Raw genomic sequence first — 57,671 nt, 5'->3', positions numbered from 1 at the left:
CAGCACGGCACGCACCCGACGCGCCTCGTCGTCCACCGTCAGACCCGCGGCGTCCTCGATCGCGGTGAGCAGGGCCAGAGCATGCCCGACCGCGGTGTCACCGCTGATCCGCTCGGCCAGCGGGATCGCGGCCTCCACCGGCTCGCCCTCGAACAGCTTCTCGACGCCGCGGTGCACGAACCACAGCCGCGCCTTCATGCGCAGGATGGTCTCGCCGACGACCGAGAACCGGAAGTGCCCGGGTTCGATCAGGCCGGCGTGCACCGGACCGACCGGGATCTCGTAGACCCCGGTGCCCTCGACCTCGAGAAACGGGAACGACCCGACGTCCTCGGTGAAGTCGGGCGGCACCGGCTCGTCGTGCCGCATCGGGTGCCAGCCCTGCGGCCAGTGCCCGTGCAGGACCAGGCGCTGCGGCAGCGGATGCCCGACCGGCTCGATGCCGAACATGTCGTGCACCTCGCGCTCGAACCGGCCGGCCGGGTAGGACAGCGCGGCGATCGAGGGCACCCGGGCATCGTCCAGCGGCATCGAGACCACCAGCTCCTCGACGTGCCCCGCCCGGGTGAACGTGTACGCCACGCGGAGCCCGGTGTCATCGTGGTGACCGGTGATCGCCGCGAGCCGATGACCGGCCCGCAGCAGCGCGTCGGCCGCGGCCACCAGGTCCGAGCGCAGCACCGGACGGGTCACGGCGGCGCCCATCAGCCACCCACCAGGGCCGCCACGGCACGGGCGATGGCCCCATCGGTGGGGTCGAACGCGATCCCTGCCAGGACACACACCCCGAGCGCGATGGCGATCGGAGCACGAGGCCCCACGCCGCTGCCATGGCTCGAGACATCCTCTGCCGCGGCGGCTTCGGTCGCAGCGGTTTCGGTCGCATCAGGGGCCGGCCCCAGCGTCATCGCCACCACCGCCTGCACCAGCCCGACGAACACCACCAACAACAACACCAACACCGCCCCGGTCACCAGGGACATGCCCGCCCGCCACGCCGCCAGCAGGATGCCCACCTCGGAGAAGAACAGCGAGAACGGCGGGAAACCCAGCAGCGCAGCCATGCCGGCCAGGAAGGGGACGGCGATCCGGGGCCGGGTCTGCAGCAGGCCACGCACCGCGTCGATCCGGGTCGACCCCGTCACCGCCAGGATTCGGCCCGAGAGCACGAACACCACGGCCTTGGTGAGCCCGTGCCCCAGCACGTGCAACAGCACCGCCGCCGTGGCCAGCGGCCCGCCGACGGCAGCACCCAGGGCGAGCAGGCCCATGTGTTCGATGCTCGAGTAGGCCAGCATGCGCTTGTAGTCCCGCTGTCGCAGGATCAACAGGGCGGCGACGGCCAGCGAGGCCAGCGCCCCCACCGTGAGCAGGCCCCGCATGAACCCCGGACCGATCACGGCATCCGCGATGACCCGGATCCGCAGGATGGCGTAGAACGCCACGGCGAGCAGCACGCCCGACATCAGTCCCGACACCGGCGCCGGCGCCTGGCTGTGGGCGTCCGGCAGCCAGCTGTGCATCGGCGCGAGTCCGGCCTTGGTGGCGAATCCCAGGACGGCGAGGGCTGTCGCCGCACGCACCAGGTCGACGTCCAGCCCGGCCGGGCCGGCACTCAGCTCGAGCCAGGACAGCGTGGGGCTGCCGTTGGCCCGGGTGGCGGCATAGAGCAGCACGATGCCGAGAAAGGCGATGGCGATGCCGACCGAGCCGAGCATGACGTACTTCCAGGCGGCCTCGATCGAGCCGCGGGTGCGGTGATGACCCACCAGGAAGGCGGTGGCGATGGTGGTGAACTCGACCGCGACCCAGAGCACGCCGAGGTTGTCGGCCAACACGGCCAGCGACATCGCGCTCAGGAACAAGGCGATCAGCGTCGAGTACGACCGTTCCCGCGGGGCGTCGTCCGCGCTCAGCCCGGCCCAGGTGGCGGTGAGTCCGACCGCCCCGATCACCGTGAGCATGAACGCCGACAGGGCATCGGCCCGCAGCAGACCAGCCAGGGCCACGACGGCCACCGGCTGCACCGACCGTTGCCCACCCGTGGCGGCCCCGGCGGTCCAGGCGATCAACGCCAGGCCGCACCCGAGCGCGCCGGCGCTGGCGATCACGCCGGCGAACCGGGTCACCACCGGCCAGCGGCCGAGTGCTGCGGCGCCCGCCGTGGCGGCCGGCACCAGCAGGGCCAGGAGCAGCACGGCGGCCATCAGTCGTGCAACTCCTTCAGCTCGTCGAGATCGGTGCCGCCGAACGCCGCCTGCATCCGCGAGGTGAGCACCAGCAGGATCAGCACCACCAGCAGCACATCGAGCGAGACCCCCAGCTCGACCACGAGCGGCACACCCCCCGCGGTCAACAGGGCGACCGTGGCAATGCCGTTGTCCATCATCACGAAGCCGATCAGTTGCGACATCGCGCGGCGCCGGGTGGTCAACGTGAGCAATCCGATCAGCACCAACGTCACCCCGATGGGTACCGCCCGCAGTGCCGGGTCATCGCCCGAGCTGGCCAGGGGCGCGCTGACCACGTAGGCCAGTCCGGCCAGGCCGACACACGCCAACAACGACGCCGTGGGATTCAGCAACGGTGCCCGCTCATGGTCGGCCTGGGTGGCGGCCATGCCGCGAGCGAGGGCAACCGGCAGTACGACGGCCTTGAGCACCAGCACCATGAGGGCCACCAGCAGCAGCAACGGATCACCCTCGTGCAGCGCCATCACCGCCACCAACACCCCCAGCGCCACGCCCTGCACGGCCAACAGCCGCAGGTCGACACTCAGCGAGCGACGCCACACCACCATCACCGCCGACAGCAGCAGGGTGCCCGCGGCGGCACCGATCAACTGGGAGTACAGCTCGCCGCTCATGCGGCCACCAGATACGACGTGGTCACGGCCAGGAAGGCCAGGACGAAGGATCCGGCCAGCAGTTCGGGCACCCGGAAGAGCCGCACCTTGGCCACGAACACCTCGCCCGCGCCCAGGGCGGCAGCGGCCAGGCACAGCTTGACCACCAACGCGAGTGCACCGACCAGCAACGCCCCGACCGAGGCGGTGGTGGCCAACCCCCAGGGCACCAGCAGATTCGCCACCAGCCCGAGCAACGCGGACAAGCGCAGCCACGACCCGAGTTCGGCCCAGGCCAGGTCGCGGCCGGACGACTCGAGCAGCATGGCCTCGTGCACCATGGTCAGCTCCAAGTGGGTGGCCGGGTTGTCGATCGGCAACCGGCCGGTCTCGGCGAGCACCGCGATCGCCAACGCCACCACCGCCATCAGGCTCGCCGGCGAGACGATGGACGACGGCGCGGCGAGCCGGTGGTTCATGATCGACGACAGCGCCGAACTGCCGGCCGGGATCGACACGGCGAACACGGCCACCAGCACCGTCGGCTCGACCAGAGCCGCGATCATCATGTGCCGGCTGGACCCCATACCCCCGAAGGCGGTCCCGGAGTCGAGACCGAGCACCGCCAACGCGATGGTGCCCACCAGCAACACCGAGACCACCACGAACAGGTCGCCCGGCAGACCGGGCAGGGCGACCGAGCCGACCAGCGGGATCTGGGCGCACACCATGAGGCTGGTCGAGAGCAGCACCACCGGCGCCGCCACCTGCAGCAGGCTGGTTCCTTCGGCCTGAACCGGTTGTTTCAGAAGCCATTTGCGCAGATCCCGCCATGGCTGCAACAGGCCGCCACCGGCCCGCCCCTCGAGCCGGGCCCGCGCCTGGCGCGTGATGCCGACCACCACCGGCGCAATGGCGATCGTCACCACGAGCTGAAACAGCACCGAGGCCACCGAGCTCAGCCACGTGCTCATCGCGACACCGCCGCCAGCACCGCGACCAAGGCCACGAACGAGTACGTGAGATAGCGGTGGATGCTGCCGTTCTGAATCCCCCGGGCGCGCTCTGCCAGCCGGTTCATCCCACGCTGCACGGGCCGGTAGAGCAGGGGTTCGACAGGGTCGCCGAGCTGTTGGCGAAACTCCACCCGTGCCACGACGAACCGCGACTCATCGGTGTGGGTCACCGCGACATCGCGGCTGGGACGCAGCTCCTCGGCGAACACGCGGACCAACGGCTCGGCGTAGGAGGTCGCGGTGTACTGCATCCGCGGGCTGAGCCGCACCCCGCCACAGCCCCATGGCAGCGCCGTCCGGCGCCGGGCCTGACGCCGCTCGAGGACCCAGGCCAGCCCGGCCACCGCTGTGGTGATCACCACCACGGCCCCGGACAGCCGCACCGGTTCGATGCTGGCGCCGAACCCGGTGAGCAGGATGCCCGCCGTCGGGGTGGCCACGATGCCCTCGGCCCCGACGCTGGCCGCAACGGCCACCGCGAGCGGGCCGGCGAAGAACCCCAGCCCCACCAGCACCAGGGCGCCGGCCACCATGGCGGCGATCATGGACGGCGTTCCCTCCCGGGCATCACGCGCCGCCGCACTGCGGGGTCGAGCCAGGAAGGCCACCCCGACCGCCTTGACGAAGGTGAGCAGCGCCAGGCCGGCCGTGAGCGCCACGGCGGCCAACGCCAGCGGCAGCATCACCGCGACGACCCGGGACGGGTCCGCCCCCGGCTGCAGCCCCTGCTGGGGACCGCCGTGAATGATCGCCTGCAGAAGCACCCACTCGCTGACGAATCCCGCCGTGACCGGCAGCGCCGCCGCACCGAGGCCGGCCAGCGCCATGGCCGAACCGGTCCACGGCATCGACCGCCACAGGCCGCCGAGCCGGTCCAGATCGCGTTCTCCGGTGGCGTGCACCACTGATCCGGCGCCGAGGAACAGCGTGGTCTTGAAGGCTGCATGGCTGACCACGAGCAGCAGGCAGGCGACGAGGGCGACGTCCCCCGCGCCTGGCTCACCCTCGGCGTGCAGCAACACCGAGGCGCCGAGCGCGATGGTCATCAATCCGCTGTTCTCGGTGGTGGAGTAGCCGAGCAGCCGCTTCAGATCGGTGGCCACCGAGGCCTGCAGGATGCCGTGCACGGCCGAGGCGATGCCGAGGGCAACCAGCACGATCCCCCACCACTGCGGGGCGGCCGGCACCAGCCGGACGGCGATCAGCACCAGGCCGTAGATGCCGGTGGCGACCATGGCCGCGCTCATCACCGCGGAGACATGACTCGGCGCCTCGGGGTGCGCCCGGGGCAACCAGACGTGGACCGGCACCAGGCCGGCCTTGGCCGCGAAGCCGACGGTCAGCAGCACCAGGGCCACCCGACCCGCTGTCGATCCGGCATCGGCCCCGGCGATACTCGCCAGAGAGGTGCTCTCGCGGGCCGTGGCGAGGACGGCGAACCCACCCACCAGACAGAGGAAGCCGAGGTGGGTCATCACCGCATACCACCGGGTCGCGGACAGCACCTCGGGGCGGTGAGCGTGGTCGGCCAGCAGCAGCACCGTGGAGGCGATGGCCATCGCCTCCCAGACCAGCAGGAACGACATCACGTCGGCCGCCGCCGGGACCAACTGCACCGCGGGCAGGAAGGCGGCGAACGCCGTCCATGCCGTGGCCGAGGCGGCCGGGCCGTGGGCATACCCGATGCCGAAGACCGAGGCGAGCATCCCCACCCCGCCGGCGACGGCCATGAACAGGCCACCGAGTCGATCCGGGGCGAAGACCAGCTCACCCAGCGGTAGCGACGCCGGCAGGGTCAGTGCCCCGGTGGTGCCGGCCATCGCGGCGATGCCGGTGACCAGTCCGACGGTGGCCGTCACCGCGGTGACCGCCCCGGTCAGGCGCGAGCGGTGCGGTGCGGGAGCGAGCAGACCAGCCACCATCGCCACGAGGGCCAGGGCCACCTGCAGCCGCAGCCCGACATCGACGAGGTTCACGGTGCGCTCATCGCCCTGTCACCCGGCGCAACGCGGCCACGATCTCGCTCGGTTCGGGTGGGCAGCCGCGCACCGTCAGGTCGACATCGACCACGGCGTCGACCGCGCCGACCACGCCATGGGCCCGGGCGAACAGGCCACAGTCGACGGCGCAGTCACCGACCGCCAGCACCACCCGCGGGGTCGGCGTGGCCTCGACCGTGCGGGCCAACGGCTCGGCCATGTTGCGGGTCACCACGCCGGTCACCAGGACGGCGTCGGCGTGCCGAGGCGAGGCGACCAACCGCGCGCCGTAGCGCTCGGCGTCGTAGACCGGGCCGAAGGCCGCCCCGACCTCGATCTCGCAGCCGTTGCAGGAGCCGGCATCGACGTGCCGGATCTGCACACTGCCCCGCAGTTCCGCCGGTCCCACCGGTTCGGCCAGGGCGGCCGGCGTGGGCTCGGCGATCCGGCCGACGCGACGCATCAGGCGGGCGAGGTTGAGGGCGCTCATGCCGAGGTGGTGCCGAATCGCTGCTGCACGGCTCCTCCTCCCGGCGTGCGTCCGAGGGCCGAAAGTCCCATAGGTCGGCTCGCGGAACGTATCAGGTGAGACCTGCACCGCACGGTGAATCCCGCACCGGGTTCGTGGCAGCGCAGGAGGGTGCGAGAAGATGACCGCGTGACCACGACGAGCACCGACCCCACGACGATCACCATCCCCGCCGACCTGCTGCCCGCCGACGGACGCTTCGGGTCCGGCCCGAGCAAGGTGCGCCCCGAGCAGATCGAGAACCTCGCCGCGCTGGGACGCACGGTCATGGGTACCTCGCACCGCCAGGCACCGGTGAAGAACCTGGTGAGACGCACTCGCGAGGGGTTGGCCGATTTCTTCGGTCTGCCCGACGGCTACGAGGTCGTGTTGGGCAACGGTGGTGCCACCTGTTTCTGGGACATCGCGGCGTTCGGCCTGGTGCGCCGGCGCAGCCAGCACCTGGTGTTCGGTGAGTTCAGTGGCAAGTTCGCCAAGGTCACCGCCCGGGCGCCCTTCCTGGACGAGCCGAGCGTGATCTCGGCCACGCCGGGCTCCCTGCCCTCACCGGTCGCCGAGGCGGGCATCGACGTCTACGCCTGGGCACACAACGAGACCTCGACCGGCGTGATGGCCCCGGTGACCCGGGTCGCCGGCACCCGTCCGGACGGCGAGGACGGCGCCCTGGTGCTGATCGATGCCACCTCGGGCGCCGGGGGGCTGCCGGTGGATGTCGGCCAGAGCGACGTCTACTACTTCGCCCCGCAGAAGTCGTTCGCCGCCGACGGTGGGCTGTGGCTGGCGCTCTTCTCCCCCGCCGCGCTCGACCGGGTGGCGCAGATCGCGGCGTCGGGGCGGTGGATCCCGGACTTCTTCGACCTTCCCACCGCGATCGACAACTCGCGCAAGGACCAGACCTACAACACCCCTGCCGTGGCCACGCTGGCGCTGCTGGCCGACCAGGTGGAGTGGCTGAACGGCCACGGCGGCATGGCCTGGGCCACCGGCAGAACGGCTGATTCCTCGAGCCGGCTGTACGGCTGGGCGGAGCGTTCGCCCTACGCCACCCCGTTCGTGACCGAGCCGTCGGCACGCAGCCAGGTGGTCGGCACGATCAATCTGGACGCCGCCCAGGTCGACGCGGCCGCCGTGGCAAAGGTGTTGCGCGCCAACGGAATCGTCGACGTCGAGCCGTATCGCAAGCTGGGCCAGAACCAGCTGCGCGTGGCCATGTTCCCGGCGGTCGAGCCCGACGACGTCGAGGCCCTGACCCGGTGCATCGACCATGTGGTGGAGCGCATCGGCTGATCCACCCTCCCGGGATCGGGCCCGGATGTGGATCACGCGTTCAAGCTGCGCCGAGCGGGCGCCGATAGGGCAGCGTGCTCGAAGCCCACTCCCCCCGTCGCAGCCTCACCCGTCTCGTCGCCCTGTTCGGCGTGGCCCTGCCGCCGCTGCTGGTGGTCAGCGGAATCGCACTCGACCATGCGCGACGCGAAGCCCGTTCGCAGGATCTGGCCGACACCCGCGTCGTCGCGGAACGTCTTGCCGGCGAACTCAACCGGATCCTCGACGTCCCCGCGGCCCAGCTACGACTGGCCGCGGCGCAGGCCCCGGTACAGCAGCTGCTGGCGCAGCCCCTGGGCTCGGGGCCGATGGCCACGGCCACACGAGCCCTGGCACAGGCGCGAGCGCTCGACCCGGAGATGGCCGGCGAGATGTGCCTCCTCGACGTCAAGGGCATCGAGCGAGCCCGGCTGATCGGCCGTCGTGCCCTGAGCGCCAAGGCACTGGCGACGTCCCCGTCCCAGGCCGCCTGGTTCTCACCCAGCCTGGCCGTCCGCGTGGGAGGTATCCATCGGCACACGGCCTATGTCTCGCCCGACAGCCGCATCTGGGTCACCTCGACCTCGGCCCCGGTCGCCGCGGCCGGCGCGATCGTCGGGGTGATTCACGTCGAGACCCCGTTGGAGGCCGTGCGCACCCGGTGGGCCGCAGCCATCCCGGCGGGGATACGGGCCCGGGTGATCGACCCGGCGACCGGCACGGTGATGCTGGACGCCACCACGACGCCTGAACCCTCGTCGAACCTGGATCTGACCACCCAGTGGTTGCCGCGCGAACGGCCGATCACGGGCGACGCCGGCCGGGACGCCGATCGGGTGAAGTCGGCAGTGACCGTCAACGCCTGGCGCGTCGACGTCCTCTCGTCGAACGAGCCGGGCTTTCCTCTCGGCACTGCCCTGATGCTCGCCGGCATCGTCGTGGCCACGGGAGCCGGATTGCTCTGGCTCGGGCTGCGAACCTCGACCAGAACGTCGCCAGCGCCCGACCGGGCGATCGCCGCGACCGAGCCGCTCGGTACCGCACCGCTCGGTACCGAACCGATCGAGGCGGAATCGATCGAGGAGGAACCGATCGAGGCGTCCGGCAGACCTCCGATTCCGTCCACCGCCGCCGCACGGGTTCCCGCGCAGAGCGCCCCCGTCGAGCAGACAGTGATCGAGGACGACGAGGCGACGTCCGAACCGGCCCCGGCCTCAGTCGCCTCGGCTGCGCCCGAGTCGTCGGGCGAGGCCGCCGACGACGACCAGGACGACGAGCAGCACACCGAGCAGGCCGAGCTCGACACCGAGGCCGAGACCGCTGCCGGGGCCAGGGTCTGAATCGGGTGTCGCGGCGACCGATTCGGCCGGCGCACTCGGTGCGGCGGGCGCCGGTGTCGGCGCCGTGAGCTCGCGCCGAAAGGACTCCGGCACGGGCATCCGCACGATGTCGGTGCGCTCACCCTCGCTGCTCAGGTAGATCACCGTGCCCGAGGCGGCCAATCCCTCGCCCTGCGGCTGCATCGGCAGCGCCACGGTGGCGAGCGGGTTCACCCCGGTGTCCAGCGGGGCGAGCAGCATCAGACTGCCGTACGTCCGCAACAGGACGTGCCCCGAGGTGAGCGCGCTGCCGTCGGTCACCAACTGCAGGCCCACCGCCCCGAGCGGCTGAAGCTCGGCCGAGACCACGGGGTCTGGGGTGTCCGCGGGCCAGGCGGCCTCCGGCACGGCGAAGATCCGCGATCGCAGCAGACCCTTGGTGACGAGATACATCCGCGAGGAGCGCGGATCGACCAGTAGCGCTTCGGCGTCCGCGGCCAGCCCATCGGGGTAGCGCAGCTGGATCCGGCGCACGGGTGTCACCGAGGCCGAACGCAACGCCGGCTCGGCCAGGACGTCGATCTCGACACTCGTCCGCTCGGCCCGATTGTCCCCGATGTCGGCGATGGCCAGGAAGGCCCGGCCACGGGCATCGCGCCAGGCGGCGATCGCCTCCCAGTCACGGGCGGGTACTCCGCGCACGCCCACCTGCGCGGCAACGGCCCCGCGGCGGTCGAGGGCGAAGACCACCGCCGGGTTGTCGGAGTCGTTGTGGGTCCAGATGATCCCCGGGTGGGAGGGCGAGAGCGCCAGACCGGAACTCTCCGGGACGACCGACGGGAGCCGACGGTCGGCAACGGCCGCGGGTTGCGGCCGAGGTGGCTGATCCACCGGCGGCGGGCTCGGATCGGCCAACACCGGCAGGCCGGCCATCGCCACCACGATCGCCCATCCGTGTATCCGGTTGCGCCCCAAGGGGTCGGACTTCTTCAACGATCGCCTCGTTCGGCCAGCAAGTCGGCCAGGCGAGGAGTGACCGACCAGGCCTCGGTGAGCTGGTCCAGCTCGGCCCGCACCGACGCGCTCGCCTCGTCGGGATCCCGGTGAGCTCCGCGTGCCACCCGCAGCAGCGCATTGCGGGGCGTGTGGCGGGAGTCGACGAACTCGACCACGTCGACCTCGTATCCATACAGCCGCAACACATCGGCGCGCAACGCATCGGTGAGCACGTCGGCGAAGCGCTGTCCGAGGATCCGGTGCCGGTACACCGCCTGGTACGGGGCCGGCACCTCGCCCCCGGCCCGGCGGTTGGCCTGCACCTGGCGCTGGATGTCGTGGTGGCAGCACGGGGCGGCCAGGGCCACGGCAGCACCCCAGCGGACGGCGCGGGCCAGCGCGTCGTCCGTCGCGGTGTCACAGGCATGCAGCGCCAGCACCAGGTCGACCGCACCCAGACCGGGGTCGGCGTCCGCGATCGCCCCGACGGCGAAGGCCAAGCCGTCCAGGCCGAGCTGCTCGGCCAGGTGGGCATTGCGCTCCACCATGTCCGGGCGCAGGTCGATGCCGACGGTATGAACGGCCACCCCGTCGCCGGCCAAGCGCACGGTGAGGTAGCGATGGGCCGCAAAGGTCAGGTAGGCGTTGCCACAGCCGAGATCCACCACGTGCAGCGCCCGGCCGGCCGCCCGAGCCGGACCCACCGCCCGCGCGACCATCGGCTCGAGCTGCCGCAGAAAGGCCTCGACCTGGCGACGCTTGTCGGCGTCCGCCCCGAGGGCGTCGAACAGCGGATCACCCGGGTCGAGCAGCCGTTGCCTGACCCGGTCGTGCCGGGCGATCTCGGGGACGACGTCGCGCCGGGACGTCCGCGCGGTGTGCACCTGCGCCTCACCCCGCTTGGTGACCCGCAGCTGGATCACCTGGTCGAGGGTCTCGACGAACCAGGTGCCGAACGGCTGGGCCAGCAGGGCGTCGACCGCGGCCGCTGCAGGTTCACCCTGGCCGTGGTTGCGGGTCAGCGGCGAACGCCCGTCCGTAGTGGTGACCTGGAGGTGACGGCCGGCCTTCAGATCGACCGGACGCAACTCGGCCCGCACGTGCTCCGGATGCATGGCGCGACGTCGTCCAGCCGCGACCGCACGCACCAGGGTGTCCAGGTCACACAGCGCGGGGCGCAGCGCGGCGAGCGCGTCGTCCAAAGGTTCGGGCACGACCCCATCGTGACCCATCGCGCGACCCCCGGGCCGCGTGGATCACTCGACGCGCCAGTCCGAGGCCAGCACGCGCCGCCACCAGATGGTCACCGCATCGGGGTAGACCTCGAGCGCACCGGGCACCCGCAACCAGGTGAGGATCCGCCCGGCGGGGGCGAGCAGACCGGCCAGCCGGGCCTGCTCGCGCAACTCGGCGAGCTCGGTCGGGGTGAGCGACCGATCCACGAAGGCCGTCAGGTAGGCATCGCGCATCTGCCCGCGTTCGACCGGTGTGCCGGGGCGTTCCATGCCGGCGCCCAATGCGGTACGCAGGCTGGCGAACGGGTGGGCCAGGCTCGCATCGCCCCAGTCGATCAGCCGGCCGTTGCCGAGTACGTTGCTCGGCTGCAGGTCGTCGTGCTGCACCGTGGCCGGCATGCCCGCCGTCTCGAGGCGGGCGGCGACCGCGTGCACCGCCGGCAGCAGGGCACGGACGTCGTCCGCCTCGCGCTGGGTCAGGCCGTACGGCTCGCCCACGGCCAACACGTCGCCCCAACGGGTCAGCTCGGCCAGTGCCTCGGCGGCCCGAGTCGGACGCAGATCCGGAAGTCCCGCGGTGAGAAGGGTTTCCGGGTGGTCCGCGAGCAGGCGCTGCACCTCGGCATAGCGCACCAGCATCTGGGTCCAGGTCTCGACCGTGGGATCACCCTCGATCGTCGGCCCGCCGTCGGCGAGCAACGCGAAACCCTGCTCGGGGGCGAGGTCGATCACGGCCGGCATGGCCTGCGGGGCGAGTGCCGACAGCACTGCCAGCAGCCGCATCTCGTAGGCGAACGGCGGCGATGCCGCCTTGACCCACAGCCGATCCGGGCCAGGCCCGTCCAACCCTGGCGCTACCATCACCATCAGCGTGGTGGCCCACGGGTGCGCCCGGACGACGACCGGATCGGCGATCAGCCGGCACCCCCGATCGGCCAGGGCGTCGGTGGCCCAGGTGAGTACCCCGTCGTGCGGCCACGGTGTGATCACCACGTCAGCCTGCCATGCGAATTCCGCAAATGCCCATGAATCCGGTCATCACCCGCCACCTCGGGGTCGGCCTGGAGCCGGGACCGAGCCGAGGTTGTTCGGGTGCAGGCGAGCCGCAAGGATGGAACGGCGATCAGTCGTGACCCCTTGGAGGCCCGCCGTGAACCACCCCGTCTACGGCACACCCGGACCCATCGAGCCCAACGGCGAATGGTCGGTCGAGGAGCGGTTGCGTGCCCAGGCGGTGACGAACCTGCGCAAGCGGGCCGCGTTCCGCTCCCACTTGGTGGTCTATCTGCTGGTGAACCTGTTGCTCGTGGTGATCTGGCTGGTCACCGGCGTGCGCTCCGGTGTCTGGTACCCGTGGTTCATCTACCCCATGTTCGGCTGGGGTATCGGTCTGGGCTCCCATGCCTGGCAGGCCTACCGCGGGGACGAGGTCAACGAGGAGAACATCCGCCAGGAGATGCGGCGCATCGCCGGTAACTGAGGCAGGGAACCGGTGGCAGCCCGGATTCGTCACCAGGACGGGCGTCCGAGTCGGGACGGCGGGAAGCCCCGCCGGGCTCCCTGTCAGCAGGTATCGGTGAACTCGCCGTGGGGCGAGGCCGGGAAAGAGGTGGGCAGTGGTCTTCAAGCGGATGATGCGGGCTCTGGGCGTCGGTGGCCCCACGCTCGACACCGTGCTCGGCAACCCCAATGCCTACCCCGGCGGCACGCTGGACGGCGTGGTGCACATCGTCGGTGGGGATCACGCCGTGGAGATCGACTACCTCGCCCTCGGGTTGCTCACCCGGGTGGAGGTCGAGAGCGGCGACAGCGAGTGGTCCACCGACCAGGAGATCGCCCGCACCCCGATCACCGGCCGGTTCACCCTCGGCGCGGGTGAGAAGCGGGACGTGCCGTTCCGGTTCGCCGTCCCGATCGAGACCCCCATCACCCATGTGTACGGCCAGCCGCTGCACGGCATGGTGATGGGGCTGCGCACCGACCTCGAGGTGGCCCGTGCCCTCGACAAGGGCGATCTCGACCCGGTGGCGATCCACCCGGTGGCTGCCCAGGAGCGCATCCTGGACGGCCTGTCCCGCCTGGGGTTCCGGTTCAAACGGGCCGACCTCGAACGCGGTCGCATTTACGGTGCTCAGCAGATGTTGCCGTTCTACCAGGAGATCGAGTTCTACCCCGCGCCGCAGTACGCCCGCGCCTTCAACGAACTGGAACTCACGTTCATCGCCACCCCGGCAGCGCTGCAGGTGATCCTCGAGGTCGACAAGCGCGGCGGTCTGTTCACCGAGGGGCACGACGCCTTCGGCCGGTTCACCGTCGACTACACCGCGGCCCAGCAGACCGACTGGGCCCGCGAGCTCGACGGCTGGCTGCAGCAGTCGGCGCAACGCCGCGGTTTGTTCTTCTGAGCCACGGCATCGGCGCGAGGGTGATCTCTGCTCAGGCCAGCAGGGCGTCGATCTGACCGAGCGCGGCGGACAGGCCCTCCTCCACGCCCATGGACAGCAACTGCTGCATGGCGGCGGCGTCGGCGAAACGGCTCTCGATGACCATCTGGGTGGTGCCCTCGCCCAGCGGCTCCAGACGAACCCTGGTGCGCGTGACCGGCAGCTCCGGGTTCTCGCGACCCTGGTCGTCGGCGAACCCGTCCTCGAACTCCAGACCGGTCGGGGCGGCGACCGCGACGATGCGCCACCAGCCGTGGTACTTCTCGCCCTCGGGGCTGGTCATGAAGTAGCTGATCCGGCCGCCCGGGGTCAGGTCGTGATCGACCACCGTCGCCGGGTACATGGGCGGACCCCACCACCGCTCGAGCAGGCGCGGATCGGCCCAGACCTGCCAGACCCGGTCGACGGGGGCGGGGTACTGCGCGGTGATCGTCATGGTGTGGGCGTCGAGGTTCTTGTCGACACTGATCACGGTCATCGGGATGCTCCTGAAGGGTCGGGATCGGCGTGGTGGGGATCGGCGACCAGGTCGCCGATGCGGTCGAGGCGTTGCCGCCACAGGGCTTCGAGCTGGTCGAGGGCGGCGCGGACCTCGTCCAGCGCGTGGGGGTTACCCCGAACCCGCTGTTCGCGACCCTGCCGTTGCTTCACGATCAGACCGGCTCTTTCCAGAACAGCAACATGTTTCTGGACGGCGGCGAAGCTCATCGGAAAGCGCCGGGCGAGCTGCGACACCGAATGGTCACCGATCAGCGTCAGTGCCACGATCTCGCGACGCGTGCCATCGGCGAGCGCCGCGAAGAGTCGGTCGGCTCGCTCCGTCGTCCCCTGATCTACAACCATCAAGTTGTACGTTAGCGCGACCAGCGTGCGGGTGCACGTCGTCATCGGTGCGCAAGGATGGCCGCATGACGCAGCGCAACGTTCTGGGCGAGCCGCTCGAACCCTGTGGAACCGAGCCGATGACCGGTTTCTACCGCGACGGGTGCTGCACCACCGGCCCGCAGGACCGCGGCAGTCACACCATCTGCGCGGTCGTCACCACCGAGTTCCTGGCCCACCAGCGCGAGATCGGCAACGATCTCGGCACCCCGATGCCCCAGTTCGACTTTCCCGGCCTGACCCCCGGCGACCGCTGGTGCGTCACCGCGGTCAACTGGGCACGAGCCCATGCGGACGGCGCGGCGGCGCCGGTCGTCCTGGCCTCGACCAACGAGGCGGTGCTCCAGATCGTGCCGCTGGACACCTTGCGGCACTACGCCGTGGACGTCCCGGCAGACCCCAGCTCACTGTGACCCCACCGGGTCCGAATCCGTATCCGAGCCCGAGCCCGAACGGGGACGGTGCCGGGCGCTTCGATCGGTTGACGACGCCGAGGCTGGTGTTGCGCCGGTGGCAGGAACTCGACCGGGAACCGTTCGCGGCGCTCAACGCCGACCCCGCGGTGATGCGGTTCTTCCCGGAACCGCTGGATCGAGCCGCCAGCGACGCCCTGATCGATCGCATCGAGAATCACTTCGACGAACGAGGTTTCGGGCTGTGGGCGGTCGAGGCCCGCGACCCGGACGGCGCGCACGGCTTCATCGGGTTCACCGGGCTGGCCCCGATGCCGCCGGGCGTCCCGGGTGCCGGCGGGATCGAGATCGGGTGGCGCCTGGCGGCCCACGCCTGGCACCGCGGCTACGCCACCGAGGCGGCACGCGCCGTCCGGGACCTGGCGTTCGGCGAGATCGGGTTGACCCAGCTGTGGTCGATGACGGCGATTCTCAACCAGCCGTCCCAGGCCGTCATGCGTCGCCTCGGGATGCGCCGCCACGCCGTGTTCGAGCATCCCCACGTGCCCCAACACCACGTCGTGCGCCCTCACGTGGTCTACCGCGCCGACCGTGACGCTTCGGCCTGAGAGAGCGGCCTGAGTGCGGCCCCGAGAGCGGCCCGGGTGCGGCCCGAGGGGGCGCCGACGTCCGCAGGTTCGGCGTCCGACCGAGGGAGATCACGCGACAGCGCTTCCCAAGCCCCCCGACCCTCGCCAAAGATGGGGTCACCTGCACCGGCCCACCATCGGGGGACGCCGGTGAGGTGGGGAGGGATGGCATGACCGTGCCGCAGGCGCCGCCACCGGGCTGGTATCGCGACCCGTCGGGCGCTCACCGGTTCCGCTACTGGGACGGGCTCGCCTGGACAGCAGGGGTCTCCGACCAGGAGCTGAGCCAGCAGGCCATGCCGCCCGGACCTGCCGTGCCGCCCGGACCTCCCGTGCTCCCCGGACCTCCCATCCCACCCGGGCACCCCGTTCCACCCGGACCCCTGTGTCACCCGGCCCTCCCGTGTCACCGGGGCCTCCGGTGCCCCCCATGCTGCCCATGGCCTCCGTGCCGGCCACCCCCGGGTCCGCCCGAGGACGCCGCCGGCTCTGGTTGATCCTCGCCGCGGCCGCCGTCGCGGTGGTGCTCACCGTCGGGGCGGTGTTCGTCGTCCGGGCGCCGTCCGGGCCGGCTCCGACCGGCCTGGCCAGCAGCGAGGTGACCAGCGACTCGGTGCGTCTGTCGTGGTCGGCCCCGCCGGAATCCACCACCGCACCGGACCACTACCGGGTGACTCGCGACGGCACGGAGATCGGCCCGGACGTTCGCGAGCCGCAGTTCCTGGACAACGGACTCGAGCCCGGTCGCACCTACCGCTACGAGATCCGGGCCGTGACCGACGGACACACGTCGCGCGCGACGTCCGCCTTCGAGGTCAAGACCCTGCCCGAGGGCGCCCGGGACCTGTCCGCCCAGCAGGTCACGTTCGCGGCCGTGAAGCTGGGGTGGACCGCCCCGCGGGCCGGCGCACCCGATCAGTTCGTGATCACCCGGGACGAGGTCGAGCTGGGCACCGTCGCCGGCGGCGAGGCCACCTACACCGATGCCCACCCGGCACCCGGGCGTGAGGTCACGTATGCGGTCATCGCCGTCGTGGGCGGCCAGCGCGCCGAGCCCGTCACCGTGACGGTCACCGCGCCCCTGCCCGCCGTCGCCCTGGCGCGGCTGTCGGGCAGCTGGGAGGTGCTCTCCGAGGTGACCAAGAACAACGGCACCACGCTGAAGCTCGGTGACAGCACCAGCGATTCGTGGACCTTCACCCCGGCCTGTGCCTCCGGCGCCTGCCCGGCGCGGCTCACCGGGACCTTCGCCAACGCCCAGATCAGCATGCCGTTGACCCGCAAGGGCGCGGTCTACCGCGGCTCGACCAAGGCCAACGTCGCCGCCTGCCGGGGCAAGAAGGTCGCGAACACGCTCACGCTGGCGCTCACGGTCACCTCCGGCGAGATGAACGCCGATCAGTGGTCGGCCCAGAAGTGGACCGGCACGCTGACGATGTCGATCCCGTACACCGTCGTCGGTAACTACTACTGCCCCAGGCAGAGTGCCGTCTTCACGGTCACCCCGGACGGTGCCCCCACCGCCGGCACCACGACCACGACCTAGAGGCCGTCATCCGGCCACGTCCCGGGGCTCACCAGGTCGTCGGGCTTCAGCCACCCGGTCGAACAATCCACCGACGACGAGGCTGAGCGCGAGCAGCCTCACCGTGTTGAAGGCCAAGCCGATGAGGAAGTACCGCACGGCGTGAGGCATCGGCGTGAGGAACTTGGCGGGCACCTCCAGGAGCAGCGTCACGAGGATCAGCGCGAGCAGACTCAGCAGGACGGACTTCAGAACCGGACTTCGCCCCGGGATGCTGCCGTAGCCGCGAATCAGGCAGTACCCCACACCGAACGCGATGAGCAGCCCACCCAGCAGCGCCTCGAGCAGCATCGGCACGTAGGAGATCGACAGGGCTGCCCGGTAGTCGGCCGCGATGGGGGTCAGCGAGATCGCCAGGTTCGCGAACCAGAACGCCAGCCCTCCCCCGAGCGACAGTCTGAGCACGGGACCGCGCATGCTGCGGCGATGCGGCGAGAGCGTCTCGGTCATGTGGACGCTCCCTGGTCACCGGCATCGACGACCTCGGGACGGCGCGGCCTCTGGACTCCCGGGGCGGACGTTGCCACACCTCGCACGAGGAGCCAGAGGGTCAGGCCGACCTCGGCGAGCAGGCTCACGACCGTCCCCGGCGCCTTGATCCCGGGATGGGTCGGCATCAGCAGGCCCTGCAGGAACCAGACCATCTCGGCCACACCGTCCAGCACGAGCAGGACGCCCAGGAGACGAGGCAGGAACCCCGACCTCCAGACCAGGTAGCCGAGCGGGAACAGCCACGTTCCGAAGAAGAGCTGCGCGATGACGAAGCCCGTGCGGTACACGTCGATCTCGCCGCGCGCCAAGGCGTCGACCTGGTCCTGGGGGAAGGCAGCAGATCCGCTGACCGGGTCACCCAGGAAGAGGGCTGACACCAGGCCGAGCATGCTCGCGCACTGGACCGCCACGCCGACCGCATTGAGCACCAGGAAGAGCAGAGCGAGCTCCCGGTTCACCGGGCTCAGAAGTACGTAGAGGCCCCAGGCGGCCATCAGGAACAGGAACGTCGACGCAAACGCGCACACCAGCGCGATCCGAAACCTTCCCGGATCGGAGGAGATCGCGGCATGGACCTGCGACGTGTCGCCGAGGCCGATATCGCCCAGAGCATTGGCGAGGACCGACAGCACCATGAACGACAGGTAGAAGGCGCCAGTGGTTCTGGCGATCCTGACAGGGCTCACACGGTGGGTGATCTCGAAGGACATCGTGATCCCGGTCCCCTCGCGGCCATCGGCGGCCGGCTCCGAGATCTCCTGTTTATACCGCTGAGCCAGCGAACAGAAGTCGGCGAAGGTCCTCGGCGATGGTGGGAACCGTTGACCTGCACGGAGGGCGTCTGCCTCTCACGCAACCGACACGCAGCTGAGACAGCCGGATATCGGCGGCCAGATGTCGGCGACGTCCGGCGTGAGGCTCACGAGACCAGGACCCGCGTGCCCCGCACGTGATCGCCGTGGCTGATCCGGTAGGCCCGGCCCGGCATCGATCATCGGCGGCTCAATGTCGCCCCGCCTGACGCCGACGTAGCTGCGGACGACGTCAGAGAGGGCGACGAGACGCGTGCTGGATTCCCCGTCGGCGGAGGCAGGGTGGTACCCGGACCCCTCGGGTGCGCACCGCTACCGCTATTGGGACGGCCACGCCTGGACCTCGACCGTCTCCGAGGGGATGCAGGACGCCCAGGCCGCCACTCCACCGCCCCTGCCGCCGCAGCCGCCGCCGCTGCCACAGCTGCTGCCACCCGTCGTCCCCCGGTCGACCAGACGGCCCCGACGGCGATTGATCGCGACCACCGTGATCGTCGGCGTGCTGCTGCTCTCGGGCGCGGCCGCCGCCACGATGACACTGCTGCGTCCGGAACCCGGGCCGCGAGATCTGGCCGCCATCGTGGTCCGCTCGAACACGGTCGACCTGACCTGGATGGCCCCGCCCGGCCCGCCCGTCGACCTGTTCGTGCTCAGTCGTGACGGTCAGGACGTGGCCACGCTGGAGAACACGACCCGGTACGAGGACCGCGATCTGTCACCGCGGACCGGCTATCACTACACGGTGCGCGCGGTGCGGTCCGGCACCAGTACGGCACCCTCGGCCGAGCTCGTGGTCCGGACGCCACCGTGGGGGGCCAGCGAGTTGCACGACGTGGGCACGTCGTCCACGTCGGCCCGGTTCGGCTGGGAGCCGCCGATCGACGGACCGCCCGACGAGTACGTGGTGCAGCGCGATGGCATCGATCTGGCCACCATCGAGGGCAGCGCGACGTCCTACACCGACACGACCGCCCCGTCCGGCCGATACCTGCACTACACGGTCCTGGCGGTGCGCGAGGGGATGCGCTCCGACCCGTCGGCGCCGGTCGAACTGCACACCGTCGATCGCCTCGTGGCCGACGCCCGGCTGGACGGCGCCTGGGACGTGAGCATCAAGGTCACCGAGAATCACGGCACCCGGTTGCGAACCGGCCAGACCACCGCCGCGACCTGGAGCTTCAGCCCCGCCTGCTCGGGCGGCTCCTGCGATCTCACGGTCGACGGCACACTGACCGACCTGCCGTTCACGGTGAAGCTGACCCGCCGGGGCGCGAGGTACACCGGCTCGCTGAAGACCCCGGCGAGCAGTTGTGCCCAGAAGGTCGTCACCGACACGCTGACCTTCTCCCTGACCGTGACCGAGGGGGACCTGGCACCGGGCTACTGGGCGGCTGCCGACTGGTCGGCCCGGGTCTCGGTGCTCATGCCGTACACGGCCATCGGGAACCGCTACTGCCCCGAGCAGAGTGTGGTGTTCACGGTTGTCCCGCAGGTCACGGGCGGGAGCGGCGAGGCGCCGCACCAGACCGTGAGCCTTCGACGTGAACCAGAGCGAGGGTCTGGCCGATTCGCCGGCACCGCCTGGCAGCCGGAGCTGATCAGCATTCGATGACGTTGACGGCGAGCCCGCCGCGTGAGGTCTCCTTGTACTTCACCTTCATGTCGGCGCCGGTCTCGCGCATCGTCTTCACCACGTTGTCGAGCGAGACGATGTGGGTTCCGTTGCCGCGCAAGGCCATCCGGACGGCGTTGATCGCCTTCACGGCAGCCATCGCGTTGCGTTCGATGCACGGGATCTGCACCAGACCCCCCACCGGGTCGCAGGTCAGTCCGAGGTTGTGTTCCATGGCGATCTCGGCGGCGTTCTCGACCTGGGCGGGGCTGCCGCCCATCGCCTCGGCCAGCCCGGCGGCTGCCATGGAACAGGCCGATCCGACCTCACCCTGACAGCCCACCTCGGCACCCGAGATCGAGGCCGTGGTCTTGTAGATCACCCCGATCGCGCCCGCGGTGAGCAGGAACCGCACCACGCCCTCCTCGGTCGAGCCGGGGACGAAGTTGCGGTAGTAGTGCAACACCGCGGGGATGATCCCCGCGGCCCCGTTCGTCGGGGCGGTCACCACCCGGCCGCCGGAGGCGTTCTCCTCGTTGACCGCCAACGCGTAGAGGTTCACCCAGTCCATGGCGTGCAACGGGTCGTGCCACTGCCCGGCCTCGGCGGTGAGTTGGTTGAACAAGGCGTGCGCCCGCCGCTCGACCTTCAACCCGCCAGGCAGCACCCCGTCGGTCTCGCAGCCACGCCGCACGCAGGCCTGCATCACCTGCCAGATGGTGAGCAGCCCGTCATGGATCTCGTCCTCGCTGCGCCAGGCCAACTCGTTGCGGCGCATCACCTCACTGATCGACAGGCCGTGTTCGACGGTCAGCTCCAGCAGTCGGTCGCCGGTGCTGAACGGCATCGGCAGCGGCGTGGTGTCGGGCGTCACCGGCTCGGCGCCGTCCTCCCCCGCGACGAAACCGCCACCGACCGAGTAGTAGATCCGTGCGGCCAGCTCGGCCCCTGCGGCGTCCAGGGCGGCGAACCGCATTCCGTTGGGGTGCAACGGAAGGGTCTTGCGCCGGTGCATCACCACGTGTTCACCGAGGTCGAACGCCACCTCGCGCCCGCCGTGCAATCGCAGCAGCCCCGAGGCCCGCACGGTGCCGACCAGAGCCGGCGCCGCGTCGACGTCCACGCTCTCGGGCAGTTCACCCATCAGACCCAGGACGACGGCACCCACGCTGCCGTGGCCGTGCCCGGTCGCTCCGAGCGAGCCGAACAACTCGGCCCGCACCCCGGCCACGCGGTCCAGCACGCCGTCGGCGACCAGGCGTTCGGTGAACATCCGCGCCGCCCGCATCGGGCCGACGGTGTGCGAGCTCGACGGCCCGATGCCGATCGAGAACAGGTCGAACACGCTGATCGCCATGCGGGCTCACTTCGGTCGGCCGGTGAGAGGGGACGTTGGATGATGACCCCATGAGCGCCGCTGCGCAACCAGACGAACCGCCGACGCCGCCGTCCCGGTCGGTCGATCAGCTGCCCTCGGCCGGTCCCCGAGCACGGACCATCGCCGAGATCTGGATCGTGCTGGGACTGTCACTGGCCGCCTCGGCGCTCTATGCGGTGATCGACCTGGCCGGCAAGCTCACCGCCGGGCCACCGCTGGCGGCGCAGACCGCGACCGTCAACCGCTCGGTCAGTCCGCGGCCCTACCTCGACCTGAGTTATCAACTCGCCGGCATCGCGGTCACCCTGATACCCGTCGTCCTGGTGCTCTGGCTGCTCGCCGAACCGGCCGGTGACCTGGTGCGCTCGGGTGCCCGCCGGCTCGGGCTGGACGGCGCGGCGCCGGTGCGCGACCTGCTACACGGCGTCCTGCTCGCGGCGGTGATCGGCCTGCCCGGGCTGGGGCTCTACTTCGTGGGCCGTGAACTGGGTATCACCGTGGGGGTGGTCGCCTCGGCCCTCAACGCGTACTGGTGGACGGTGCCGGTGCTCGTGGTGCAGGCGCTCAAGAACGCCCTGCTCGAAGAGGTCATCGTGGTCGGGTACCTGCTCACCCGGTTGCGCCGGATCGGCTGGCCGACCTGGGCCTGTTTCGGGGTCAGCGCGGTACTGCGCGGCGCCTACCACCTCTATCAGGGGTTCGGGCCGTTCGTCGGGAATGCCGTGATGGGGCTGGTGTTCGCGGAGTACTTCCGCCGTCGCGGCCGGGTGATGCCGTTGGTGATCGCCCACACCCTGCTCGATGTCGTGGCGTTCGTCGGCTATCAACTGTTCGCCGGGGCGCTGGGCCTGGGCTGAGCCGGCCTCGAGATCACCGTCCGGAATCCGGATCCGGGATGATGTGCGCACAAATCGGATTCCGGACGACGATCTTCACGGCCGCGCCTACGATCCGAGGCCATGGAGCCCACGGAACCCGTGCTCACGGCGGGACAGGCCGAGCAGTACGCGCGCGACGGCGTGACCCTGGTGCGCGGGCTGCTGACGCCGGAGCAGGTGGAGCTGGCGCGGGCCGGGATCGAGCGGGTGCTCGCCGAACCGGGGCCGTTGGCTCAGACGGCGAGCCGCCGCGACGACCCGGGTCGATTCGTCGAGGACTTCCGGCGCTGGCAGCAGGTGCCCGAGATCGAGGCCCTGGCCCGCACCTCGGCAGTACCCCGCATCGCCGCCCAGCTGATGGCCGCGGCGGGAGCCGACGGGCCGGTGCGGTTCTATCACGATCACGTGCTGGTCAAGGAGGGCGGCACCCGGCAGCGCACGCCCTGGCATCAGGACCAGCCGTACTACAACGTCGACGGGCTGGGTACCTCGGCGTGGATCCCGGTCGACCCGGTGCCCGAGGAGGGGTGTCTCGAGCTGGTCGCCGCCACCCACCGCGGGCCGTGGCTGATGCCGCGCACGTTCCTGACCGGCGAGGCCAAGTGGTTCCCCGAGGGGTCGCTGGCCGAGCTGCCCGACATCGAGTCGAGCCGGAAGACCTTCGACATCAGGCGATTCGAGATGGCTCCCGGCGACGCGATCTTCTTCGACTTCCTCACCGTGCACGGTGCCCCGGGGTTCCCGTTCGTCGGGCGGCGCCGGGTGCTGTCGTTGCGCTACCTGTCCTGCCTGAGCCGGCACGCGCCGCGACGCTGGCGCACCTCGCCGCCGTTCGAGCACCTGGAGGCCGAGCTGGCCGACGGCGCCGAGCTCGACCACCCGCTGTTCCCCGTGGTCTGGCCGGGTGATGCGTCGTGAGCCAGGTGCTGGTGGTGGGAAGCCTCAACGCCGATCTGGTCGCGTACGCCGAACGTCTGCCCGGTGACGGCGAGACGGTGCACGGGCACGCCTTTGCCCGGGCCGCCGGGGGCAAGGGGCTCAATCAGGCGGTGGCCGCGGCACGAGGTGGGGCGAGCACCCTGATGCTGGGCTGCGTCGGGGAGGACGACCTGGGCGCGTTCCTGCTCGATCAGGCGGGTACGGCGGGGGTGGACACCTCGGCCGTGGCGACCGTGCCCGGCGCGAGTGGCGTCGCGTTGATCAGCGTGGACGACACGGCGGCCAACCGGATCATCGTGGTGGCCGGGGCGAACGCCGCGCTGACCCCCGACCGGGTGGAGGCGGCCTTCGCCGCACTCGCCTCGCCGCCTGCCGTGGTGCTGTGCCAACTCGAGACCCCACTGGACGGCGTCGCCGCCGCGTTGCATCTCGGCCGGCGGTCCGGGGCGATCACCGTGCTGAACCCGGCGCCGGCCATCACGCTGCCGGCCGAGGTGCTGGCCGAGGTGGACTGGTTGATCCCCAACGAGTTCGAGGCCTCGCTGGTGTTGGGCGAGCCGGTGAGCGTGGCGACGTCCGAGGCCGCCCTGGACGTCGCCCGGCGGCTGCGTGAGCACGGCCCCCGGGCGGTGGTGATCACCCTCGGCGCGCGCGGGGCGATCGCCGTCGGCCCGGACAGCGCCGAGTACACCCTCGAGGCTTTTCGGGTGGACCCGGTCGACACCACCGCCGCCGGGGACGCCTTCTGCGGCGGGTTCGTCGCCGCCCTGGCTCGCGGCCTGCCGGTGGCCGCGGCCCTGCGCCGCGGCTGCGCCACCGGCGCGTTGGCCACCACCCGCCCCGGCGCCGTCCCCTCGATCCCCACCGAGGCCGAGGTCGACACCCTCCTCACCCCCTGACCCACCCAACCCGCACCCCCACCCAACCCGCTCATGCTCCGCAGGTGCCCGTCGATACTCCGCAGCTGACGGTTTGACAGCGTTGTCTTGCGCTCTCACGTGTCAGCCACGGAGCATGGTCGGGTTGGGGCAGGGCGCGTCAGCGCAGGACGTCACTCGCCGCACGCAGATCGTCGGTGACCCCGGACGCCGCGCGCCGGCGTCCGATGATCAACCAGGCGAGCGCCACCAGGCCCGCCGCCAGCGTCACCAGGCCGCCGCCGAGAATCGTCCAGCGAGCGCCGAACTGCTCCCCGACCCAGCCCACGATCGGTGACCCGACCGGCGTCCCGCCCATGAAGATCGCGATGTAGAGCGCCATCACCCGGCCACGCATCGCGGGCTCGGTGGCCAGCTGCACGCTCGTGTTCGCGGCGGTCATCAGGGTCAGGGCGCACAGTCCGACGGGGATCAGCGCCAGTGCGAAGGTCAGATAGCTGGGCATCAGGGCCGCCACGACAGAGCTCACCCCGAAGGCGAGCGTGGCCCCCACCACCAACGGCAGTCCCGGACGTTCACGCCGAGCCGCCAGCAACGCCCCGGCCAGCGATCCGATCGCCATCACCGAGCCCAGCAGGCCGTACTCGCCAGCGCCCTTGTGAAACGCCAGCCGCGCCATCAGCGCCGTGGTGAGCTGGAAGTTCAGCCCGAAGGTGCCGACCACGCCGACCAGGGCCATGGTCACCATGATCTGCGGACGGCGTCGCACATAGCCGAGCCCGGCACGCAGTCCGCCCCGCCCAGCGGCCGGACGCGGCGAGGCGATCAGGTCTGGCCGGTGCATCCGGGCCAACGAGATCAGGACGGCGCCGAAGGACGCCGCGTTGATCAGGAACACCGGGCCGGTACCCAGCCAGTGGATCAACAGGCCCGCCACCCCGGGACCGATCAGCCGTCCGCCATGGAACGAGGCGCTGTTGAGCCCCACCGCGTTGGGCAGATCGACCTCGGGCACCAGTTGTGAGACGAATGCCTGCCGCGCGGGGGCATCGACGGCGCTCACCGTGCCGAGCAGCGCCGCCAGCAGGTAGACGTGCCAGAGCTCGGCGACGCCGCTGACGACCAGGACGCCGAGCACCAGGGCTGTCAGCGCCGAGGTGGCCTGGGTGGCCATGAGCAGTCGGCGGCGGTCGAACCGATCGGCCAACACCCCGGCCACGGGGGCGAACAGCAACATGGGGGCGAACTGCAGGCCGGTCGTGATGCCCACGGCGAGGCCGGAGTCGGCAGTCAACACGGTCAGGACGAGCCAGTCCTGCGCCACCCGCTGCATCCACGTGCCGGTGTTCGAGATCAGCGCCCCCACCGCCCAGCGCCGATAGTTCGGGTGCTGCAGCGCGGTGAACGTGGGACTCACGAGCGGGTTGGCCTCCTCGGTGGCTCTCGCGACAACCCCGCCTCGACCTCGCTCATTCCCGGCCCGCTCGAGCCCCCGGGACAAACCTGCTCATGCTCCGCGGGTGACACTCCCAGAGCCCCTGTCAACGGTGTCAAAGCGTCACGCGCGGAGCATGGACGGGCACCTGCGGAGCATGAGCGGGTTCGGTGGGGGTGGCTGGGGTGGCTGGGGGGTGGGTGGGGTGGCTGGGGTGGCTGGGGGTTGTCGTGGCAGGGTTGGGGTATGCCCGCGGTGCCGTCGCTGACCTGGTCGCAGGTGCATGCCTGGCGGTTGGGGCGGCAGTTCGACGTGGGCTCGGCCGTGGCCACCGCGCGGCGGTTGTGTGGGGTACAGGCCCAGGTCACCTCGGCGGCCGAGCTGGCGGTCGCCGTCCGGCTCGACACAACCGGCGCCGGGCGCGATGACACGCTCGCGGCGGCTTTGGCGCGCGGCGAGTTGCTGCGTACCTGGGCGATGCGCGGCACCCTGCACGTGCTGCACCCCGAGGACGCCGCGGCGTTCCTCACCCTGGCCGCCGCGCCGCGCACCTGGGCGAAGGGGTCGTGGCAGAAGACGTACCTGACGCTCGATCAGGTCGAGCGGCTCGAGGCCGCCGTGGCCGAGTTACTGGCGGACGGGGTACCGCGCACCCGGGACGAGCTGGTCGCTCACCTGCGCGAGAGCCCGGACGGCGCGCAGCTGGCCGACCAGGTCGCCTCGTCCTGGGGATCGGCGCTCAAACCCCTTGCCTGGCAAGGGATCCTGTGCAACGGGCCGAGTCGGGGCAGCAAGGTGACCTTCACCCGGCCGCAGGACGTGGCGCCCGGCTGGCCGGGGCTGATGGCCGTGGACGACGCCGCGCGCCACGCCATCCCGGCCTACCTGGCCGCGTTCGGACCCGCCGACCCGGCGGCCTTCGACGCCTGGCTGCTGCGCGGCGCCACCTCGAAACCGACTCTGCGGCAATGGTTCGCCGATCTGGGCGAGGAGCTGACCCCGGTCGACGTCGAGGGCACCCGGCTGCTCGCCCGCACCCAGGACGTCGAGGACCTGGCCGCCACCGACCCCGCGAACCCGGCACTCGCCGTCCGACTGTTGCCCGCCTTCGACCAGTTCGTGCTCGGTCCCGGCACCGGTGACGCGCACCTGATCCCGCCAGGGCACCGCGCCGACGTCAGCCGCGCTGCCGGCTGGATCACCCCCGTCGTGGCCACACCCGACGGCGTCGTCGGCACCTGGCAGCTCGAGGACGGCGCCGCCGACCGGGTGAGGGTCACCCTGTTCGACGACCGTCCGAAACCGCCGGCCGCCCTGCTGGCCGCCGAGGTCGAACGCATTCAGGACCTGCTGGCGCCCTGACCCAGCTGGAACCTGATCTACGCTGACGCCGACCTCGAGGCCGAACAGCACCCGGACGGGCGACCCGACATCATGCACGACGACACCCACCTGCAGCGGGCCTGGCTGCTGCTCGAGGCCGGGCGTACCGCAGCGGCCCTGGACGTCGTCCAGGCCGCCCTGCGCGTGGCACCTCACGATGCTGCCGCGCTGCAACTGCTCAGCGAGTGCCACCAGCGCCTCGATCAGCCCGAGGCGGCCTTCGAGGCGGCGATGGCGGCCGCCACGGCAGCCCCGGACGACGCCGAGAGCCACGCCCAGGTCGGCTGGTCGCTGCTGATGCTCGGCCGCGCGGATACCGCCCTGACGGCGTTCGGCGAGGCGATCCGCCTCGAACCCTGGGCGGCTCACCACCTCGCCCACCGCGCTCTGGCCCATGCCGTGAGGCTGGACCGACGACGCGCCGAGGCCGACATCGCCCGGGCTCGCGAGCTGCGGCCGGACGACGCACGCATCATCGCCCTACACGGCCAGGTACTCACCGAACTGGGCCGCACCCGCCAGGCACGCGCCGTCCATGCCGAGGCCTTGCGGCTGGCACCCACCCTCGGGCACGTGCACCGCGTCGACGCCCGCGCTCATCTGGACGGCGGCCGGCCGGCCGAGGCGGCAGCAGCCCTCACCCGGGCGCTGGCCGCCAGCCCCGGTGACGAGGGCTCCCGGGAGCGCATCGCCGATCTGGTGCTGAGCATCAGCCGCCGGGTGGCGGCCGCGGGCTGGGCCGGAGCGGCAGGGCTGGCCTGGATCACACTGACTGATCAGCCCCTGACCTCGCGCCTGGTGACCGCCCTCGCGGTGCTCGCGCTGGGGTTGGCCGTGGCCTGGGTTCCCTGGCGCGAAGCCGGGCCGGGGGTGCGCAGCACGGCCGGTGCCCTGGTGCGCAGAGACCCCTTCCTGACCCTCACCGCCGGCCTGGCCGTGCTGCCCTACCTGGCCACAGCGATCCTGCTCGCCGTGCCCCGCGACCGCGCCGCCCCCACCGTGCAGCTCTGCATCGTGATCGCCGTCGTGGTGAACGCCGTCCACCCGTTCCTGGTCGAGGCCTGGCGACACGCGCGTCGACCGTGACCGCGCAGCCGGCCAGGCCGACCAGAGCAAACCGCCCCAGACCAGACCAGACCAGACCAGACCGCTCCATGATCACCGTTGGATCGCAGTTTGCTCCGGTCAGGCGGTGGGAAACTGCGATCCAACGGTGATCATGGGGCGGGGCGACGGTGATCAGAGTGGCTGCGCGGCGACCAGGGTCTCGATCTCGGCGAGTTGGGCCGCGGTCAGCGGGCCGAACTGCAGCGCGGCGGCATTCGACTGCGCCTGAGCCACGGTGCGCACCCCGGGGATCGGGATCGTCATCGGGCTGCGCGCCCACAACCAGCCCAGCGCGCCCTGAGCGAGGGTCCGCCCGCCCGCGGTGAGCACGTCCCGGACGGCGTCCAGCCGCGCCAGCCAGGCCGGCGAGGGACGACCGTCGGTGAAGTAGCCCATCCACTCGAGGTTCTGCCGCCGCAGATCCCCCGCGGCGAACTGCCGGTCTGGGCCGTAGCTGCCGGTGAGCAACCCCATGGCCAACGGCCCGCGGTTCACGCTCGCCACGCCCCAGTGCTCGCACAGCTCGAGCATCGCCGGGTTGTCCTGGAACACGTTGAGCTGATGCTGCACCGCGACGCAGTGAGCGCCGGCGAGGAACGCCTCCGCCCGCGGGACGTCGTCCGTGCTCCAGCCGTAGGACCGGATCAGTCCCTCCTCGACCAGCTGATCGAGCGCACCCAGCACGTCGTCCACGGCCTCGATCGGGTGGTCACCGACGTGGAACCAGTACACGTCGATGCGGTCGGTGCCCAACCGGCGCAAGCTCTCGCGGCACTGCGCGGCGATCGAGGCCGGTGTGGTGTCGGGACCCCCGACGGTGCGGTTCGCCTCGTCGACCCGGTAGCCGAACTTGGTGGCCAGCACGACGTCGTCCCGTCGCGCGGCGATCGCCCGGCCGAGTACGCGCTCACTGTGCCCGGCGCCGTAGTTCGCCGCGGTGTCGAAGAAGGTGACCCCCGCCTCGAGCGCCGCCCGCAGCGCCCGGACCGACTCGTCGTCGTCCACCGCACCCCAGCCGGCCTCGATGCCGCCCATCTGCCATGGCCCACCGATCGCCCAGCACCCCACCCCGAGCGCACTCACCGACGGCCCGGCGGTACCCAATGTCCTGGTCATCATGGCGACCACGCTAGGCCACCCCACAAACCACATGATCACCGTCAGATCGCCGTTTGCTCCGGCTGGGCGGTGGCAGACGGCGATCCAACGGTGATCATGGCGTGACGGAGCGGTCAGGGCGAGTGGTCGCAGGGCAGGACCTCAGCTGACGCCGAGCGCGTTCTTGACCGGGTCGATCGCGAAGTAGATCAGGAACAGCGCCGAGGTCAGCCACATCAGCGGGTGCACCGACGAGGCCTTGCCCCGCACCACCTTCAGCACCACGAAGGCGATGAAGCCGGCGCCGATCCCCGCCGTGATCGAGTAGGTGAACGGCATCAGCACGATCGTCAGGAAGGCCGGCAGAGCGATCTCGATGTCGTCCCAGTCGATGCCCTTGACCTGGGTCATCATCAGGAAGCCCACGATGATCAACGCCGGCGTGGCCGCCTCGTAGGGAACGATCGAGACCAACGGCGCGAACACCGTCGCCAGCAGGAACAGCACGCCGGTGACGATCGAGGCGAGCCCGGTTCGGGCGCCCTCACCGACCCCGGCGGCGGACTCGATGTAGCTGGTGTTGCTCGACACGCTGCCCGCACCACCGGCGATGGCGGCGATCGAGTCGACCACCAGGATCCGCTCGGTGTTCGGCGGGGTGCCGTCCTCATCGAGCAGGCCCGCCTCGGCGCCGATGGCGACCATGGTGCCCATGGTGTCGAAGAAGTCGGCCAGCATCAGGGTGAAGATCAGCAGGAGCGCGGTCACCACGCCCACGGCCGAGAACGAACCCAGCAGGTCGAACTGGCCCAGCAGGCCGAAGTCCGGGACGTCGACCACCTTGTCCGGCAACGCCGGCACGTTCAGGCCCCACCCGGTGGGGTTGACCTTGTCGGGCGCGATGAAGCTCGGCCCGATCTCGGCCACCGCCTCGACGATCACGGCGAGCACGGTGGCCGCCACGATGCCGATCAGGATCGCTCCCTTGACGCCGCGCACCAGCAGGATGGCGATGGTCAGCAGGCCGATGACGAAGACCACCGTGGGCCAGCCGGCCAGGAAGCCGCCGACCCCCATCTCGACCGGAACCGGCCCGGTGCCGGTCCGCCGGACGAACCCGGCGTCGACGAAGCCGATGATCGTGATGAACAGGCCGATGCCGACGCTGATGGCGGTCTTGAGCTGCACCGGGACGGCGTGGAAGACCGCCGTCCGGAAGCCGGTGAGCACCAGAACCAGGATGATCACGCCCTCGATCACCACCAGGCCCATGGCATCGGCCCAGGTCATGCCGGGCAACTTGGCGATCCCGAAGGTCACGAAGGCGTTCAGGCCGAGCCCGGTGGCCAGAGCCAACGGGTAGTTGGCGACCACGCCCATCAGGATGGTGATCAGCCCGGCGATCAGTGCGGTGGCGGCGGCCACCTTGGCCAGGTCCGGCGCCTGACCGCCGCCGAGGAAGGCGCCCGAGGCGTCCTTCTGGGTGCCGATGATCAAGGGGTTGAGCACCACGATGTAGGCCATGGTGAAGAAGGTGACCAGGCCACCACGCAGCTCGCGGGCCACGGTCGAGCCGCGTTGGCTGATCTGGAAGTAACGGTCGAGAGCGGTCATCGAGATCCACCCGGGGTCGAGAGGCGCGACAGCGGGGCGACGGCGGCCCGCCACGTTCGCCGAACGAGGACGGCGCAAAGGTAGCGGTCCGGCACCACGCCGTGCAGCGCCCTCGGCCAAGCCGACCGGGACCCGATGCGATAGCGGTCGGATTGCCCGACTCCGCCCCCGAGTGGATAAGCTCGTCCGCGCCATGTGTCCGGCCCGCCATGGCGTCCCATATGCACCATTCGCACAAAGTCGCAACTGCGGGCGACTTTGATCACTCGCCCCCCGCATTAAAGTAACCCGCAGCGATCTTCGGTTTCGCTCCGTCGATCAGTACGGCATGACATGCTCGCGCCGTGGGAGGTTCGTCCCACGCCGTCCGACCCGTCCGTGGAGGGCCACGTGTCCTGGTTTCTCGGTCAATCCTGGTTGATCATCCTGCTTTCGTTCCTGCTCGGGCTGATCCTCGGCTGGGCGCTGTGGCGACGCCCGTGGCACAAGCGGTACTTCACCGAGTCGGAGGCGATCACCCGCGTCACGCGCGAGCACTCCGTGGCGGTGGCGGATCACGCCCAGGCCCTGACGGCCAAGGACGAGGAGATCTCCCGGCTGCAGGGGTTGCTCGCCGGAGCCACGGCAGCCGGCACCACAGCAGCCGTTGCCGCGACCGACACCTCGGCGGACGAGGCCGCGGCGACCAGCAGCCAGATCCAGGCCGCGGCGGATGTCGCCCCGGACGAGGCCGCCGTGCCGGACGTCGAGCCCACCCCGGTGATCGAGACCGCCGAGTCGATCGACGTGGCCGAGGTCGACGCCCCCGTCGTGGACGTTCACGAGCACGGCGCGCACGGTGTCGATGTCACCGAGGTCGCCACCCCGTCGGTCGACGTGGCCGATGACGCCACCGCATCCGCGCAGGTGAGTGGCCCGGCGAGCGACACGGCCATCGAGGACGGCCCCGAGACCGCACCCATTCCCACCGCCGCCATCGCCGCCGAGGCCCCGGCCCCCGCCGAGAGCAGCGAGCACACCGAGACCACCGACGGCACCGAGGCGGGCGCGCAGGCCGCCGAGGCGCCCGCCGTCCAGCCGCTCGTCGACGCCACCGCGGGCGAGGCACCCGCCGAGAGCGAGGACGACGACCTGGAGCGTGTCGAGGGCATCGGCCCGCGCATCGCCGCCGCTCTGCGCGCCAGTGGGATCACCACGTTCCGCGCCCTGGCGGACTCCGACGTCGCCTCCCTGCAGTCGGCCCTCGAGGCCGCCGGCCTGCGCTTCGCCCCGAGCCTGCCGACCTGGGCACGTCAGTCCCGGCTGCTGGCGGACGGCGACGAGGATGGCTTCCTGCAGCTGACCGAGCAGCTCGTCGGCGGCCGCGACATCGGCCGGAGGGCGTGATGACGACCGGCTCCACCCAGCGTTCCCGCGAGACCACCCTCACCACCACGACCACGACCACCACGAAGCACTACTTCTGGGAGCGTCGTCCGGCCGGGGCGCTGCCCTGGGTGATCGGTGCGGTGGGCCTGCTCGGGCTCGGGATCGCCCATGACATCCCGATCCGGCACTCCATCGAGCAGGACCTGGAAGGCCGGGCGGCCACGGCGCTGGCCGACACCCCGGGGGTGAAGGTCGACTTCACCGGCCGGGACGGCGTGCTGACCGGCACCCTGCCGGCCGACGCCGACCCGCGGACGCTGATCGAGAAGGTCACGGCGCTGGACGGCGTCCGCGTGGTGACCGCGAACTTCGGCACCGGCACCGACACCGGCGCCACCACGCCGTCCCCGAGCTCGGCGGCCCCCTCGCCGTCCTCACCAGCCTCCGGTCCCTCGGCTGCAGCGTCCCTGCCCGCGGTCACCGCGGTCACCGCGGGCGGCAAGGTCACGCTGAGCGGCACCGTTCCCACGCAGGCCGCCAAGGACGCGCTGGTGGCTGCTGCCACCACGACCTTCGGCGCCGGCAACGTGGTCGACCAGCTCACGGTCGACGCAGCGGTCTCCGACCAGGGCTTGTCCGGGTTCGCCACCCTGCTCGGTGCGCTCGGCGAGCCCAGCGCCGCGACGGCAGCGTTGAAGGACGGCGCACTCACGCTGTCCGGCACCGTGGCGGACGCCGCGGCCAAGACCGCCGCCGAGGCTGCTGCGGCGGCCGTCACCCAGGACGCCGGCAAGGTCACCTCGCAGCTGACGGTCGGCGCAACCCCGGCACCCAGCAACCCGGGCAAGCCGGCCGGCGGCCCTGCGCAGCAGAAGCTCGACACCCTGCCGCAGATCACCTTCGAGACCGGCACCACCCGGCTCACGCCGGCTGGGTTGCGTGCCGTTCGGCAGGCGGCGGCCATCCTGAAGGCCAACCCGGCCGTCAAGGTCCGCATCGACGGCCACACCGACGACATCGGGTCGGCAGCGTCCAACCTGCGGTTGAGCACCGCACGGGCCGCGAAGGTGCGTCAGGTGCTGCACAGCCTGGGCATCGCCCACGAGCGCATGTCGTATCGCGGATTCGGCGAGGGCGTGCCGAAGCTGGCGAACACCTCGCCGACCAACCGGGCGGTGAACCGGCGCGTGGAGTTCCTCGTGCTGTGATCAGCTGCTGAGCATCGCGCTGTCAGCAGCGTCGACCACGCGACGGCGGGCCTCCGAGAACCTCGGGGACCCGCCGTCGTGCTGTCGGTGGCCGGCTCAGCCGGAGGGTGGGGCGTGATCGGTTCACCCGGCCTTTCTGCACCGTCGGGCACAGCCCTCCGGTCACGATGCGATGCTGGTTGATAGCCGAATGCAACCGTGCGTAGTTGCCGTTGCACCCACTCGGGATCAGTTGTCCCGATCAGATACCGTCGGTCACTCGAGGAGTGTTCACTAGTCGACGACACGGAAACGGTCGGGTGTGCCGTCTTTCCGTCGCACCGGGAACACCTGAGGGAGGACGCATGGCGTGGTTCGCTGTGCACTCCGCTCTGACCCTTGCGCTCGCCTTCGTCACCGGCCTCCTGGTCGGATGGCTGGTATGGGGCCTTCGGTGGGTCCGTGCCGAGGAACGCGTGATCGACCGGCCCGAGGTGGCCCCGGCGGACTCCGATGTGCCCGCGAGCGACGTCTTCCGGGCCGGCTGGGCCGTCACCCACCCGGCACTCACCGCGCCGGCCACCACACCGGCCACCACACCGGCCACCACACCGGCCACCACACCGGCCACCACACCGGCCAACTCCATGCCGGAACCGACCGTGCCCGAGCCGGCCACGCCAGAGCCGGCAGCACCTGCCACCGCAGCACCCACCCTCGCCCCGACCGGATTCGAACCCGCAGCCACCGAACGCGAGGCGTTCGACCTGCGCCGCCAGCCCGTTGACGCGACGGCTCGCAACGGGACGACGGTCACGGCCACGGCGCTGCTCCCATCGCCGTCGATCGCTCCCGACACCGTGCCCATGGCCTCGGTCCCCTCCCCGGCCATCGAGCACGGCCACCCGGACGGCCGCGACGAGGCCGAGCGCGCCCGACGTCACGCTGCGCCCGATGTCGCTGGCCCCGACGTCGCTGGCCCCGACGTTGCTGGCCCCGACGTCGCTGGCGTGGCCGCCGCCGACACGCCGGACTCCCACGAGACCGCACCGACGAACACCGACGACGACAAACCGCACCTCGACGAGGAGGCAGACGAGGAGGCACCGGACCCGCACGGGGGCGAGCCGGGCCACCACGACGGCGCATCAGAATCGGCCACCTCTGGCTCCGCAGCCCTGATCGGCGCCGCGGAACCACCGTCCGCGCAGGACGCGCCGCGCATCGTCGCGGCCATCGCCCCCGAGCACTCCACCACGGTCGACGACGAGACCACCGGAGCAGCCGTGAACGCGAACCCGCCGGGCGACCACCCCGCCACAGAGACCACCGGGCCGTCCGAGCCGGCCTTGATGGACGATCTGACGCTCATCGACGGCGTCACCCCCCAGATGGCGGCGGCACTCGCCACCGAGGGCATCGGCTCGTTCTTCGCCGTGGCCAACGCCTCCGAGGACCAGCTGCGCCGGGCGCTCCGCGTCAACCGCATCCGATCGGCACCCGGTATCGCGTTCTGGGCGACCAAGGCCGCCGAGCTGGTCGAGCAGGCCCAGGCCGAGCGCTCGACCGAGCCCTCGGACGGCGACGGTTCCGGCGATGAGGCGACCTCCGTCGAGCGCCGCCCGGCCACCGAGGCCGGTCCGGAGTCGGCCATCACACCCAAGGCCGACTCCACCCCACCCACGACTCCGATCACGCTGCCCCCCGAGGCCGCGGCTCCCACCCCGTCGCCCACCCGCCGTCCGGTCCCGGGGCGGCCTTCCGCACCACCGCGCACCCCGAGGGGCCTTCCTGGACCAGCGTCGCCCCCGCCGCGGAGGAGGACCTGGAACGGATCCACGGCGTGGACGCCGCGATGGCCGACGCGCTGAAGGCCGCAGGCGTCACCAATTACACCCAGCTGGCGGCGGTGCGCGACGAGGAACTGCGCCAGATCCTCGCCGACGCCGACCTGACCGCCCCACCCACCCTGACCACCTGGTCGGTGCAGGCGGCCCTGCTGTTGCAGGGCGATTCGGACGGCGCTGCAACGCTCGCCGGTGGCCTGATGATCGGCAGAGAGAACTCCTGAACCATGGCAGCGCCCGACCTGGCCACCACACCGGAGCGCACGACCCAGCTGGTTCGCCGTGGTCGCGCCTATGAGCGCAGTCCCCGACGGATCGCCCCGCTGGTGACGGCCGTCGTCGTGCTCGGCCTGGGGGGTGCCGTGGCCGGTCAGTTCCTGCTGGTGCGGCCCGCGCTGGAGTCCGATCTGACCCAACGGACCCGGGCCGCCCTGTCCGCCGCCGGGCACCCCGACGTCACGGTGACGGTACGAGGACGCGATGTCACGCTCACCGTGCCCGCCGGCACGGAGGATGTCGGCGAGATCACCGAGACGGTGCTCGAGGTACCCGGCGTCTACTCGGTCATCCCGGTCACGGGGGCGTCGTCCGGACGCGGTGCCACGTCGCCACCGGCGACGATCGGCCCCACCACAGCCGGAGGGGCCGTGGGCGCACCCACGGTGCCGCTCGCGGACCTGGCCGCGCTCGGGGCCACCCTGGACGACGGGCGCGTGGTGCTGCTGGGGAGCGTGCCGTCCCGGGCCACCCATGATCAGCTTCTGGGCTCGTTGCGGAAGACCTTCACGGCCGAGGACATCCGCGATGAGCTGATCGAGGATCCCGAGGCCGGCGACGAGGGCCTACCGGCGTTCGCCCAGGTGCTGGTCGCCCTCGGCCCGCGCACCCGGGCCGGCGCCGTCTCGTTGCGCACCGGACGGCTCGAGCTCGCCGCGCTCGTGCCGGACGACGCGACCCGTACCGCCGCCCTCACCGCAGCCGCCGCTGTGGTGGGCGAGGCGGCCGTGGAGCAGGCCCTGATCGTCGCCTCGGACCCGCAGGCGGAGGCCACCGACGACCAGGTGGCCGCGCAGATCGGGGCTCTGCCGACGATCTCCTTCCCGCCGAAGTCCTCCGAGTTGACGGCCGAGACCCAGGCGGTGATCGCCGTCGCGGTGGAGCTGTTGCGCGCCCACCCGACGGTGAGTGTGCGGATCGAGGGACACACCGATGCCAACGGCAAGGCCGCGGCCAATCTGGCGCTCAGCCGCGCCCGGGCCGAGGCCGTGCGCGGGGCCATCGTGGACGCCGGGGTCGCCCCCCGGAGGCTGACCGCCACCGGCTACGGGGCGAGCCGTCCGCTCGATACCGGCAGCGGCGAACTGGCCGACGCGGTCAACCGCCGCGTGGTCTTCGTCGCCGTCACCGACGGGTAGCCTGCAGCCCATGCGCTGGTACCTCCGCTCGGCCGAACGCCGTCCGGATCCGGAGCCCCTGCCCTCGCCCGACCGCGGCGTGATCTGGACGCTGACCGCTGTCTGGGTCGTGCTGTTCGTGATCGCCCTGATCCAGCGGGAGCAGCTGATCGACCAGGGCCGGGGCTGGTGGGTCTGGACGCCCGTGCCGGGGATCGCCCTGGGGCTGATCGGGATTCGCTGGCTGTCGGGTCGGGGCCGCTGAGCCGGTTCAGCTGTCGGACGGACTCCGGCCGGCGATCAAGGCCTCGTCCAGCAACACCTCGACCGGGCTCACGGTGCCCTCGAGCAGGGCGGCCACGGCACCCCGCAGCCCCCAGGCGCCACCAGCCCAGGCGAGACCGCGAGCCAGGCCCTCGAGCGTGGCGGCGTGCACCTGCCCCGGATCCCCCGGATCCCCCGGCTCCACCCACCAGTCGACCTCGACGCCGTCGACCAGCAGTTCCTCGTGCTCCCACCAGGACTCGGGGGCCTGCGGCAGCACGGCCCGGACGGCGTCCGGCACGGAGGTGAGTACCGCGCCCTCGTGTCGCAGCCGACCGTCCGCCAGGTCGGCGGCCACCGGCAGGTCGAGCAGATCGGCCAGCCCCGCAGCGCGGCCGTGGGCGACCACGATGGCAGCCCCCAGATCCCCCCGCTGCAGCCAGGCGGGGTCGTCGACCACCATCACGTCGTGGCGATCGACCGCGCGCACCTGGCCGTCCAGGAGCGCCGGCAACCGCGGCGGTAGCTGCTCGACGGCGCCCGTCACCCCGGCCAGGTGCGACCAGACCTGCAGGGCGGTCGGCAGGTCCCAGCTCATCGTCTCGTCGGCCGCCGCGAGCAGCAGCCCGGCGGTACCCGCGGCATCGAGGTCGGCCAGTCGCCGGACGCCGCCCAGCGCGCGCCGCAGTTCGGCGTCCAGGCCGTCGACCGGCATCGCGGGCGGGTCGAGCAGGGCGCGGACGACGTCCTCGGCCTGCGGATCGGCCCAGACCTGATCGTCGAACACGTGGCGTCGCAACCACCACGCCGTCCACGAGGGCAGCTGGACGGCGCGCACCCGGTGCTCGTCGTGCTGACCGTGCTCACCGAGCACACCCCGTTCGGTGTGCACCGTCACCCGCAGCGGGCTCACCACCGCGCGGCGCAACGCGGGGGTACGAGCCACGACGTCGAGGAACTGCGGCCAGGCCTCCTCGCGCACGGCGTCGAGGTCGCGCACGGCCGCCAGGTCGCCGGCCGTGATCTCCAGGACGTCCCGCCCCGCGGCCCGGTGCACCATGTCGAGCCAAGCCGCGACATCGGGCAGGTCCGCCAGCACGTCAGGGACGTCGGCCGGGTCGAGGCCGAGGTCGAGATCCGCGGCGTGGATCACGGCGAGATCGGCGAGCACCCCGACCGCCTGCAGCGTCCGGGCGCCCCACCGGTGCAGCAACGCGGTCTCGACCGGAGCCATCACCTCGGGGTCGAGCACGTGCTCGGCCGGTGACCCGGGCAGCACCAGTTCGCAGGCGGGGGCGACCTCACCCTCGGCGTCGAGCAAGGCCAGCTGGCCCAGCCAGCCGTAGCGCTCGACCCGTGCCTGCTCGTCGAGCCCGAGGCCGTCGGCCAGTGCACCCTCGACCAGGGTGAGCACGGCGTCGACCGGCGTCAGGTCACCGTCCTCGGCGGCGGTCAGACTCGCCTCGACGGCGGCCCGAACCTCGGCCAGGCCGAGCATCGCCGACACCGAGAGGTGCTGCGCCCCAAGGCGTTCCAGCACCGGATGCACCGCATCGGGGTGCACGGTCCGCACTCCGAGATCCGCCAGGGCGCGGGTCAGGGACGCTCGGTCGCCGAGCGGGTCACCGGGCTCGGCCAGCACCACCCCGCGCACCCCGCGCACCACCCGACCGTCGGCCAACGGCACCGGCAGAGCAGCCAGGGCCTCACGCTGCAGCGGATCGGCAGCCTGGCCGGCCACGGCGCCGTACAGCTCGCGCCACTGCCCCGGCGTCCGCCCCAGCGGCAGTTGATCGATCACGTCGGACAGCGTCATCCGGTGCACGCCGAGGATCTCCAGCGCCGCAGCAGACGCTCGCGGGGCATGGACCAGGCCCGCGACGGACGGCGCGAGCGCCGCCACCAGCTCCTCGTCGGCTCCGGCCGGTGCGGCCAGGGCAACGGCATCTCGTGGACGCACCGGGGGGCCGCCCTCGGCCGGACGTAACACCGCCGCGCGGCGCAGCGCGCTCACCGCGGACGCCTGCACTGCCCCGTCGAGTGCCCCGGACGGGAGCCCGGTGGGCACGAGATCCCCGAGCCGCCAGGCTGTTCCGGCCGAGTCGGCCGCGTCCTCCGCCACGGCCGCGACCTCGTCAGCGACCAGGCCCGCCACCAGATCGGCATAGGCCTGACCCGCCTGAGCCACCAGGGCGTCCGTGGCCGGGCCGGGGGCGACGTGGCGCCGAGAGGGGTCCAGCGGGAAGCTCGCGATCAGCAGGCCCGGCAGACCGAGGGGTTCGTCGGTGGGTGTCGGGGCGTGGACCACACCCGTGCGCTGCGCCGTCCGGTGGGCCGAGGCGTCCCGCGGCAGCGCCCAGGTGAGCGACCAGGTGGTACGAGAGCGCTCCTCCACCGGACGGTCGGTGACATCACCCGGGTCGGCGAACCCGTTGCGGCGCAACGAGACCCAGCGGCGTTCGACGCCTTCGAGCAGCCGGACCGCGCCGTCCACCTCGAGCCGGACCTCGACCAGGTGCGGCAGCGCCAGCAGCAGGGCGTCGTCCAGCTCGGCCAGCAACCTGCGCACCAGATCGTCGGCTGCCCCGTCGCGCACCGGGAGCAGGACCACGGTGTCGTACCCGGCTGGTGGCTCACCGGATGCCGCGAACGGCAGCCGCAGCACCGGCACGTGGCCGTCGCGCCGGGCCAGCTCGGCCGCCAGGCCAGGTGAGCCGGCGGCGGTGTGGGTCACCAGGTCGTGGGTGTCCTCGCGGGAGAATCGCACCCCGCCCGCTCGCGACAGCACAGCCGGCTCATCGGTGACCGCGAGCACGGCAGAGAACCCGACCCCGAAGCGGCCCACCGCACGGGACCCCGGGCCCGTGGGGTCGGCTCCCTCGCCACCCGGCGGGACGTCGGCAACCGCCGTCGCGCCGTGGGGCGCGTCGTCCCGCTTGGACGATGCGCGCAGCGTCGACAACGACTGCACCCCAGCGGAATCCAGCCCGGCGCCGGTGTTCGCGGCGACCAGCACCGGGCCGCCGTCCAGCTCGCGCAGGGCGAACAGCAGCCGACCGGGGACGCCGGCTCGCGCGGCGGCGTCCGCGGCGTTCTGGGCCAGCTCGACCAGCACCCGATCGCGGTACCCCCCGAGCGCGTAGTCCTCCTCGGCATTGGCGTCCTCGCGGAACCGCACCGGGGACGCCGCCCACCCGGCCAGCACCCGGTCGCGGATCGAGGCCGCGATCTGACCGAGGTCGTCCGGGTCGCGCTCAGCGGGCGACATCGATCGGCCCTGTCCGGTGCGACCCGCTCGTCACCCCTGATCGGCCGCCACGGCAGCCTCGGCCCGAGGCTCTGCGTCGGCCGCCGGCTCGGGCTGGACCACCGGGGCCTCCGCCAGGACCTCGGCCTCCGCCAAGACCTCGGCCTCCGCCGGGACCTCGGCCTGCGCCAAGACCTCGGTAGCCTCGACCGGAGCCTCGGAGCCCTCGCCCTCGGTCTGCCGCGGTGCCACCACGACAGCCTCGTAACCCGTCTCGTCCAGGATCGGCGGCGGCAACGTCTCGGGGGCGGCCCGCTCCACGTCGGTCTCGCTGTGCGCACCGCAGCCGTGGTCGACGCTCACCACACGGGCATCCGACGGTGACCACTCGTTGGCACACACCCCGAACACCTGCCGCATCCCACCGGCCAACGGCAGGAAGTAGCCGCAGCTCGAGCAGGCGGCCGCCGCGTGCACGGCCTCGTCGCTGGTCGGCCCACGGTCCGAGGAGTACCAGCGATGGGCGACCTCCGCCCGTCCCTCGGGCGAGAGCACCCGCACCCGCCCCAACCCCAGCTCCCAGATCGCGAGCCGGTCGGAGTCCTCCTCGCCGGTCGCCGTGTAGCCGGGCTCCAACAGCGGGTCGTCGCCGCGGTAGGGCAACTGGTCGGCGCTGCCCAGGTCACCGGGTGCGATCCGGTCGGCCCAGGGCAGCCACGAGGGGGCCAGCACCGAGTCCGGTCCCGGCAGCAGCACGACCTCGCTCACCGTCGCGGTCCGCGCTCGCGGCACCCGCGAGACGGTGACGGCCCAGCGCCAGCCTCGGTAACCGCGCGACAGGCAGGCGAACTGATGCGTGGCGACCCGGTCGCCCTCGGCGTGCACCGTGACGTGATCGCCCACCTGGCCCGCTCCGGCGATGTCGATCGCCGCCTGCCGGGCGAGGGTGACCGCCGCCGCGCAGACGGCGTCCACCGGCCGTTCGACCGCGGCGCCGGCCGGTGCCGCGGGCAGGGCCAGCCGCACCGGGGCGGCGTCCAGCGCCGGCGGCACGGGGGCGGCGTCCAGGGCAGCAGGCAGCTCCGGAGCGGGCAGGGCGGGGGGGATCTCGTCGTCGAGACTGGTGGGCACCTGCTGATTGTCCCCCATCCGCCGCCCCCGCCCGACAACGGCTCACCCAGGCTCACCCAGGCTCACCCAGGCTCACCCGGGCTCACCCGGGCTCGCCAGGGCTTCCGGCCTGTCCCACGGGACGGCACCCGGCACGTTCGGACGGCTCGGGGCAGGATGACGGTATGGACATCCCGTCGGGGCCGGACGCCGCGCGCCGAGGCCCGGCGCCCGGGGTGCTCGGCCGCTCGGTGCGCCGCAGCACCTCGCTGCTCGCGCGCGCCGGCCGGGCCTCCGGCCGCGCGGTGCGGCGGGGAACCCATGCCGGCGGGGCGGGCGAGTCGGGCCTGGCGCGCATGCTCGAGTTGCACCTGGTCAGTTCGGCCGCGGACGCCATGGTCGTCACCGCCCTGGCCAGCACGATCTTCTTCGCCGTCCCCACCGAACAGGCACGCAGCCGGGTGATCACCTCGCTGCTGGTCACGATGGTGCCGTTCTCCCTGTTGGCACCGGTGATCGGCCCGCTGCTCGACCGGGTGCGCCGGGGCCGGCGCATCGCACTCGGGGTGACCATGGGCGCGCGGGCCTGGCTGGCCTGGGTGATGGCCAGTGCGCTGGCCGACGGTGATGCCGCGTTCTCGCTGTACCCGGCGGCCTTCGGATTCCTGGTGGGGCAGAAGTCGTATCTGGTGATCAAGGCGGCCGCGCTGCCGCGGGTACTGCCGGACGGCGCCGAGTTGCTCGGCGCGAACGCGCGGATGTCGATCGCCGGCAGCCTCGCCATGGTGGTCGGGGCGCCCATCGGGGTGGGACTGACCCACTGGGCCGGGCCACAGTGGACGCTGCGGCTGACGTTCGTGCTGTTCCTGATCGGGGTGGCCCTCACGCTGTTGCTGACCGCCCGGGTCGATGCCGATCATCCGGACGACGACGACTGTGCCGACACCGCCGCCGACACGGCCGATGCCACGCGGGCCCCGGATGCCACGGCGACCAGGCCGCTCGACGCCCCGCGCGAGCGGCGATGGGCCGGGCCACGGGTGTTCTCGCTGGCGACCCGGTCGGTGATCGGGTTGCGCGGCAACGCCGCCCTACGCGGCTTCACCGGGTTCCTGACCCTGTTCCTGGCCTTCCGGTTACGCACCGAGCCACTCCCGGGTCTGGCCGCGACCACCGCGGTGGGCCTGGTGATCGGCATGGCGGGTGTGGGCGGTGGCCTCGGCACCGCTTTGGGGGCACTGGTGCGTCGCAGTCGCCCCGAGGCGGTCGTGGCAGCGCTGCTCGTCGTCCTGACGCTGACCTCGCTGTGGGCCTCGCTCGACTACGGGCTCTGGCCCGTGTTGCTGGTGGCGCTGGCGGCCGGGCTGGCGCAGTCCTTGGGCAAGCTCTGTCTCGATGCCCTGGTGCAGGACGAGGTGCCGGACGCCGTCCGCAGTTCGGCCTTCGCGCGCACCGAGACCGCGTTGCAGCTGGCCTGGGTGATCGGCGGGGCGATCGGCCTGGTGTTGCCGTTGTCCGGGCCGTGGGGGCTGGGCCTGGCGACCCTGCTCACGGCTACGGCCGCGGGCGCCACGGTGCTCGGCGTGGTCCGACTGGTGCGGGCCGATCGGACGACGCCGAGCCGGTGACCTCACCGGTGAGCAAGGCAAAGCCCTGCCGGTCGCGCCCGCGCTCAGGCCTCGATGTCGTCCGCGACGGCGCGCAGCACGCTCGCCACCTTGCGGGCGTGGCTCTTGTCCGGATAGCGACCGCGACGCAGGCTGTTGGAGACGTCGTCCAGCAGCTTGATCACGTCCTCGACGATGACCGTCATGTCCTCGGTGGGTTTGCGAGTGGCCTTGGCCACCGACGGGATCGGGTCGAGCAGCCGCAGCGACAACGCCTGCAGCCCTCGCTTGCCCTGGGCCACCCCGAACTCGACGCGTGCCCCGGGCTTGAGCGTCTCGGTACCGGACGGCAAAGCGGAGGCGTGCACGAAGACCTCGCCGCCATCGTCGTTCGCCAGGAAGCCGAAGCCCTTCGCAGCGTCGAACCACTTCACCTTGCCAGTGGGCACGTCAGTTCCTCGAGTCGTCGAACGGAGCAGCCTCTCGCAGCGATCAGTCTGCCCAGCGGAGTGGTCAATGGGGCGGTCGGAACGTCCCGGTACACCGGGCGACCGCGTATCGGGCAAGCCTAACGGGCCAGGCCCTCACACGTCGGCCGAGTTCGTGCCGCGTCCGGCCAGCCACCCCGGGAAGGCCAGCAGGTCCGCCAGGACGACGTCCGCGCCCGCCGCCGCCAACGCCGACGCCGGGTGCGGGCCGGTGGCCACGGCGACACTCGTCGCCCCGGCCGCCCGTGCCGCCAGCACGTCGCCCGGGTGGTCACCCACGTACACGTGGGCACCCACCTCGCGCAGGTAGCCGCCCTTGGCCTGCGCGAACAGTCCCCCGGCCACCGCATCGACCCGCAGTCCCACGGCCTCGACCACCAGCCGGACGGCGCGCTCGACCTTGGTCGAGACGATCACGGTGGTGCCCCCGATCGTTTGACGGCCGCCAGGGCGTCCAGCGCACCGGGCAGCAGCCGGATCGCCGGGACACCGAGCCGGGGGTAGAGCTCGCGATAGCGCCGGGCCGCGGCGGCGGCATCGATGCCCGGGGCCAACGCGGTCATGGTCTGCTCCAGGGGAACACCGTTCAGCGCCCAGACCTCCTGCGCGGTCGTGGCGTGACCGAAATCGGCCAGTGCGGCAGCCACCGTCGCAGCGATGCCCTCGGCCGAGTCGACCAGGGTCATGTCGAGGTCGAACCCGACCACGAGCCCGCCGTCCCTCAACTCACTCATCTCCGCCCGATCGTCGCCCAGCTCGAGCGCGCACCCTAGCCCGCGCCGGCGCCGGCCGCGCTCGGCACGCTGCACGAGTGGGGACGAACGCACCGTTTCGCGTCGTGGAACGGTGCGTTGGTCCCCACTCGATCGCGGGCGCCTCAGACCCCGGCCCTGCGTGCCGACCGGGGAGGTATGGCCGAGGGGTTCCCGCGCGGGGACGACGAGCTGTTGCGTTGGCGGCTGGCGGCCTCGGCCCTGGCTGCGGACGGCGACCCCCGGGCAGGGGCGGCCGGCGCGGCTGTCGAGGAACTGGCCGGGGCGCATCGGTGGCTCGCCGCCGTCGGCACCGCGCTGGCCACGGCCCGCCGCGCCGCGGGCGCGCTCGATGAGGCCGGCGACGAGCTGTCGCGCAGTCTCGGCTGGTCATTGCTGGACCTGCTCACCTCGCCGTCCCGATGGGCGGACCTGTTCGAACACGATCGGCTCGACCGATCCGGCGACGACCTGGGCCGGGCGCGGTTCCTGCTGGGCCGGCTGCGCCGGCAGCTCGCCGATCTCGAGGACCTCGCCGGTTGTGAGGATCCGGCACCGCCGCCCGATGGACGCCTCGCCGTACGGGCGGGGCCACGACAGGTGCCGGCCAACCCCTACGGCGCCCAGGTGAGCGAGGGGTGGCGCTGGCTCGACACCTGGTTCGACAACGCGCTCGTCGACCTGGCCGTGGGCAGCGAGCTGGGCCGGGGCCATGCCGAGATCGCCGACACCGCACGAGCGCTGGCCGACCTGATCACCCGGCTGCAGCGCCACCATGCCGATGCCGGCTGGCGCGTCGAGGCACTCCGCGAGCAAGTGCGGACGGCGCTGCGCTGAGCTGAGCGCCCGGCCTCCGGCGCTCGGCACCTGGCTCCCATGGGTGAGCAACGCTCATGATCCACTGCCGCACCCTCGACATCTGGTTCGACAACCTCTTCAGCGACCTGCGCGGTCGCGATTCCGACCATGCATGCCGAGCGCACGACGGCGGCTGATCAGGCGTGGCGGATGCGCGCTGCGTCGTCCAGGCCCAACAGCCCGACCGCCGCCTCACGCATCTCGACCTTGCGCACCTTGCCACTGATCGTCATCGGGAAGCCCTCGACGATGTGCACGTAGCGCGGGATCTTGAAATGAGCGAGCTGGCCGGTGCAGAACGCCCGGATCGCTTCTGCCGTCACGGGTTCGCGGTCGGGTTTCATCACCACCCAGGCCATCAGCTCCTCGCCGTACCTGACGTCCGGGACGCCGACCACCTGCACGTCGGCGATGTCGGGGTGGGTGTAGAGGAACTCCTCGATCTCGCGTGGGTAGATGTTCTCACCACCCCGGATCACCATGTCCTTGATCCGGCCGGAGATGTTGACGTAGCCCTGATCGTCCATCACGGCAAGGTCGCCAGTGTGCATCCAGCCGGCGGCGTCGATGGCCTCGGCCGTCCGCTCGGGTTCGTTCCAGTAGCTCAGCATGATCGAGTAGCCGCGGGTGCAGAGCTCGCCGTGATCACCGCGCGGAAGCTCCAAACCCGTTGCCGGGTCGACGATCTTGACCTCGACGTGGGGCATGACCGTGCCGACGGTCGACGTACGACGATCGAGGTCGTCGTCCATGCGGGTCATCGTCGAGACCGGCGAGGTCTCGGTCATCCCGTAGGCGATCGCCACCTGCTCCATGTGCATGTCGGCCACCACCCGCTTCATCACCTCGACCGGGCAGGGCGAGCCCGCCATGATCCCGGTGCGCAGCGTGGTGAGGTCGTAGCTCGCGAAGTCCGGGAGGCCGAGCTCGGCGATGAACATCGTCGGGACGCCGTACAGCGCCGTGGCGCGTTCGGCCTGGACGGCACTCAGGGTCGCGGCGGGGTCGAAGGACGGCGACGGGAAGATGACCGCGGCGCCATGGCTGAACGAGCCGATCACCCCCATGACCATGCCGAAGCAGTGGTACATCGGAACGGGGATGGCGAGCCGGTCCTTCTCGGTGAAACCGATTCTGGCCGTGACGAAGTAGCCGTTGTTGAGGATGTTGTGGTGCGACAGCGTGGCGCCCTTCGGGAAGCCGGTCGTGCCGCTGGTGTACTGGATGTTGATCGCGTCGTCGAACGACAGCGTGGCCGCCTGCGCCTCGAGTCGCTGATGGTCTGCCCGCGAGCCGCGGGCCATCAGCTGGTCCCAGGAGTCCTCACCGATGTAGACCACCTCGGTCAGTCCAGGACAGTCGGGACGCACCTGCTCGACCATCGCCCGATAGTCCGAGCTGCGGTAGACGGTGGCACTGACCAGCAGCCGCATGCCCGACTGCTCGATGACGTAGCGCAGTTCGTGGGCGCGGTAGGCCGGGTTGACGTTGACGAGGATCGCGCCGATCTTGGCCGTGGCGTACTGGATGATCACCCACTCGGCACAGTTGAGCGCCCAGATGCCCACCCGGTCACCCTTGCCGATGCCCAGCTCGAGCAACCCGAGAGCCGCCTCGTCGATCTCGACATCGAGCTCGTTGTAGGTCCAGCGGCGGTTGGTGGCGACGTCCACCAGGGCCTCACGGTCACCGAACCGGGCGACCGAGCGTTCGAAGTTGGCGCCCAGGGTCTGGCCGAGCAGTGGTTTGTCGGCGGTGCCCGACGAGTAGGCGGGCAGCGGCTTGGAGAGCATGGCGGCCTCCGGCGTGGTGAGCGGTCTGTCTGCTGACATCCTCGCGTCGGGCGGCCCGGATCACCAGGGCTCCACGCCCCACCCCACAAACCCTCGGTGATCATGTAATCCGTGCACGCTCGTGAAGGAATTCACGAGCGTGCACGGATTACATGATCACCGAGGGTTTGTGGCGTGGGGACCGCCGGCCCGCGCGTTGAGCCGGATCATGAGGTAGACGCCCGCGATCACGGGGCCGAACAGGCCGGCCAGGGCCAGGGCCAGCATGAGCAGGCTCGCGAGCCCACCGACGATGCCCATCAGGGACTCACCCCCATGCTCGGACTCGCCTGCATGCTCGGCATCGGCTGGGCCGGCTCATCGACGATGATCGGCGCCTGATCCGTCGAACTCGACGTGTCGGCGCGCACCATGAACACCGCGGCCCCGGCCAGCACGATCACCAGTGGCATCAACGCCGTCCAGATGGTGGCGACGATCTTCTCGCGGCGGGTCCACTGCGTCGACACCCAGGCACAGACCAGGCCGATGATCGGGCCGATCACCGGCAGGACGAAGGCGCCGATGGTCAGGCCCACCACCGCGATGATCTCGACCGGACCCCAGGTGCGAGCCGGCGTCGGCCCGCTGGGGTAGGGGCTCGACGGGTAGGGCGCGGGCGGAGCCGAGCTCGGCGGGTAGGCCGAACCCGATGGATGGCTCGACGGGTAGGTGTGCCCCGCAAAGGGGTTCGCCGCACCCACATACCCCGGTGGCTCGGAGGCCAGGCCACCCTCCCGCTCGGCGGCCACGATGTCCTCGGGCGAGCCCAACCGGTCCAACACCCCACGCACTGCGGGCTCGTCGTCCCCGACGGCCAGCAGCGCGTCGGCCACGTGACCGCGGATCTCTTCGACGAGCTCGCCGCGCCGTCCGGCCGGCAACCCGACCGCGGCCTCGTCGAGGCGTCGTAGATAGGCCGCGACCAGCGGATGATCCAATCCCACGGACATCAGTCTCTCCTCTCCGCCGGTGGCCCGACGACCACCACGTCGGACTCCGCTTCCGTCACCGCCGGACGCGGGTGCTCGGGCCACCCCGAGCCCGACCCGAGCACCCGGTCGACCGCATCCCGGAACCGGCGCCAGTCCTGACCGAACCGATCCAACGCGGTACGGCCATCGCCGGTCAGGGCGTAGTAGCGCCGCGGCGGGCCGGCGTCCGAGGGTTGCCAGGTGGTGGTCACCAGGCCCTCCTTGCGCAGCCGCGACAGCAGCGGATAGATCGTTCCCTCGCTGGTCAGCAGACCATCGGCCTCACTGAGCTCACGCACGATGTCGAATCCGTAGCGGGGGGTCGAGCGCAGCAGCGCCAGCACGCAGAACTCCAGCGCGCCGCGGCGCAACTGAGGCAGCACTCGTGCCTCACCGGGTTCCATGCGTCACAAGGTAGCTGACATCAACCATGATCACCATCAGATCGCAGTTCGCTCCGGCTGAACCGGCGGAAACGGCGATCACACGGTGATCATGAGAGGTCTACAGCGGCAGCCGGACCATCATCGCCAGCGATCCGTCGGTCAGCGCCATCAGGGTCGCGATGGTCAGCATCACCCGGGCATGGATGAAGCGTTCCCGATCGAGCTGCTGCGAGGGCAGCGGAAACAGGATCTGCGCCAGCTGACGCGAGCGCCACAGGTCGTAGCCGAAGGCCTGTGAGCCGCCCTGATCCGCCGCGAACCGGTTCGACGACAACGTGGTCGAGGGCACCAGGTTGACCATCACATAGGCCTCCTGATGATGGCCTTCGAGCACCGAGATACTGTTCGGTGCCTTGCGCTCGAGCAGATCCAGGATGTCGCGCCGTCCTGCGAAGTAGCCCTCCGAACGACTGCGCAGCACCAGTCCTCCGCCCAGCACGCGCAGGTAGTGATCGCGATTGAAGTCGGTGTCCAGGATGGTGCGCACCAGACGTTTGTGGTCCTCGACCAACGTCGGGTCGATCATGCAGTCCAACACCTGACGCAGCCCGTCGATCGCCCCGCAGCCGACGTCGTGGCCATGCTCGCGATTGTCGCGGTGGCCACCCGGTGACAGTCCCTGCCGGAGGTAGGCCTCGATCATCATCTCGGCGTCACCGGTGAACGTGCCGCGCGTCAGGTCGTCCTTGTCCACCCCCAGCCGGTAGGCCAACGCCGACCCGGGTGCGCCACCGGGCACCTGCGGCCCCAGCATCGACTCGTCCAGGCTCGGGTCGTGGCGCCCGTCGATGCACCGCGTCTTCGCGCGCGGGGCCACGGGCACGTAGTAACGGTCGAGCGTCGGCGCCAAGCTGCCGTTGGCCAGCTGCACCCCCTTGGCGGACAGCGCCCCCGGCCATTGCTTGTCCGACAGCAGACCGAGATACACCGTGCGCGCAGCCGGCGCCGCCGTCGTCGTTCTCCTCGCCATGTCCTGCCCTCTCAGGTGCCCGACGCCTGTGGCGGGCCCCACCGATCCGTCAACCTTGCACCGATGCGAGCTCAGCGGCCACCGTCTCGACCATCGACTCCGGCGCGTCATACCGCGGCGCCCCCGGCACCGGCCAGTGCACCACCACATCGGTGAAGCCCAGGTCACCCGCCCGGCCCACGACGTCCCGGAACTTCTCGAGCGAGACCAGCGCGAAGGTCGGGGCGGCGTCCACCGACAGGTACCGATCGATCGAGGACGGCGCGCGGCCCGAGGCCGCGAGCACCTCGTCGAAGCGGGCGGACAGCTCGGCGACCCCACGCCACCAGACGTCGTCGTCGGTCTCACCGCGCACGACGGACGGCGACCCGGTGGTCGCCCACCCGGCAGCGAACCGAGTGGCCAGCCGCATCAATCGAGGACCGTTGGCGGCCACCACGAACGGCAGCCGGGGTCGCTGCACACAGCTCAGGGTGGTCTCGGCGTCGACCACCCGGTAGTACTTCCCGACGTGCGAGGTCGACGGCCGGGTCATCACGGCGTCCAGCAGCTCGACAAACTCCTCGAGCCGCGCGGCGCGCTCGGCCGGGTGAGCGAGCGGCTCACCGAGCACCGAGGCATCCGCCCCGGTGCCGCCGGCGCCGATGCCCAACACGGCGCGCCCGCCACTGATGTCGTCCAGCGCGGTGAACTCGCGGGCGAACGGCACCGGGTGCCGGTAGTTCGGCGAGGCGACCCAGGTTCCCAGCGGAATGCGGGAGGTCACCGTGGCGGCCGCAACCAACGTGGGAATCGTTGCTCCCCAAGGCATCCCGACATAGGGATCCCAGGTGAGGTGGTCATAGGTCCAGGCATGGTCGAAGCCCAGACGCTCGACCTCGCGCCACTGGTGCTCCTGCTGCGCCCACCGGCGCATCGGCAGCACGATCATCCCGATCCGCACCGGCACACCGTAGCGGGCCGCGCCAGCGCGTAGCGTTGGACGGGTGTCCCCTCGCCGATCCGCCGCTGCCGCCGCGCCGCCACGCAGCCTGGCCGACGAGTTACGCCGCCGGGACGACGAGGCGCTGGCTGATCTGCTCCATGCCCGACCCGATCTGGCGATCCCGCTGCCCCACGACCTCGGGGCGCTGGCCCAGCGGGCCGCCATGCGCCCCAGCGTGCAACTCGCCGTCGACGCCCTCGACCTCGCCACGCTGCAGGTGCTCGAGACCGTCGTCGCCCTGACCGGCACCACCGAGGCGATCACGGCCACCCAGGTGAGCGCCGCCTGGGGCGCGCCGGCGGGCCCGGCCCTGGACCGGCTGCGCACCCTGGCCCTGATCTGGGGGCCGGACGACCAGCTCACCCCGGTGCGCGCGGCGCACGAGTGCTTCGCCCCCTACCCGGCGGGGCTCGGCCCGGTGACCGGGTTGACCCCGGCCCGGGTGAGCGAACTGCTCGACGAGGCACCGGACGGCGCCCGCGCCGTCCTCGACCGCCTCACCTGGGACGGCCCTCGCGGCCAGGTGGCCCACGCGGATCGACCGGTGGACGAGGCCAGCCAGGCGCCGCTGGAGTGGCTGCTGGCCCGCGGCCTGCTCGCCGTCGCCGACAGCGAGCACGTGGTGGTGCCGCGCGAGGTCGCACTGCGGTTGCGCGCCGGGCGCACCCATCGCGAACCGGCCGTCGACGCCCCGGACCTGCCGCTGCGCCCGGCGCCCCAGGCCGAGACCCATGCCGCGCAGGCTGCCTCCGAAGCGGTGAGGTTGGTGGCGGCCCTGGCGCAGCTGTGGGGCACGACGCCACCACCGGTGCTTCGTGCCGGTGGGTTGGGCGTCCGCGAACTGAAACGCACCGCAGCCGGGCTCGAGGTGGACGAAACCGACGCCGCGCGCATCGTCGAGATCGCCTACGCCGCCGGGCTGATCGCCGACGACGGCGAGATCGACCCGCACTGGGCGCCCACGCCGGAGGTCGACGTCTGGCTGGCTCGCGACGTCCCACAACGCTGGGTGGAGCTGGCCCGCGCCTACCTGAGCAGCCCTCGTTGCCCGCACTTGGTGGGCACCCGCGACGAGCGGGACGCGCCGCGCAGTGCGCTCGGCCCGGACCTCACGCGGCCGGTCGCTGTCGGCATGCGGACGTGGCTGCTGCGAACGTTGGCCGATCTGCCGGCACAGCAGGGCACCACCCCGACGGACCTCATCGAGCGCTACGCCTGGACGACGCCGCGCCGCACCGGACCGGGGCGTCGACGGTTGCTCGAAGCCGTTGTCGGCGAAGGGGTCTGGCTGGGCCTGTTGGGGCCTGCCGGAACCGACGGGGTCGCCGTCGCCGCCCCGGGCCGAGAGCTGCTGGTAGAGACCGAGGACGGCGCCCGGCGGGCCGCCGTCCTGCTCGGTGCGGCCCTGCCCGCGCCGGTCGACCACATCCTGCTACAGGCCGACCTGACCGCCGTCGCCCCCGGCCCGCTGGACCGCTACGTCGCCCGAGAGCTCGACCTGCTGGCCGACGTCGAGAGCCGCGGGGGCGCAACGGTTCTGCGCTTCAGCGCGGCCTCGGTGCGGCGAGCGCTGGACGCCGGCCGCAGCGGCGACGACATCCTGACCTGGCTCCAGCAGCACTCCCGCACCCCGGTGCCGCAGCCACTCGAGTACCTGATCGGCGACACCGCTCGGCGCCACGGCCGGCTGCGGGTCAGCGCGGCCCGGTCGTTCATTCGCAGCGACGACGAGGCGGCACTGTCCGAACTGGTCTCCGACCGGCGCGCGGACTCGCTGCAGTTGCGACGGCTGGCGCCCACCGTGCTGGCGGCCCAGGCCGACCCGGCCGCGGTCCTCGAGGTCCTGCGCGCCATGGGTCTGGCCCCCGCGGCCGAGGCAGCCGACGGAACGGTGGTGGTCGCGCCGCCGCCGGTGCACCGTACCGGGGCGCGGCGCCGTCCGGTGATGGCCCACCAGGCACCGCCGGCACCGAGCCGCGCCTCGCTGCTGTCGGCGGCCACCGCCTTGCGGCTGACCGAGCTCGCGGCCCACGACACCACCGCCCGCCGTCTGGACGGCGCCCTGGACCCGCCACCGGGATTGCCTCCCACCCCGGCCGACGTGGCCACCGTGCTGATCCAGCTGAGCCAGGCCATGGCCCGCCGGAGCCCGGTGTGGGTGGCTTATGTCGACGGAGAGGGCCGGGTCGGCCAGCGCCTGGTCGAACCCATCGAGGTGGCCGCCGGGCGACTGCAGGCCTTCGACCGTTCCACGGCCCGCATCCTCACCGTCCCCATCGCCCGAGTCACCCGCGTCACCCCCCTCGCCGACCCCCGGTGATCATGTAATCCGTGCACGTTTCCCCCGTGATCATGCAAACGGTGCACGCTCGTGAAGTGATTCACGAGCGTGCACGGTTTGCATGATCACGGGTTATTCGGCGGTGTCGCCGCCTGAGCTCTCGTCGCCGGCCAGCACGCGGTACATCCGCTTGCGCGCGTCGTCCAGGACGGCGGCCGCCGCGGTGGCCTGGGCCTCGTCACCATGTCGGGCGACCTGCTCGACAGCCGCGGCGAGCGCCCGGAAACCGTCCATCAGGTTCTTGACCCGCTCGGCCGGTCCGGCATCGGCGGCCTTCCACGGCTCGGACATCTCTTCGGCGTGCTCGGCCACGTAGGTGCGACCCGCCTCGGTGAGGGAGAAGTTGCGCCGACCCTCGGATTCCTCGACCACCACCAGGCCCTCGTCCTGCAACTGGGCCAGCACCGGGTAGACGGAGCCGGGGCTCGGCCGCCACAGGCCGCCACTGCGTTCGGCGAGCTCGTTCATGATCGCGTAGCCGTGTCGCGCGCCCTCGGAGAGCAACGCCAGGACGGCGGCGCGCACGTTGCCGCGGCGGCCTCGTCGTCCGCCGGGGCCTCGCCGTCCGCCACCCCAGGGACCGTGCCCGTGACCCCGGGCGAACGGAGGCACGAAGGGCGGGCCGAACCCACCGGGGCCGAACCCCGCCGGACCACGGCCGAAGCCGGGCCCGAACCCTGGCTCACCGGGGTCGAACCCCTCGCTCGGGCCGGACTCTTCGTGGCTCATGGACATGTGCATATCAGGCCCTGGATGACCGGGGCCGCCGAAGCGTCGCCACGGGGGCGACTTCGGGTGTCTCTTCACGACAGTCTCCTTTCAACGATGTTCTGTCGATGGCTTGACGATATATCGCTAATGCATCGACCGCAACATCACGGCGACGTGGTGTCGGTGGGGCCACCTAGAGTGGGGCGGGTGAGCGACGGACCCCTGATCGTGCAGAGCGACAAGACGCTGCTGCTCGAGGTCGACCACCCCGACGCCGCACCCTGTCGCCAGGCCATCGCGCCCTTCGCCGAACTGGAGCGAGCTCCCGAGCACGTCCACACCTACCGGCTCACCCCGCTGGGGCTGTGGAATGCGCGCGCCGCCGGCCACGACGCCGAGCAGGTGGTCGACATCCTGTTGCGCTACTCGCGCTATCCGGTGCCCCACGCGCTGCTGGTCGACGTCGCCGACACCATGTCCCGCTTCGGCCGGCTGCAGCTGATGGCCCATCCCACCCACGGGCTGGTGCTGCACGCCCTCGACATCCCGGTACTCGAGGAGGTGTTGCGCAGCACCAAGGTGATCCCCCTGGTCGGCGCCCGCGTCGACGCCGAGACAGTGCTGGTGCACCCGAGTGAACGCGGCCATCTCAAGCAGGTGCTGCTCAAGCTGGGCTGGCCGGCCGAGGACTTCGCCGGCTACGTGGACGGCGAGGCGCACCCGATCTCGCTCGCCGAGGACGGCTGGACGGTGCGGCCGTACCAACAGCAGGCCGCAGACGGTTTCTGGCACGGCGGCTCAGGGGTCGTCGTCCTGCCCTGTGGTGCCGGCAAGACCATCGTCGGGGCTGCCGCCATGGCCCGGGCGAGCGCCACCACCCTGATCCTGGTGACCAACACCGTGGCCGCCCGCCAGTGGCGTGACGAGCTGCTGCACCGGACGTCGTTGACCGAGAGCGAGATCGGCGAGTACTCCGGTGCCCGCAAGGAGATCCGCCCGGTCACCATCGCCACCTACCAGGTGGTCACCACGCGTCGAAAGGGTGTCTACCCGCATCTCGAACTGTTCGACGCCCGCGACTGGGGGCTGATCGTCTACGACGAGGTGCATCTGCTGCCGGCCCCGATCTTCCGGATGACCGCCGATCTGCAGGCGCGCCGTCGGCTCGGCCTGACGGCCACCCTGGTGCGCGAGGACGGACGGGAGGGCGACGTCTTCTCACTGATCGGCCCCAAGCGGTACGACGCACCGTGGAAGGACATCGAGGCCCAGGGCTACATCGCGCCGGCCGACTGCGTCGAGGTGCGGGTCACTCTGCCCGAACGCGACCGGCTGGTCTACGCCACCGCCGAACCGGAGGACCGCTACCGCCTGTGCGCCAGCGCCCCCGAGAAGGGCCGTGTCGTCGAGGCCCTGGTCGCCTCGCACCGCCGCGATCAGGTCTTGATCATCGGGCAGTATCTGGACCAGCTCGACGAACTCGCGGCGCGCCTCGATGCACCCCTGATCACCGGTGCCACCACCGTCAAGGAGCGGCAGCGGCTCTTCGCCGCCTTCCGCGACGGCCAGATGCAGACCCTGGTGGTGAGCAAGGTGGCGAACTTCTCGGTCGACCTGCCCGAGGCCAGTGTGGCGATCCAGGTATCCGGCGCCTTCGGGTCCCGTCAGGAGGAGGCACAGCGCCTCGGGCGCATCCTGCGCCCCAAGGCGGATGGACGTACCGCCCGCTTCTACGCCCTCGTCGCGCGGGATACCCTCGATCAGGAGTACGCCGCCCACCGGCAGCGATTCCTGGCCGAACAGGGGTACGCCTACCGCATCGTGGACGCCGACGAGGTGCTGAACGGCACGTCATCTTGATCGCTGACCGACGTTGACCCGGCGTTGACGTTGAGCCGAATCACATCGCCGACGCATGGCCTGCGTCCAGACTCTTCACAGGAACGTCACCGAGAGTTGATCAGAGACGTTACCGAGGCGTCGGTCGGCCACCCGAACCGGACGCCACGCCCGGAGGATGCTTTGACCGCGGTACTCGACCCAGACGGCCTGACCCGACCCGGTGGCTGGGCAACCACGACCCCGTCGCGGCCCCGTGCGCTGCGTCCCCATCGGCTGCTGGTCCCCAGCTGGTGGCGGGACGCCGTGGGCTCGTTGACCTGGGCCAGCATGTTGGTCGTCGTCGCTCTGTGGGTCATGAACGGCGGCGTCCAGGAGCTGGGCACCGTCGGTGAGGGCCTGACCAGCCTCGGGCGGCTGATCGGCCTGATCTCGGCCGACCTGTTGCTGATCCAGGTCCTGCTGATGGCCCGGATCCCCGTGGTCGAGCGCGCCTACGGTCAGGACGAGCTGGCCATACGGCACCGGTGGGTCGGGTTCGCCTCGGTCACCACCATGCTGATCCACATCGCCGCACTCATCCTGGGCTACTCGATCACCGACGACGTCAACATCCTGCGCCAGACCTGGGAGTTCGTGGTCGACTACCCCGGCATGCTGCTGGCGACGGCGGCGACCGTTCTGCTGCTCCTGGTCGCCGGAACCTCGATCAAGCGCGCCCGCGCCACGCTGCGTTACGAGTCCTGGCACCTGCTGCACCTGTACGCCTACCTGGGCGTGGGTCTGTCGATCCCGCACGAGCTGTGGACCGGCGCCGATTTCACCCACTCCCCGATCGCCCGGATCTACTGGTGGTCGCTGTACATCGCCGCCCTCGGCGCGATCCTGATCTGGCGGGTCGGCGTCCCGCTGTGGCGCACCTACTCCCACCGGATGCGCGTGGAGCGCGTCGTCCCGGAAGGTCCCGGGGTGGTGTCCGTCGTGGTCCGTGGCCGCCGACTGGATCGGCTCGCCGGAGCGGGCCAGTTCCTGACCTGGCGATTCCGCGACCGGGGCGGCTGGACGCGTGGCAACCCCTATTCCCTGTCGGCCGTGCCCACTCGCGATCGGGTCCGGATCACGGTCAAGGCCCTCGGCGACAACAGCGCCTCACTGGCCCGCCTGCGCCCGGGCACCCGGGTGATCGTGGAAGGTCCCTACGGGCGGCTGCACGGCGGCGTCCGGACTCGACGCAAGGTGACCCTCATCGGCTCCGGCATCGGGATCACCCCGCTGCGCGCCCTGTTGGAGGACTTCGAGCAGCAGCCGGGTGAGATCACGCTGATCTACCGAGCCTCCACCGAGGACGATCTCGTGTTACGGGCCGAACTCGACGCCTTGGCCGCCCACACGGGCGCCCGGGTCTACTACGTGATCGGTCATCGGATCCGCACCCGCTCCAGCTGGTTGCCGGAGTCGGCTGCCCACCTGAGCGACGCCGAGGCGCTGGCCCAACTGGTGCCCGACATCGCGCTCAACGACATCTACCTCTGCGGCGCCCAGGAGTGGATGGATGCAGCTGCCGCGGCCGCCCGCACCTGCGGGGTTCCGGCCGAACGAATCCACAGTGAACGGTTCTCGTGGTGATCCGGTACCGCCGCCGGCCACCGACGAGCCGTCGAACGATGGGAGCACCATGCGCCGCATCGTCATAGCGGTGATGAGCACGATCAGTGGGTTGGTGTTGCTCTTCAGCTACCACACCAGTCGCAACGAGACCACGACCACGGCACTCGACCCCGCAGCGGCCTCGGCCCTGGACGGGCAGGAGCCCGACACCGAGCCGACGCCGACGCCGACGCTCGAGGCGCCGGCCGACACAGGTCCCACCCCCGCGCCCTCGATGACCTCGGTGACGCCCTCGCCCGCCGCCACCTCGCGCAAGCCGACGCCCGCCACCACGACCAAGGCGGCCACGACCAGCTCCAAGAGCTACCTGGGCGATGCCGTCGACACCCAGTTCGGCCCCGTGCAGGTGAAGATCACGGTCCGTGCCACAAAGATCATCAAGTCCGTGGTGACCCAGGTGCCGATGAACAACGGTCACGACGAGCGGATCAACAACTACGCGGTGCCGCTGCTCAACGCCGCCGCGGTGAAGTGGCAATCAGCAGAGATCGAGAGCGTCTCGGGCGCGACCGTCACCAGCGAGGCGTACAAGCGCTCGCTGCAGTCGGCGATGGACGCAGCCCACCTGTGACCGACACCGCGACACCCGGCAAACGAGCCTGGGTCGAGCAGATCATGGGCATGCCGATCAGCATTCACCTGCGCGGCCCAGGTCTGACCCGGGGTGAGACGGCGGTCGACGCTGCCAGGTCCGGCACGATCGACGCCGCCGTGACCGCCGCCTTCGAATCCCTGCGTGAGGTCGACGCCACCTTCAGCACCTACCGCGCCGACAGCCCGATCAGCCGCCTGGCGCGCGGCGAGCTGAGGCTGCGCGATGCCGCGGCGCAGGTCCGTGAGGTGGCGCGGTTGTGCGACGAGGCTCGCCAGATCACCGAGGGCTGGTTCGACGCCGACCGCCCGGACGGCGCCGGCGGGCACAGTTTCGACCCCACCGGCCTGGTCAAGGGGTGGGCGGTGCAGCGGGCCTGCGCGCAGCT

The 57,671-nt window shown here is 71.5% G+C and carries 52 protein-coding genes and 2 pseudogenes (2 of these 54 only partly in view); 27 read left to right on the top strand and 27 right to left on the bottom strand.

Going from position 1 to position 57,671, the window contains the following annotated elements:
• The 6 genes from IPK24_05450 to IPK24_05425 all read right to left on the bottom strand — a co-directional run.
• On the bottom strand, positions 1 to 705 hold the start of the coding sequence (locus tag IPK24_05450) for an NADH-quinone oxidoreductase subunit C (GenBank protein MBK8075016.1). 801 nt of this gene lie to the left of the window's left edge; 705 of the gene's 1,506 nt are visible here — the first part of the coding sequence; its start codon is at positions 703 to 705; its stop codon lies off the left edge, out of view.
• On the bottom strand, positions 705 to 2,207 hold the full coding sequence (locus IPK24_05445) for a hydrogenase (GenBank protein ID MBK8075015.1): 1,503 nt from the start codon (positions 2,205 to 2,207) through the stop codon (positions 705 to 707). The genes IPK24_05450 and IPK24_05445 overlap by 1 nt, the downstream gene beginning before the upstream one ends.
• Positions 2,207 to 2,866 (bottom strand): hypothetical protein, encoded by a 660-nt coding sequence (locus IPK24_05440; protein ID MBK8075014.1) that lies wholly within the window; start codon positions 2,864 to 2,866, stop codon positions 2,207 to 2,209. Before IPK24_05440 ends, IPK24_05445 begins: the two co-directional genes overlap by 1 nt.
• Entirely contained in the window at positions 2,863 to 3,819 is a 957-nt protein-coding gene (locus IPK24_05435; GenBank protein MBK8075013.1) for an NADH-quinone oxidoreductase subunit H, read from the bottom strand. Before IPK24_05435 ends, IPK24_05440 begins: the two co-directional genes overlap by 4 nt.
• Positions 3,816 to 5,783 (bottom strand): hydrogenase 4 subunit B, encoded by a 1,968-nt coding sequence (locus IPK24_05430; protein ID MBK8075012.1) that lies wholly within the window; start codon positions 5,781 to 5,783, stop codon positions 3,816 to 3,818. The genes IPK24_05435 and IPK24_05430 overlap by 4 nt, the downstream gene beginning before the upstream one ends.
• Before the next feature lie 61 nt (positions 5,784 to 5,844).
• Positions 5,845 to 6,330, bottom strand: coding sequence for an oxidoreductase (locus tag IPK24_05425; GenBank protein ID MBK8075011.1), 486 nt, complete (start codon positions 6,328 to 6,330; stop codon positions 5,845 to 5,847).
• A 198-nt stretch (positions 6,331 to 6,528) separates the two neighbouring features.
• Here IPK24_05425 and IPK24_05420 point away from each other — a divergent pair, with 198 nt between their 5' ends.
• Together IPK24_05420 and IPK24_05415 are read left to right on the top strand one after the other, a co-directional pair.
• A complete protein-coding gene (locus IPK24_05420) occupies positions 6,529 to 7,656 on the top strand; it encodes a phosphoserine transaminase (protein MBK8075010.1) in 1,128 nt (375 codons plus the stop codon).
• Positions 7,657 to 7,730: 74 nt separating this feature from the next.
• Positions 7,731 to 9,014, top strand: a complete 1,284-nt coding sequence (locus IPK24_05415; GenBank protein MBK8075009.1) for a hypothetical protein — start codon at positions 7,731 to 7,733, stop codon at positions 9,012 to 9,014.
• Between the two features lie 968 nt (positions 9,015 to 9,982).
• Here the strand turns inward: IPK24_05415 and IPK24_05410 are convergent.
• Together IPK24_05410 and IPK24_05405 are read right to left on the bottom strand one after the other, a co-directional pair.
• Positions 9,983 to 11,203, bottom strand: a complete 1,221-nt coding sequence (locus tag IPK24_05410; GenBank protein ID MBK8075008.1) for an SAM-dependent methyltransferase — start codon at positions 11,201 to 11,203, stop codon at positions 9,983 to 9,985.
• Between the two features lie 42 nt (positions 11,204 to 11,245).
• Positions 11,246 to 12,214: a phosphotransferase gene (locus IPK24_05405; protein ID MBK8075007.1), complete on the bottom strand. Its 969-nt coding sequence runs from the start codon at positions 12,212 to 12,214 to the stop codon at positions 11,246 to 11,248.
• Between the two features lie 160 nt (positions 12,215 to 12,374).
• Between IPK24_05405 and IPK24_05400 the strand changes: the two genes are divergently transcribed.
• Together IPK24_05400 and IPK24_05395 are read left to right on the top strand one after the other, a co-directional pair.
• The gene (locus IPK24_05400; protein ID MBK8075006.1) at positions 12,375 to 12,704 is read left to right on the top strand and encodes a 2TM domain-containing protein; all 330 of its coding nucleotides are present in this window, start codon (positions 12,375 to 12,377) and stop codon (positions 12,702 to 12,704) included.
• A gap of 136 nt (positions 12,705 to 12,840) precedes the next feature.
• Complete coding sequence (locus IPK24_05395; protein ID MBK8075005.1) at positions 12,841 to 13,629, top strand: sporulation protein; 789 nt, start codon at positions 12,841 to 12,843, stop codon at positions 13,627 to 13,629.
• A 31-nt stretch (positions 13,630 to 13,660) separates the two neighbouring features.
• Here the strand turns inward: IPK24_05395 and IPK24_05390 are convergent, their stop codons facing one another.
• On the bottom strand, positions 13,661 to 14,146 hold the full coding sequence (locus tag IPK24_05390) for an SRPBCC domain-containing protein (GenBank protein ID MBK8075004.1): 486 nt from the start codon (positions 14,144 to 14,146) through the stop codon (positions 13,661 to 13,663).
• The gene (locus tag IPK24_05385; protein MBK8075003.1) at positions 14,143 to 14,511 is read right to left on the bottom strand and encodes a winged helix-turn-helix transcriptional regulator; all 369 of its coding nucleotides are present in this window, start codon (positions 14,509 to 14,511) and stop codon (positions 14,143 to 14,145) included. Before IPK24_05385 ends, IPK24_05390 begins: the two co-directional genes overlap by 4 nt.
• A gap of 65 nt (positions 14,512 to 14,576) precedes the next feature.
• Between IPK24_05385 and IPK24_05380 the strand changes: the two genes are divergently transcribed.
• From IPK24_05380 to IPK24_05365, 4 genes are all read left to right on the top strand, one after another.
• Positions 14,577 to 14,963 (top strand): DUF2237 domain-containing protein, encoded by a 387-nt coding sequence (locus IPK24_05380; protein MBK8075002.1) that lies wholly within the window; start codon positions 14,577 to 14,579, stop codon positions 14,961 to 14,963.
• Positions 14,964 to 15,046: 83 nt separating this feature from the next.
• On the top strand, positions 15,047 to 15,571 hold the full coding sequence (locus IPK24_05375; protein ID MBK8075001.1) for a GNAT family N-acetyltransferase: 525 nt from the start codon (positions 15,047 to 15,049) through the stop codon (positions 15,569 to 15,571).
• Between the two features lie 191 nt (positions 15,572 to 15,762).
• A complete protein-coding gene (locus tag IPK24_05370; GenBank protein MBK8075000.1) occupies positions 15,763 to 16,089 on the top strand; it encodes a DUF2510 domain-containing protein in 327 nt (108 codons plus the stop codon).
• Positions 16,032 to 17,138, top strand: a complete 1,107-nt coding sequence (locus IPK24_05365; protein ID MBK8074999.1) for a fibronectin type III domain-containing protein — start codon at positions 16,032 to 16,034, stop codon at positions 17,136 to 17,138. The genes IPK24_05370 and IPK24_05365 overlap by 58 nt, the downstream gene beginning before the upstream one ends.
• Positions 17,139 to 17,144: 6 nt before the next feature.
• Here the strand turns inward: IPK24_05365 and IPK24_05360 are convergent, their stop codons facing one another.
• Positions 17,145 to 17,627 (bottom strand): hypothetical protein, encoded by a 483-nt coding sequence (locus tag IPK24_05360; GenBank protein MBK8074998.1) that lies wholly within the window; start codon positions 17,625 to 17,627, stop codon positions 17,145 to 17,147.
• A complete protein-coding gene (locus tag IPK24_05355) occupies positions 17,624 to 18,355 on the bottom strand; it encodes a DUF4386 domain-containing protein (GenBank protein ID MBK8074997.1) in 732 nt (243 codons plus the stop codon). The genes IPK24_05360 and IPK24_05355 overlap by 4 nt, the downstream gene beginning before the upstream one ends.
• 379 nt (positions 18,356 to 18,734) lie before the next feature.
• Here IPK24_05355 and IPK24_05350 point away from each other — a divergent pair, with 379 nt between their 5' ends.
• Positions 18,735 to 20,093: a DUF2510 domain-containing protein gene (locus IPK24_05350; GenBank protein ID MBK8074996.1), complete on the top strand. Its 1,359-nt coding sequence runs from the start codon at positions 18,735 to 18,737 to the stop codon at positions 20,091 to 20,093.
• On the opposite strand, the gene IPK24_05345 is transcribed toward IPK24_05350, so the two are convergent.
• A complete protein-coding gene (locus tag IPK24_05345; GenBank protein ID MBK8074995.1) occupies positions 20,080 to 21,450 on the bottom strand; it encodes an L-serine ammonia-lyase in 1,371 nt (456 codons plus the stop codon). The genes IPK24_05350 and IPK24_05345 overlap by 14 nt on opposite strands.
• A 50-nt stretch (positions 21,451 to 21,500) precedes the next feature.
• Here IPK24_05345 and IPK24_05340 point away from each other — a divergent pair, with 50 nt between their 5' ends.
• The 3 genes from IPK24_05340 to IPK24_05330 all read left to right on the top strand — a co-directional run bounded on the left by IPK24_05340 (position 21,501) and on the right by IPK24_05330 (position 24,187).
• Complete coding sequence (locus IPK24_05340) at positions 21,501 to 22,328, top strand: CPBP family intramembrane metalloprotease (GenBank protein MBK8074994.1); 828 nt, start codon at positions 21,501 to 21,503, stop codon at positions 22,326 to 22,328.
• Positions 22,329 to 22,430: 102 nt separating this feature from the next.
• Positions 22,431 to 23,267 (top strand): phytanoyl-CoA dioxygenase family protein, encoded by an 837-nt coding sequence (locus IPK24_05335; GenBank protein ID MBK8074993.1) that lies wholly within the window; start codon positions 22,431 to 22,433, stop codon positions 23,265 to 23,267.
• On the top strand, positions 23,264 to 24,187 hold the full coding sequence (locus IPK24_05330) for a ribokinase (protein ID MBK8074992.1): 924 nt from the start codon (positions 23,264 to 23,266) through the stop codon (positions 24,185 to 24,187). Before IPK24_05335 ends, IPK24_05330 begins: the two co-directional genes overlap by 4 nt.
• A 139-nt stretch (positions 24,188 to 24,326) precedes the next feature.
• Here IPK24_05330 and IPK24_05325 read toward each other — a convergent pair whose 3' ends face one another.
• Complete coding sequence (locus IPK24_05325; protein ID MBK8074991.1) at positions 24,327 to 25,583, bottom strand: MFS transporter; 1,257 nt, start codon at positions 25,581 to 25,583, stop codon at positions 24,327 to 24,329.
• Between the two features lie 264 nt (positions 25,584 to 25,847).
• Between IPK24_05325 and IPK24_05320 the strand changes: the two genes are divergently transcribed.
• Complete coding sequence (locus tag IPK24_05320) at positions 25,848 to 26,963, top strand: AlkZ family DNA glycosylase (GenBank protein MBK8074990.1); 1,116 nt, start codon at positions 25,848 to 25,850, stop codon at positions 26,961 to 26,963.
• A gap of 72 nt (positions 26,964 to 27,035) precedes the next feature.
• Positions 27,036 to 28,070, top strand: coding sequence for a hypothetical protein (locus tag IPK24_05315; GenBank protein ID MBK8074989.1), 1,035 nt, complete (start codon positions 27,036 to 27,038; stop codon positions 28,068 to 28,070).
• Between the two features lie 153 nt (positions 28,071 to 28,223).
• On the opposite strand, the gene IPK24_05310 is transcribed toward IPK24_05315, so the two are convergent.
• Together IPK24_05310 and IPK24_05305 are read right to left on the bottom strand one after the other, a co-directional pair.
• Positions 28,224 to 29,210: an aldo/keto reductase gene (locus IPK24_05310; GenBank protein MBK8074988.1), complete on the bottom strand. Its 987-nt coding sequence runs from the start codon at positions 29,208 to 29,210 to the stop codon at positions 28,224 to 28,226.
• 141 nt (positions 29,211 to 29,351) lie between these two features.
• Positions 29,352 to 30,803 carry an NCS2 family permease gene (locus IPK24_05305; GenBank protein ID MBK8074987.1) on the bottom strand — a complete coding sequence of 484 codons (1,452 nt, stop codon included), beginning with the start codon at positions 30,801 to 30,803 and terminating at the stop codon, positions 29,352 to 29,354.
• Positions 30,804 to 31,193: 390 nt separating this feature from the next.
• Between IPK24_05305 and IPK24_05300 the strand changes: the two genes are divergently transcribed.
• The 6 genes from IPK24_05300 to IPK24_05275 all read left to right on the top strand — a co-directional run bounded on the left by IPK24_05300 (position 31,194) and on the right by IPK24_05275 (position 36,864).
• The gene (locus tag IPK24_05300; GenBank protein ID MBK8074986.1) at positions 31,194 to 32,189 is read left to right on the top strand and encodes a hypothetical protein; all 996 of its coding nucleotides are present in this window, start codon (positions 31,194 to 31,196) and stop codon (positions 32,187 to 32,189) included.
• Complete coding sequence (locus IPK24_05295; protein ID MBK8074985.1) at positions 32,189 to 33,379, top strand: OmpA family protein; 1,191 nt, start codon at positions 32,189 to 32,191, stop codon at positions 33,377 to 33,379. The genes IPK24_05300 and IPK24_05295 overlap by 1 nt, the downstream gene beginning before the upstream one ends.
• A gap of 344 nt (positions 33,380 to 33,723) precedes the next feature.
• On the top strand, positions 33,724 to 35,229 hold the full coding sequence (locus tag IPK24_05290) for a hypothetical protein (GenBank protein ID MBK8074984.1): 1,506 nt from the start codon (positions 33,724 to 33,726) through the stop codon (positions 35,227 to 35,229).
• On the top strand, positions 35,214 to 35,429 hold the full coding sequence (locus tag IPK24_05285) for a hypothetical protein (GenBank protein ID MBK8074983.1): 216 nt from the start codon (positions 35,214 to 35,216) through the stop codon (positions 35,427 to 35,429). Before IPK24_05290 ends, IPK24_05285 begins: the two co-directional genes overlap by 16 nt.
• 3 nt (positions 35,430 to 35,432) lie before the next feature.
• Positions 35,433 to 36,620, top strand: a complete 1,188-nt coding sequence (locus tag IPK24_05280; protein ID MBK8074982.1) for an OmpA family protein — start codon at positions 35,433 to 35,435, stop codon at positions 36,618 to 36,620.
• Between the two features lie 10 nt (positions 36,621 to 36,630).
• On the top strand, positions 36,631 to 36,864 hold the full coding sequence (locus IPK24_05275) for a DUF2530 domain-containing protein (protein ID MBK8074981.1): 234 nt from the start codon (positions 36,631 to 36,633) through the stop codon (positions 36,862 to 36,864).
• A gap of 78 nt (positions 36,865 to 36,942) precedes the next feature.
• Here the strand turns inward: IPK24_05275 and IPK24_05270 are convergent.
• Positions 36,943 to 40,131, bottom strand: a pseudogene (locus tag IPK24_05270) (hypothetical protein).
• A 30-nt stretch (positions 40,132 to 40,161) separates the two neighbouring features.
• Positions 40,162 to 41,259 (bottom strand): DUF3027 domain-containing protein, encoded by a 1,098-nt coding sequence (locus tag IPK24_05265; protein MBK8074980.1) that lies wholly within the window; start codon positions 41,257 to 41,259, stop codon positions 40,162 to 40,164.
• Between the two features lie 146 nt (positions 41,260 to 41,405).
• Between IPK24_05265 and IPK24_05260 the strand changes: the two genes are divergently transcribed.
• Complete coding sequence (locus IPK24_05260) at positions 41,406 to 42,848, top strand: MFS transporter (protein ID MBK8074979.1); 1,443 nt, start codon at positions 41,406 to 41,408, stop codon at positions 42,846 to 42,848.
• A 44-nt stretch (positions 42,849 to 42,892) separates the two neighbouring features.
• Here the strand turns inward: IPK24_05260 and IPK24_05255 are convergent, their stop codons facing one another.
• Positions 42,893 to 43,276 carry a cold-shock protein gene (locus IPK24_05255; GenBank protein ID MBK8074978.1) on the bottom strand — a complete coding sequence of 128 codons (384 nt, stop codon included), beginning with the start codon at positions 43,274 to 43,276 and terminating at the stop codon, positions 42,893 to 42,895.
• Positions 43,277 to 43,411: 135 nt separating this feature from the next.
• Positions 43,412 to 44,049 (bottom strand): annotated as a pseudogene (locus tag IPK24_05250) (HAD family hydrolase).
• A gap of 177 nt (positions 44,050 to 44,226) precedes the next feature.
• Here IPK24_05250 and IPK24_05245 point away from each other — a divergent pair.
• On the top strand, positions 44,227 to 44,904 hold the full coding sequence (locus tag IPK24_05245) for a hypothetical protein (protein MBK8074977.1): 678 nt from the start codon (positions 44,227 to 44,229) through the stop codon (positions 44,902 to 44,904).
• A gap of 158 nt (positions 44,905 to 45,062) precedes the next feature.
• Here the strand turns inward: IPK24_05245 and IPK24_05240 are convergent, their stop codons facing one another.
• From IPK24_05240 to IPK24_05215, 6 genes are all read right to left on the bottom strand, one after another.
• Positions 45,063 to 46,718 (bottom strand): AMP-binding protein, encoded by a 1,656-nt coding sequence (locus IPK24_05240; protein MBK8074976.1) that lies wholly within the window; start codon positions 46,716 to 46,718, stop codon positions 45,063 to 45,065.
• A gap of 156 nt (positions 46,719 to 46,874) precedes the next feature.
• Entirely contained in the window at positions 46,875 to 47,018 is a 144-nt protein-coding gene (locus tag IPK24_05235) for a hypothetical protein (GenBank protein ID MBK8074975.1), read from the bottom strand.
• Positions 47,018 to 47,710 (bottom strand): hypothetical protein, encoded by a 693-nt coding sequence (locus tag IPK24_05230; protein ID MBK8074974.1) that lies wholly within the window; start codon positions 47,708 to 47,710, stop codon positions 47,018 to 47,020. Before IPK24_05230 ends, IPK24_05235 begins: the two co-directional genes overlap by 1 nt.
• A complete protein-coding gene (locus IPK24_05225; GenBank protein ID MBK8074973.1) occupies positions 47,710 to 48,135 on the bottom strand; it encodes a PadR family transcriptional regulator in 426 nt (141 codons plus the stop codon). Before IPK24_05225 ends, IPK24_05230 begins: the two co-directional genes overlap by 1 nt.
• A gap of 100 nt (positions 48,136 to 48,235) precedes the next feature.
• Positions 48,236 to 49,147, bottom strand: coding sequence for a hypothetical protein (locus tag IPK24_05220; GenBank protein MBK8074972.1), 912 nt, complete (start codon positions 49,145 to 49,147; stop codon positions 48,236 to 48,238).
• Positions 49,148 to 49,196: 49 nt separating this feature from the next.
• Entirely contained in the window at positions 49,197 to 50,090 is an 894-nt protein-coding gene (locus IPK24_05215) for an LLM class flavin-dependent oxidoreductase (GenBank protein ID MBK8074971.1), read from the bottom strand.
• A 43-nt stretch (positions 50,091 to 50,133) separates the two neighbouring features.
• Here IPK24_05215 and IPK24_05210 point away from each other — a divergent pair, with 43 nt between their 5' ends.
• Positions 50,134 to 52,452 carry a helicase-associated domain-containing protein gene (locus IPK24_05210; protein ID MBK8074970.1) on the top strand — a complete coding sequence of 773 codons (2,319 nt, stop codon included), beginning with the start codon at positions 50,134 to 50,136 and terminating at the stop codon, positions 52,450 to 52,452.
• Positions 52,453 to 52,545: 93 nt separating this feature from the next.
• Here the strand turns inward: IPK24_05210 and IPK24_05205 are convergent, their stop codons facing one another.
• Positions 52,546 to 53,202, bottom strand: a complete 657-nt coding sequence (locus tag IPK24_05205; protein ID MBK8074969.1) for a PadR family transcriptional regulator — start codon at positions 53,200 to 53,202, stop codon at positions 52,546 to 52,548.
• A gap of 189 nt (positions 53,203 to 53,391) precedes the next feature.
• Here IPK24_05205 and IPK24_05200 point away from each other — a divergent pair, with 189 nt between their 5' ends.
• The 4 genes from IPK24_05200 to IPK24_05185 form a co-directional block, all read left to right on the top strand.
• Positions 53,392 to 55,044, top strand: coding sequence for a DEAD/DEAH box helicase (locus tag IPK24_05200; protein ID MBK8074968.1), 1,653 nt, complete (start codon positions 53,392 to 53,394; stop codon positions 55,042 to 55,044).
• 309 nt (positions 55,045 to 55,353) lie between these two features.
• Positions 55,354 to 56,649, top strand: coding sequence for a ferric reductase-like transmembrane domain-containing protein (locus tag IPK24_05195; protein MBK8074967.1), 1,296 nt, complete (start codon positions 55,354 to 55,356; stop codon positions 56,647 to 56,649).
• 49 nt (positions 56,650 to 56,698) lie between these two features.
• Entirely contained in the window at positions 56,699 to 57,262 is a 564-nt protein-coding gene (locus IPK24_05190; protein ID MBK8074966.1) for an FMN-binding protein, read from the top strand.
• A gap of 44 nt (positions 57,263 to 57,306) precedes the next feature.
• Positions 57,307 to 57,671 carry the beginning of an FAD:protein FMN transferase gene (locus IPK24_05185; protein ID MBK8074965.1) on the top strand. It continues 388 nt past the right edge of the window, so only the first 365 of its 753 coding nucleotides appear in the window; its start codon is at positions 57,307 to 57,309; its stop codon lies beyond the right edge, outside the window.

The organism is Kineosporiaceae bacterium (genome assembly GCA_016713225.1).
In the GTDB taxonomy this organism is placed as follows: domain Bacteria; phylum Actinomycetota; class Actinomycetes; order Actinomycetales; family Kineosporiaceae; genus JADJPO01.
Note: the sequence above shows the minus strand (reverse complement) of the source record. Positions and strands in the feature narration are given on the sequence as shown.

Coding starts and splice junctions, on each gene's coding strand:
- IPK24_05445 (MBK8075015.1), bottom strand. CDS start 2,207: ATGGCCGCCGTGCTGCTCCTGGCCCTGCTGGTGCCGGCCGCCACGGCG.
- IPK24_05440 (MBK8075014.1), bottom strand. CDS start 2,866: ATGAGCGGCGAGCTGTACTCCCAGTTGATCGGTGCCGCCGCGGGCACC.
- IPK24_05435 (MBK8075013.1), bottom strand. CDS start 3,819: ATGAGCACGTGGCTGAGCTCGGTGGCCTCGGTGCTGTTTCAGCTCGTG.
- IPK24_05430 (MBK8075012.1), bottom strand. CDS start 5,783: ATGGTGGCTGGTCTGCTCGCTCCCGCACCGCACCGCTCGCGCCTGACC.
- IPK24_05425 (MBK8075011.1), bottom strand. CDS start 6,330: ATGAGCGCCCTCAACCTCGCCCGCCTGATGCGTCGCGTCGGCCGGATC.
- IPK24_05390 (MBK8075004.1), bottom strand. CDS start 14,146: ATGACCGTGATCAGTGTCGACAAGAACCTCGACGCCCACACCATGACG.
- IPK24_05385 (MBK8075003.1), bottom strand. CDS start 14,511: ATGGTTGTAGATCAGGGGACGACGGAGCGAGCCGACCGACTCTTCGCG.
- IPK24_05380 (MBK8075002.1), top strand. CDS start 14,577: ATGACGCAGCGCAACGTTCTGGGCGAGCCGCTCGAACCCTGTGGAACC.
- IPK24_05370 (MBK8075000.1), top strand. CDS start 15,763: ATGACCGTGCCGCAGGCGCCGCCACCGGGCTGGTATCGCGACCCGTCG.
- IPK24_05365 (MBK8074999.1), top strand. CDS start 16,032: ATGGCCTCCGTGCCGGCCACCCCCGGGTCCGCCCGAGGACGCCGCCGG.
- IPK24_05360 (MBK8074998.1), bottom strand. CDS start 17,627: ATGACCGAGACGCTCTCGCCGCATCGCCGCAGCATGCGCGGTCCCGTG.
- IPK24_05345 (MBK8074995.1), bottom strand. CDS start 21,450: ATGGCGATCAGCGTGTTCGACCTGTTCTCGATCGGCATCGGGCCGTCG.
- IPK24_05340 (MBK8074994.1), top strand. CDS start 21,501: ATGAGCGCCGCTGCGCAACCAGACGAACCGCCGACGCCGCCGTCCCGG.
- IPK24_05335 (MBK8074993.1), top strand. CDS start 22,431: ATGGAGCCCACGGAACCCGTGCTCACGGCGGGACAGGCCGAGCAGTAC.
- IPK24_05320 (MBK8074990.1), top strand. CDS start 25,848: ATGCCCGCGGTGCCGTCGCTGACCTGGTCGCAGGTGCATGCCTGGCGG.
- IPK24_05315 (MBK8074989.1), top strand. CDS start 27,036: ATGCACGACGACACCCACCTGCAGCGGGCCTGGCTGCTGCTCGAGGCC.
- IPK24_05310 (MBK8074988.1), bottom strand. CDS start 29,210: ATGATGACCAGGACATTGGGTACCGCCGGGCCGTCGGTGAGTGCGCTC.
- IPK24_05305 (MBK8074987.1), bottom strand. CDS start 30,803: ATGACCGCTCTCGACCGTTACTTCCAGATCAGCCAACGCGGCTCGACC.
- IPK24_05295 (MBK8074985.1), top strand. CDS start 32,189: ATGACGACCGGCTCCACCCAGCGTTCCCGCGAGACCACCCTCACCACC.
- IPK24_05290 (MBK8074984.1), top strand. CDS start 33,724: ATGGCGTGGTTCGCTGTGCACTCCGCTCTGACCCTTGCGCTCGCCTTC.
- IPK24_05285 (MBK8074983.1), top strand. CDS start 35,214: ATGGCCGACGCGCTGAAGGCCGCAGGCGTCACCAATTACACCCAGCTG.
- IPK24_05280 (MBK8074982.1), top strand. CDS start 35,433: ATGGCAGCGCCCGACCTGGCCACCACACCGGAGCGCACGACCCAGCTG.
- IPK24_05275 (MBK8074981.1), top strand. CDS start 36,631: ATGCGCTGGTACCTCCGCTCGGCCGAACGCCGTCCGGATCCGGAGCCC.
- IPK24_05265 (MBK8074980.1), bottom strand. CDS start 41,259: ATGGGGGACAATCAGCAGGTGCCCACCAGTCTCGACGACGAGATCCCC.
- IPK24_05260 (MBK8074979.1), top strand. CDS start 41,406: ATGGACATCCCGTCGGGGCCGGACGCCGCGCGCCGAGGCCCGGCGCCC.
- IPK24_05245 (MBK8074977.1), top strand. CDS start 44,227: ATGGCCGAGGGGTTCCCGCGCGGGGACGACGAGCTGTTGCGTTGGCGG.
- IPK24_05240 (MBK8074976.1), bottom strand. CDS start 46,718: ATGCTCTCCAAGCCGCTGCCCGCCTACTCGTCGGGCACCGCCGACAAA.
- IPK24_05235 (MBK8074975.1), bottom strand. CDS start 47,018: ATGGGCATCGTCGGTGGGCTCGCGAGCCTGCTCATGCTGGCCCTGGCC.
- IPK24_05230 (MBK8074974.1), bottom strand. CDS start 47,710: ATGTCCGTGGGATTGGATCATCCGCTGGTCGCGGCCTATCTACGACGC.
- IPK24_05225 (MBK8074973.1), bottom strand. CDS start 48,135: ATGGAACCCGGTGAGGCACGAGTGCTGCCTCAGTTGCGCCGCGGCGCG.
- IPK24_05220 (MBK8074972.1), bottom strand. CDS start 49,147: ATGGCGAGGAGAACGACGACGGCGGCGCCGGCTGCGCGCACGGTGTAT.
- IPK24_05205 (MBK8074969.1), bottom strand. CDS start 53,202: ATGAGCCACGAAGAGTCCGGCCCGAGCGAGGGGTTCGACCCCGGTGAG.
- IPK24_05195 (MBK8074967.1), top strand. CDS start 55,354: ATGTTGGTCGTCGTCGCTCTGTGGGTCATGAACGGCGGCGTCCAGGAG.
- IPK24_05190 (MBK8074966.1), top strand. CDS start 56,699: ATGCGCCGCATCGTCATAGCGGTGATGAGCACGATCAGTGGGTTGGTG.